At 72.5% G+C, this 50,139-nt stretch carries 41 protein-coding genes, 2 tRNA genes and 1 pseudogene (1 of these 44 only partly in view); 8 read left to right on the forward strand and 36 right to left on the reverse strand.

The window, feature by feature from the left end; genetic code table 11:
* Window positions 1-416: the start of a heat-inducible transcriptional repressor HrcA gene (gene hrcA / locus JHAT_RS15780; RefSeq protein ID WP_077798810.1), read on the reverse strand. 601 nt of this gene lie to the left of the window's left edge; only the first 416 of its 1,017 coding nucleotides appear in the window; its start codon is at window positions 414-416; its stop codon lies beyond the left edge, outside the window.
* A gap of 162 nt (window positions 417-578) precedes the next feature.
* On the opposite strand from hrcA, the gene JHAT_RS15785 reads away from it, so the two are divergent.
* Complete coding sequence (locus JHAT_RS15785) at window positions 579-1,304, forward strand: MBL fold metallo-hydrolase (RefSeq protein ID WP_077798811.1); 726 nt, start codon at window positions 579-581, stop codon at window positions 1,302-1,304.
* A gap of 34 nt (window positions 1,305-1,338) precedes the next feature.
* Window positions 1,339-2,157: a DUF3097 domain-containing protein gene (locus JHAT_RS15790; protein WP_077798812.1), complete on the forward strand. Its 819-nt coding sequence runs from the start codon at window positions 1,339-1,341 to the stop codon at window positions 2,155-2,157.
* Here JHAT_RS15790 and JHAT_RS15795 read toward each other — a convergent pair.
* The 5 genes from JHAT_RS15795 to lepA form a co-directional block, all read right to left on the reverse strand.
* Window positions 2,135-2,725, reverse strand: coding sequence for a Uma2 family endonuclease (locus JHAT_RS15795; protein WP_171990908.1), 591 nt, complete (start codon window positions 2,723-2,725; stop codon window positions 2,135-2,137). The two genes, JHAT_RS15790 and JHAT_RS15795, sit on opposite strands and share 23 nt — an antisense overlap.
* 104 nt (window positions 2,726-2,829) lie before the next feature.
* The gene (gene hemW / locus JHAT_RS15800; RefSeq protein ID WP_077798849.1) at window positions 2,830-4,062 is read right to left on the reverse strand and encodes a radical SAM family heme chaperone HemW; all 1,233 of its coding nucleotides are present in this window, start codon (window positions 4,060-4,062) and stop codon (window positions 2,830-2,832) included.
* 27 nt (window positions 4,063-4,089) lie between these two features.
* The gene (locus JHAT_RS15805) at window positions 4,090-6,126 is read right to left on the reverse strand and encodes a SpoIIE family protein phosphatase (protein ID WP_077798814.1); all 2,037 of its coding nucleotides are present in this window, start codon (window positions 6,124-6,126) and stop codon (window positions 4,090-4,092) included.
* A gap of 192 nt (window positions 6,127-6,318) precedes the next feature.
* Window positions 6,319-8,196, reverse strand: coding sequence for a long-chain fatty acid--CoA ligase (locus tag JHAT_RS15810; protein WP_077798815.1), 1,878 nt, complete (start codon window positions 8,194-8,196; stop codon window positions 6,319-6,321).
* Window positions 8,197-8,480: 284 nt separating this feature from the next.
* Complete coding sequence (gene lepA, locus JHAT_RS15815) at window positions 8,481-10,349, reverse strand: translation elongation factor 4 (RefSeq protein ID WP_077798816.1); 1,869 nt, start codon at window positions 10,347-10,349, stop codon at window positions 8,481-8,483.
* A gap of 251 nt (window positions 10,350-10,600) precedes the next feature.
* Here lepA and rpsT point away from each other — a divergent pair, with 251 nt between their 5' ends.
* Entirely contained in the window at window positions 10,601-10,867 is a 267-nt protein-coding gene (gene rpsT, locus JHAT_RS15820; RefSeq protein WP_077798817.1) for a 30S ribosomal protein S20, read from the forward strand.
* Between the two features lie 181 nt (window positions 10,868-11,048).
* Here rpsT and JHAT_RS15825 read toward each other — a convergent pair whose 3' ends face one another.
* The 8 genes from JHAT_RS15825 to leuS form a co-directional block, all read right to left on the reverse strand.
* Complete coding sequence (locus JHAT_RS15825) at window positions 11,049-11,444, reverse strand: nuclear transport factor 2 family protein (protein ID WP_077798818.1); 396 nt, start codon at window positions 11,442-11,444, stop codon at window positions 11,049-11,051.
* Between the two features lie 104 nt (window positions 11,445-11,548).
* Entirely contained in the window at window positions 11,549-12,526 is a 978-nt protein-coding gene (holA, locus tag JHAT_RS15830) for a DNA polymerase III subunit delta (RefSeq protein WP_216353434.1), read from the reverse strand.
* 79 nt (window positions 12,527-12,605) lie between these two features.
* Window positions 12,606-12,851: a hypothetical protein gene (locus JHAT_RS15835; RefSeq protein ID WP_077798850.1), complete on the reverse strand. Its 246-nt coding sequence runs from the start codon at window positions 12,849-12,851 to the stop codon at window positions 12,606-12,608.
* 111 nt (window positions 12,852-12,962) lie between these two features.
* A complete protein-coding gene (locus tag JHAT_RS15840) occupies window positions 12,963-15,554 on the reverse strand; it encodes a ComEC/Rec2 family competence protein (protein ID WP_077798820.1) in 2,592 nt (863 codons plus the stop codon).
* Window positions 15,551-16,639: a ComEA family DNA-binding protein gene (locus tag JHAT_RS15845; RefSeq protein WP_077798821.1), complete on the reverse strand. Its 1,089-nt coding sequence runs from the start codon at window positions 16,637-16,639 to the stop codon at window positions 15,551-15,553. The genes JHAT_RS15840 and JHAT_RS15845 overlap by 4 nt, the downstream gene beginning before the upstream one ends.
* A 130-nt stretch (window positions 16,640-16,769) precedes the next feature.
* On the reverse strand, window positions 16,770-17,615 hold the full coding sequence (locus JHAT_RS15850) for a DegV family protein (protein WP_077798822.1): 846 nt from the start codon (window positions 17,613-17,615) through the stop codon (window positions 16,770-16,772).
* 113 nt (window positions 17,616-17,728) lie between these two features.
* Entirely contained in the window at window positions 17,729-18,463 is a 735-nt protein-coding gene (locus JHAT_RS15855; protein ID WP_077798823.1) for a hypothetical protein, read from the reverse strand.
* A 171-nt stretch (window positions 18,464-18,634) separates the two neighbouring features.
* Window positions 18,635-21,514 carry a leucine--tRNA ligase gene (gene leuS / locus JHAT_RS15860; protein WP_077798824.1) on the reverse strand — a complete coding sequence of 960 codons (2,880 nt, stop codon included), beginning with the start codon at window positions 21,512-21,514 and terminating at the stop codon, window positions 18,635-18,637.
* A gap of 528 nt (window positions 21,515-22,042) precedes the next feature.
* Between leuS and JHAT_RS15865 the strand changes: the two genes are divergently transcribed.
* Both JHAT_RS15865 and JHAT_RS15870 read left to right on the forward strand, forming a co-directional pair.
* Window positions 22,043-23,323 (forward strand): hypothetical protein, encoded by a 1,281-nt coding sequence (locus JHAT_RS15865; protein ID WP_077798825.1) that lies wholly within the window; start codon window positions 22,043-22,045, stop codon window positions 23,321-23,323.
* Window positions 23,320-24,933 carry an NADH-quinone oxidoreductase subunit NuoF family protein gene (locus tag JHAT_RS15870; RefSeq protein ID WP_171990910.1) on the forward strand — a complete coding sequence of 538 codons (1,614 nt, stop codon included), beginning with the start codon at window positions 23,320-23,322 and terminating at the stop codon, window positions 24,931-24,933. Before JHAT_RS15865 ends, JHAT_RS15870 begins: the two co-directional genes overlap by 4 nt.
* 55 nt (window positions 24,934-24,988) lie before the next feature.
* Here the strand turns inward: JHAT_RS15870 and JHAT_RS15875 are convergent.
* The 10 genes from JHAT_RS15875 to JHAT_RS15915 form a co-directional block, all read right to left on the reverse strand.
* Window positions 24,989-25,061 (reverse strand) — tRNA-Ala (locus JHAT_RS15875).
* A gap of 114 nt (window positions 25,062-25,175) precedes the next feature.
* The gene (locus JHAT_RS15880) at window positions 25,176-25,409 is read right to left on the reverse strand and encodes a hypothetical protein (protein ID WP_003976229.1); all 234 of its coding nucleotides are present in this window, start codon (window positions 25,407-25,409) and stop codon (window positions 25,176-25,178) included.
* Between the two features lie 3 nt (window positions 25,410-25,412).
* Entirely contained in the window at window positions 25,413-25,586 is a 174-nt protein-coding gene (locus tag JHAT_RS33900; RefSeq protein WP_107481938.1) for a hypothetical protein, read from the reverse strand.
* A 202-nt stretch (window positions 25,587-25,788) separates the two neighbouring features.
* Window positions 25,789-25,861, reverse strand: a tRNA-Ala gene (locus JHAT_RS15885).
* Window positions 25,862-25,982: 121 nt separating this feature from the next.
* Window positions 25,983-26,654: a histidine phosphatase family protein gene (locus tag JHAT_RS15890; protein ID WP_077798826.1), complete on the reverse strand. Its 672-nt coding sequence runs from the start codon at window positions 26,652-26,654 to the stop codon at window positions 25,983-25,985.
* Window positions 26,651-27,097, reverse strand: coding sequence for a ribosome silencing factor (rsfS, locus tag JHAT_RS15895; protein ID WP_077798827.1), 447 nt, complete (start codon window positions 27,095-27,097; stop codon window positions 26,651-26,653). Before rsfS ends, JHAT_RS15890 begins: the two co-directional genes overlap by 4 nt.
* A 97-nt stretch (window positions 27,098-27,194) precedes the next feature.
* Window positions 27,195-28,958, reverse strand: coding sequence for an LCP family protein (locus JHAT_RS15900; RefSeq protein ID WP_077798828.1), 1,764 nt, complete (start codon window positions 28,956-28,958; stop codon window positions 27,195-27,197).
* A gap of 16 nt (window positions 28,959-28,974) precedes the next feature.
* Entirely contained in the window at window positions 28,975-29,661 is a 687-nt protein-coding gene (nadD, locus tag JHAT_RS15905; protein WP_077798829.1) for a nicotinate-nucleotide adenylyltransferase, read from the reverse strand.
* A 50-nt stretch (window positions 29,662-29,711) separates the two neighbouring features.
* Window positions 29,712-29,876 (reverse strand): hypothetical protein, encoded by a 165-nt coding sequence (locus tag JHAT_RS34645; protein WP_077798830.1) that lies wholly within the window; start codon window positions 29,874-29,876, stop codon window positions 29,712-29,714.
* Between the two features lie 143 nt (window positions 29,877-30,019).
* A complete protein-coding gene (locus JHAT_RS15915) occupies window positions 30,020-30,181 on the reverse strand; it encodes a hypothetical protein (protein WP_171990911.1) in 162 nt (53 codons plus the stop codon).
* A 142-nt stretch (window positions 30,182-30,323) separates the two neighbouring features.
* Between JHAT_RS15915 and JHAT_RS15920 the strand changes: the two genes are divergently transcribed.
* A complete protein-coding gene (locus tag JHAT_RS15920; RefSeq protein ID WP_077798832.1) occupies window positions 30,324-31,469 on the forward strand; it encodes a M48 family metallopeptidase in 1,146 nt (381 codons plus the stop codon).
* 39 nt (window positions 31,470-31,508) lie between these two features.
* On the opposite strand, the gene JHAT_RS15925 is transcribed toward JHAT_RS15920, so the two are convergent.
* The 5 genes from JHAT_RS15925 to proB all read right to left on the reverse strand — a co-directional run bounded on the left by JHAT_RS15925 (window position 31,509) and on the right by proB (window position 36,526).
* Window positions 31,509-32,576, reverse strand: coding sequence for a hypothetical protein (locus tag JHAT_RS15925; protein WP_077798833.1), 1,068 nt, complete (start codon window positions 32,574-32,576; stop codon window positions 31,509-31,511).
* Between the two features lie 85 nt (window positions 32,577-32,661).
* Entirely contained in the window at window positions 32,662-33,231 is a 570-nt protein-coding gene (locus JHAT_RS15930) for a hypothetical protein (protein ID WP_171990912.1), read from the reverse strand.
* A gap of 101 nt (window positions 33,232-33,332) precedes the next feature.
* Window positions 33,333-34,619, reverse strand: a complete 1,287-nt coding sequence (locus JHAT_RS15935) for a glutamate-5-semialdehyde dehydrogenase (RefSeq protein WP_077798834.1) — start codon at window positions 34,617-34,619, stop codon at window positions 33,333-33,335.
* Window positions 34,620-34,771: 152 nt separating this feature from the next.
* Entirely contained in the window at window positions 34,772-35,287 is a 516-nt protein-coding gene (locus JHAT_RS15940) for a hypothetical protein (protein WP_077798853.1), read from the reverse strand.
* A 135-nt stretch (window positions 35,288-35,422) separates the two neighbouring features.
* A complete protein-coding gene (gene proB / locus JHAT_RS15945) occupies window positions 35,423-36,526 on the reverse strand; it encodes a glutamate 5-kinase (protein WP_171990914.1) in 1,104 nt (367 codons plus the stop codon).
* 345 nt (window positions 36,527-36,871) lie between these two features.
* Between proB and JHAT_RS15950 the strand changes: the two genes are divergently transcribed.
* Both JHAT_RS15950 and JHAT_RS15955 read left to right on the forward strand, forming a co-directional pair.
* Window positions 36,872-39,100 (forward strand): bifunctional glycosyltransferase family 2 protein/CDP-glycerol:glycerophosphate glycerophosphotransferase, encoded by a 2,229-nt coding sequence (locus JHAT_RS15950; protein ID WP_077798836.1) that lies wholly within the window; start codon window positions 36,872-36,874, stop codon window positions 39,098-39,100.
* A 234-nt stretch (window positions 39,101-39,334) separates the two neighbouring features.
* Window positions 39,335-40,990 (forward strand): VCBS repeat-containing protein, encoded by a 1,656-nt coding sequence (locus JHAT_RS15955; protein ID WP_077798837.1) that lies wholly within the window; start codon window positions 39,335-39,337, stop codon window positions 40,988-40,990.
* Window positions 40,991-41,088: 98 nt separating this feature from the next.
* On the opposite strand, the gene JHAT_RS15960 is transcribed toward JHAT_RS15955, so the two are convergent.
* From JHAT_RS15960 to JHAT_RS15990, 7 genes and pseudogenes are all read right to left on the reverse strand, one after another.
* Window positions 41,089-43,917: a stealth conserved region 3 domain-containing protein gene (locus JHAT_RS15960; protein ID WP_077798838.1), complete on the reverse strand. Its 2,829-nt coding sequence runs from the start codon at window positions 43,915-43,917 to the stop codon at window positions 41,089-41,091.
* Window positions 43,918-43,923: 6 nt separating this feature from the next.
* A complete protein-coding gene (locus tag JHAT_RS15965; RefSeq protein ID WP_077798839.1) occupies window positions 43,924-44,913 on the reverse strand; it encodes a hypothetical protein in 990 nt (329 codons plus the stop codon).
* Window positions 44,910-46,709, reverse strand: coding sequence for a stealth family protein (locus JHAT_RS15970; protein WP_077798840.1), 1,800 nt, complete (start codon window positions 46,707-46,709; stop codon window positions 44,910-44,912). Before JHAT_RS15970 ends, JHAT_RS15965 begins: the two co-directional genes overlap by 4 nt.
* Window positions 46,710-46,924: 215 nt before the next feature.
* Window positions 46,925-48,361 carry a GTPase ObgE gene (gene obgE, locus JHAT_RS15975; protein ID WP_077798841.1) on the reverse strand — a complete coding sequence of 479 codons (1,437 nt, stop codon included), beginning with the start codon at window positions 48,359-48,361 and terminating at the stop codon, window positions 46,925-46,927.
* A gap of 103 nt (window positions 48,362-48,464) precedes the next feature.
* Window positions 48,465-48,719: a 50S ribosomal protein L27 gene (rpmA, locus tag JHAT_RS15980; protein WP_077798842.1), complete on the reverse strand. Its 255-nt coding sequence runs from the start codon at window positions 48,717-48,719 to the stop codon at window positions 48,465-48,467.
* Between the two features lie 14 nt (window positions 48,720-48,733).
* Entirely contained in the window at window positions 48,734-49,054 is a 321-nt protein-coding gene (gene rplU, locus JHAT_RS15985; RefSeq protein ID WP_004931419.1) for a 50S ribosomal protein L21, read from the reverse strand.
* A 259-nt stretch (window positions 49,055-49,313) separates the two neighbouring features.
* A pseudogene (locus tag JHAT_RS15990) lies at window positions 49,314-50,139 on the reverse strand (ribonuclease E/G); the annotation flags it as partial.

A 50,139-nucleotide genomic window follows, 5' to 3' on the forward strand; every position in this document is an offset into this window, starting at 1 on the left:
AGCAACTCCACGTGCCGCACGGTCGAGCGGGTCAGCGACGGGTACTGCACGACGGCGACCTGCCGGGTCAGCTGCGCGAGCAGCCGCACCGTGCGGGCCACCACGTCGTCGAGGTCGACGGCGCCCTCCAGGAAGTTCTGGATGGCACGCCGCTCGGGCGCGGTCATCGGCTTGACGCCGGCCAGCTTGTCGACGAAGAGCCGGTAGCCCTTGTCGGTCGGGATCCGCCCGGCGCTGGTGTGCGGCTGGGCGATGAAGCCCTCGTCCTCCAGGGCCGCCATGTCGTTGCGCACGGTGGCCGGGGAGACGCCGAGGTTGTGCCGCTCGGTGAGGGCCTTGGAGCCGACGGGCTCCTCGGTGCCGACGTAGTCCTGGACGATCGCGCGCAGCACCTTCAGCCTGCGTTCACTGAGCATCGCGCACACCTCCAGAAACCGTCCGCCCGGTGTTCTCCCTGGCACTCTGCGTGTGCGAGTGCCAGACTTCCCCGGCCCAGTGTACGGCCGTGGGGTACACCCCCGGCAAGGCCGGGGCGCCGCCGTCGTACCCGGGGCCCGCGCGGCGCTAGCGTCGACGTCGTGACGGTGACATGGGAGGACCTGGGGTGGGAGCGGCTGGCGGCCGGGGTGGGCCGGTGCCGCCTGCCCGTGTGGGACTGCACGGCGGGGCTGGTCGTCGGCGCGGACGCGGCGCTGGTGGTCGACGCCGGGTCGAACCTCGGCGAAGGCGCGCGGTTGCGCAGGGCGGTGCGGGAACTCGCCGGGCACCGTGTGACGCATCTCGCGCTGACCCACCCGCACTTCGACCACGTCCTCGGCGCTCCGGCGTTCGCGGGCGTGGAGGTGTTCGGGGCGGTGGGCACGGCCGCGCTCCTGGCGGACGGCCGGGAGGCGCTGCGGGCGGACGCGGTGGCCGAGGGCCTGGACGCCCGGCTCGCGGACGAGGCCGCGGACGCCCTCGTCACGGTGCGCCACGAGGTGTGCGGCGAGTGGACGCTCGACCTGGGCGGCGGCCGGCAGGTGCTGTTGGCGAACGTGGGCCCCGGACACACCGGCCACGACCTCGCGGTACTGGTGCCGGGCGACCCGGAGACCGTGTTCTGCGGGGACCTGGTCGAGGAGTCCGGCGAGCCGCAGGCGGGCCCCGACGCCGTGCCGTCGCGCTGGCCGGCCGCCCTCGACCGGCTGCTCGACCTGGGCGGCGAGGACGCGCTGTACGTCCCCGGTCACGGAGCGGTGGTGGACGCGGCGTTCGTGCGGGCCCAACGGGACGCGCTGGCCGCGCGGTTCGGCGTGTCGCGCTGATCACCGGGCGGGCGTTCCCCGTATCGTCGGCAGAATGCGCCAGTACTCCGCCGACCTGACCCCTCCGTGGAAGAAGCCGCAGCCGGTACCGGAGGTACCGGCCGACCCCGGTCTGGTGGTCGAGGAGCCCGGCACCGGGTTCTGCGGTGCGGTGATCCGCTGTGAGGCGGGCACGGTGACCCTGGAGGACCGCTTCGGCAAGCACCGCGTCTTCCCGCTGGAACCGCGCGGGTTCCTGCTGGAGGGCCGCGTGGTGACGCTGGTGCGGCCGTCCTCGTCCTCCGGGCCGGTACGGCCCTCCCGTACGGCGTCCGGTTCGGTCGCCGTCCCCGGCGCGCGGGCGCGGGTGGCGCGCGCCGGGCGCATCTACGTCGAGGGGCGGCACGACGCCGAGCTGGTCGAGAAGGTCTGGGGCGACGACCTGCGCATCGAGGGCGTCGTCGTGGAGTACCTGGGCGGTGTGGACGACCTGCCGTCGATCGTCGCCGACTTCGCGCCGGGCCCGGACGCGCGGCTGGGGGTCCTGGTGGACCACCTGGTGCCGGGATCGAAGGAGTGGCGGATCGCGCAGGCGGTGACGAGTGAGCACACGCTGGTGGTGGGCCACCCGTACATCGACATCTGGGAGGCGGTGAAGCCGTCGTCGCTGGGGATCGAGGGCTGGCCGCGGGTGCCGCGCGGTCAGGACTGGAAGACGGGGGTGTGCCGGGCGCTCGGCTGGCCGGCGGAGAACACCGGCGCGGTGTGGCAGGCGATCCTGGCCCGGGTCCACTCGTACAAGGACCTGCAGCCGGAGCTGCTGGGGCGGGTGGAGGAGCTGATCGACTTCGTCACGGGTAGCGGTGGGGCCTGACCTTCTCGTAGACGGCGAACTCGCTGGTGTCCAGTTCGATGCCAACAGGCTCCAGCGGTGTCATGTCACCGAACTTCGTGAGCCGCTGGCACCGGTAGTCAGCGTGCTCGCCACGGCCGGTCGGCTCGGTGAGCAGGACGCACTGCCCCATGATGGGATCGATGATCAAATAAGCGGGCACCTTGGCCGCTGCGTAGATGGAGCGCTTTACTCCGTAATCACGGTCGACGCTCGTCTTGGAGACGACTTCAACGAGCATGGTGATGACCTCGGACGGCATCAGGCGTCCGTGCTCGGGGCCCGTGCCTCGTTCGATCACCACGAGATCCGGCTGCGGCTCACTGGACTCTTCGAGAATCGCGATGTCCTGAGTCTGAAGTCGCCGCCAGCGGCGGCGGGGAATCTGGTCCACCACCGCTTCCACGATGTCGTTGTGAGCCACGTCCGGCCCCGCCATCATCACGATTTCCCCCCGGAGGAGCTCGACCTTGAATTCATCGGGGAACGCGAACTCCTCGAAGAACTTCACGATGTCGGTGGTCATCGGTCGGTCATCCACAGCGGTCATCTCCGCAGCCCTCCGGTTTCCGCCACCGTGCGATTGCGGCAGCAGCCTACGAACCAGGTTAGGGACCGAACTTCCGTCCCGCGCGGATTCACTCGCCCGAGTGATCAGTCCACCAGGTCCCGCACCACCGCGTCCGCCAGCAGCCGCCCCCGCAGGGTCAGCACGGCCCGCCCCTCCTCGTACGGCCCCTCCTGGAGGAGCCCGTCGGACAGCGCCCGGCGCGAGGCGGCGAGCCCCTCCTCACGGAGGAGGGAGAGCGGGACGCCCTCCCGCAGCCGCAGCTCCAGCAGGATCCGCTCCACCCGCCGGTCCTCCTCCGTCAGCACCTCGCGGCCCGCCCCCGGCGACTTCCCCGCCGCCAGCGCCCCCGCGTACGCCCCCGGGTGCTTCACGTTCCACCAGCGCACCCCGCCCACGTGCGAGTGCGCCCCCGGACCGGCCCCCCACCAGTCGGCGCCCCGCCAGTACAGCTCGTTGTGCAGGCACCGCCCCGCCTCGGAGGTCGCCCAGTTCGACACCTCGTACCAGTCGAAGCCCGCCGCGGACAGGGTCTCCTCGGCGATCAGGTACCGGTCGGCGTGCACGTCGTCGTCGGTCATCGGGACCTCGCCGCGCCGGATGCGCCGGGCGAGCTGCGTGCCCTCCTCCACGATCAGCGCGTACGCGGAGACGTGGTCGGGGCCGGCGCCGAGCGCGGCCTCCAGCGAGGCCCGCCAGTCGTCGTCGGACTCGCCGGGGGTGCCGTAGATCAGGTCGAGGTTGACGTGGTCGAAGCCGACCGCGCGGGCCTCGGCGACGCAGGCCTCGGGGCGGCCGGGGGTGTGGGTGCGGTCCAGGACCTTCAGGACGTGCTGCCTGGCGCTCTGCATGCCGAAGGAGATCCGGTTGAAGCCGCCCTCGCGGAGGGTGGCGAGGTAGGCCGGGTCGACCGACTCCGGGTTGGCCTCGGTCGTCACCTCCGCGTCCGCCGCCAGGCCGAACTCGTCGCGGATCGCGTGCAGCATCCGCACCAGGTCGCCGGCGGCCAGCAGGGTGGGGGTGCCGCCGCCGACGAAGACCGTGCGGACCTCGCGCGGGTCGTCGCCGAGCACCTTGCGGGCGAGGCGCACCTCGTCGACGAGCGTCTCGGCGTAGTTGTCCCGGGAGGCGAGGACGCCGCCGGTGCCGCGCAGCTCGGTCGCGGTGTAGGTGTTGAAGTCGCAGTAGCCGCAGCGGGTCGCGCAGTACGGGACGTGCAGGTAGAAACCGAGGGGGCGGTCGGCGGCGCCGTCGAGCGCGGACGCGGGCAGGGCGCCGTCGGCGGGGACGGGCTCGCCGTCGGGGAGTGCGGAGGGCATGCGTTCCATTGTCCCGTACCGCCGCGCTCACTCCGCCTGGAGCACCAGCAGGGCGAGGTCGTCCTCCGGGGGCCGGGCCCCGAACTCGTGCACCAGCCGCCGGATGCGTTCGGCGATCAGCCCGGCGTCCAGCCCCGCGCACCCGGCGAGGGCCGCGGCGAGTCCGTCGCCGTCGTCGAACTGGCGGGAGCCGCTGCGCCGCTCGGTGACGCCGTCCGTGACGCACAGCAGGGTCTCGCCGGACCGCAGCTCGAAGGTCTCGCTGGTGTACGTCGCGTCCTCCAGGACACCGAGAAGGGTCTGCGGCTCGGCGACCGTGCGGACGGTGCCGTCGGGGGCGAGCAGCAGCGGCAGCGGGTGGCCGGCGGAGGCGAGGGTGCAGCGGACGACGCCGTCGCCGACCGGGACGAGTTCGCCGTAGAGCAGGGACAGGAACCGGGTCTGCGGTCCGTCGCCCGGGGCAACCGGACGGCCGCCGACGGCGACCAGGGCGCGGGCGGCGGCGTCCGCGGCCTCGGTGGCGTCGTCGAGGAGCAGCTGGTTGAGGCGGTCGAGGACGTCGGGGACGCCGTATCCCTCGCGGGCCAGCAGCCGCAGCCAGGGCCGGGCGAGCCCGATGACGACGGCGGCCTCGGGGCCCTTGCCCTGGACGTCGCCGACGGTGAAGCACCAGCGGCCGTCGCCGGCCGGGAAGAGGTCGTAGAAGTCGCCGCTGGGGCCGCCCTTGTCGCACGGTTCGTAGACGAGGGCGCTGCGCACTCCCGGGATCTCGGCGACGGCGCCGGGCAGCAGGCCGCGCTGGAGGACGGCGCTGATGGTGGCCTGGCGGGCGTACTGGCGGGCGGCGCCGATGGCGAGCGCCACCCGGCGGCCGAGGTCCTCGACCAGGCCGCTGATCTCCTCGGGGAAGGCCGGGACGCCGGCCCGCCCGATGACCAGGGTGCCCAGCGGCCGGCCGCCGGCGACCAGGCGGTAGGCGAGCGCCGCGCCGTGCGGGCCGAGCGCGGCGCTCGGCCAGGGATGGGCGACGGGGCCTGAACGCCACGGGTCGCGGGCCCGGGGCGGCTCCTTCTCCAGGGCCTGCCACAGGTCGTCGACGCGGCTCTCGCTGCTGTGCCAGACGCGGGCCGGCCGCGCTCCCCCGACCGCTCCGGCCTCGTCGCCCCAGGCTCCCCGGCCCAGGGACTCGTCGTCGAGCCACACCGCGCACCAGTCGGCCAGGCGCGGCACGATCAGCTGGCCGGTGAGGGAGGTGACCAGGTCCTCGTCCAGCTGTCCGGCCAGCAGGTCGGAGGCCTCGGCGAGGAAGGACAGGGCGCCGCGGCCCAGCCACTCCCGGTCGCGGGCGCCGCGCCGCGCGGGTCCGGCCGTGTCGTCTCCCCAGTCCGGCCACTGCGCGTGGTCCGGCCCGTCCGGCCCGTCCGGCCCGTCCGTCCCGACGGCCGTGTCCGTCCCGACGGCCGCGTCCGTCCCGTCGGCCCCGCGCCCGGTGGCGGCCGGGGCTCCGGGGCGCCGCGGGTCCGGCTCCGCGGCGTACGCCTCGGCCCGGTCGGCGGCCTCGTCGTCCGCCGCGGACAGGCGGGCCCACACCGTCTTGGCGCCCGGCAGGTAGGTGATGCCCCAGGCCTGCGAGAGCGCGGCGACGAGCCGCAGGCCGCGCCCGTACTCGGAGGTGGCGTGCGGCGTCTCGTGGTCACCGCCCCTCGGCGCACGGGAGGGGTACTGGTCGACGACCTCGACGACGAGCGCGCCCGTCCCCTCCAGCCGGCAGACCACCTCGACGTCGGTCCCGGCGTGCACGACGGCGTTGGTGACCAGCTCGCTGACGACCACCAGCGCGTCGGCGCAGAGGTGACCGGTCAGCTGGTGCGCCCCGGGCAGGCCGAGCGCGGCCCAGTCGGCGAGCGTGGCCCGCACCATCGCGCGGGCGGCGCCCGGCGCGAGGGAGCTGCCGAGCAGGGCCACGCGCGCCCGCGCGCGCTCCTGGGCGGACATCTCGGCAGCGGGCGCGGACGCCCCGCTGACACAGGAGACGGTCTCCCGTTGCGTCGGAATGGCCCCCATGACGGCTCCCCGGGCAGTTCGTGCGCATGCTGCGCAGTCGTTGCCGACAGAGTGACAGACCGGACCCGCCCGGACGCACGGAGTTACCGAAGTGGGCCGTCATGGGTGAGATCCGTGCTAAGCGCATGCTCGAACACGGCCGGAAGACGGACACGTTCGAGCATCGGCCGTACGCACGGCGCCGTCCGCGCGCTACGCCTCGCGCGCGCCCGCGTACATCTCCTCGATCAGGTGCTTGTACTCGCGCTCCACCACCGGTCGCTTCAGCTTCAGGCTCGGGGTGATCTCGCCGTGTTCCACGTCGAGGTCGCGGGGCAGCAGGCGGAACTTTTTGATGGTCTGCCAGCGCTGGAGGCCCTGGTTGAGCTGCTTGACGTAGCCGTCGACCATCTCGACCGTCGCCGGTGCCGCGACGATGTCCGCGTACGGCTTGCCCTCCAGGCCGTTCTCCTTCGCCCACTCCGTGATCGCGGCCTCGTCGAGGGCGATGAGGGCGGTGCAGAAGTTCCGGTCGGCGCCGTGGACCAGGATGTTGGAGACGTACGGGCACACCGCCTTGAACTGTCCCTCGACCTCGGCGGGGGCGATGTACTTGCCGCCCGAGGTCTTGATGAGGTCCTTCTTGCGGTCGGTGATGCGCAGGTAGCCGTCGGGTGAGAGCTCGCCGATGTCGCCGGTGTGGAACCAGCCGTCGGACTCCAGGACCTCGGCGGTCTTGTCGGGCAGCTTGTGGTAGCCCTCCATGATGCCGGGGCCGCGCAGCAGGATCTCGCCGTCGTCGGCGATGCGCACCTCGGTGCCGGGCAGCGGCTTGCCGACGGTGCCGGTGCGGTAGGCCTCGCCGGGGTTCACGAAGGAGGCCGCGGAAGACTCGGTGAGGCCGTAGCCCTCCAGGATGTGGATGCCGGCGCCGGCGAAGAAGTAGCCGATCTCGGGCGCGAGGGCAGCCGAGCCGGACACGCAGGCCCGCAGCCGGCCGCCGAATGCCTCGCGGATCTTGGCGTAGACGAGCTTGTCGGCGACGGCGTGCTTGGTGCGCAGTCCGGCGGGGGCGCTCGCGGTGCCGGTGCGCTTGAAGTTGTCCTGGCTGACCTTGGCGTACTCGCGGGCGACGTCGGCGGCCCACTGGAAGATCCTGTACTTGGCCCCGCCGCCCGCGCGGGCCTTGGCGGCGACGCCGTTGTAGACCTTCTCGAAGATGCGCGGGACGGCCGCCATGTAGGTCGGCCGGACGACCGGCAGGTTCTCGATGATCTTGTCGACGCGGCCGTCGACGGCGGTGACGTGACCGGCCTCGATCTGGCCGGAGGTGAGCACCTTGCCGAAGACGTGCGCGAGCGGCAGCCACAGGTACTGCACGTCGTCCCCGGTGACCAGGCCGGTCGCGGCGATCGCCTTCGCCATGTACGACCAGTTGTCGTGCGGGAGGCGGACGCCCTTGGGGCGGCCGGTGGTGCCGGAGGTGTAGATGAGGGTGGCGAGCTGGTCCTTGGTGATCGCGCCGACCCGCTCCTTGATGAGCTGCGGTTCCGTCCGCAGGCGGGCCGCGCCCCGGCGCTCCAGCTCGTCGAGGGTGAGGACCCAGTCCTCGGTGGTGTCCGCGCCGGTCGCGTCGATCACGACCACGCGGGTGAGGTCGGGCAGCTCCGCCCGCCTCTCCCTGGCCTTGGCCAGCTGGGCGGCGTCCTCCGCGATCAGCACCCGGCTCTCGGAGTCGGACAGGATGTACGCCGACTCCTCGGCGTTGGTCTGCGGGTAGACGGTGGTCGTCGCGGCGCCGGCGCACATGATGCCGAGGTCGGCGAGGATCCACTCCAGCCGGGTGGAGGAGGCCAGCGCCACGCGCTGCTCGGGCTCCACGCCGAGCTCGATCAGACCGGCCGCGATCGCGTGGACCCGCTCGGCGGCCTGGGCCCAGGTGAGCGACTTCCAGTCGTCCGGTCCCTCGCCGGAGGCGGGCGGCACCGGGTAGCGGTACGCCTCGGCGTCCGGCGTGGCGGCCACCCGTTCCAGGAAGAGTCCCGCCACGGAGGGCGGACGGTTCTCGATCAGTGTCTGTGTGTCGCTCACGACATCCTCCGGGCCCGCGACGGTGCGGCTGGCTCAGGTGCGGCTGGTGTCACTCTCGGGCGTTGTTCGGGCTGGTGTTCTCGCGACCGTCTCCGGCCGTTGTTTAACTCGCGAGTAACTATGGGGCAGGCATCAGGGTAAAGGGCGACCGGCCCGTGCGTAAGACTCCGCGCCCGGTCACTTCACCTCATGGTCCGCCCGTGACGTGCGAAGGGGCCCGCCGCGCTTGCGTGCGGCGGGCCCCTTCGCGCCCGTTTCGCCCGGGGTGTGCGGGAAGGCCGTGGTTACTTCTTGGCCTTGCCCGATCCCGCGCTGTCGTCGCTGGAGAGGACGGCGATGAAGGCCTCCTGGGGAACCTCCACGGAACCCACCATCTTCATCCGCTTCTTGCCCTCCTTCTGCTTCTCCAGCAGCTTCCGCTTGCGGGAGATGTCACCGCCGTAGCACTTGGCGAGGACGTCCTTGCGGATGGCGCGGATGGTCTCGCGGGCGATCACCCGGGATCCGATGGCGGCCTGGACCGGCACCTCGAAGGCCTGCCGCGGGATGAGTTCCTTGAGCTTGGCGACGAGCCGCACGCCGTACGCGTACGCCTGGTCCCGGTGGGTGATCGCCGAGAAGGCGTCGACCTTGTCGCCGTGCAGCAGGATGTCGACCTTGACGAGGCTGGAGGTCTGCTCGCCGGTGGGCTCGTAGTCGAGCGAGGCGTACCCGCGCGTCTTCGACTTCAGCTGGTCGAAGAAGTCGAAGACGATCTCCGCGAGCGGCAGGGTGTAGCGGATCTCGACGCGGTCCTCGGAGAGGTAGTCCATGCCGAGCAGGGTGCCGCGCCGGGTCTGGCACAGCTCCATGATCGCCCCGATGAACTCGGTCGGCGCGAGGATCGTGGCCCGCACGACCGGCTCGTACACCTCGTTGATCTTGCCCTCGGGGAACTCGCTCGGGTTGGTGACGGTGTGCTCGCTGCCGTCCTCCATGACCACGCGGTAGACCACGTTGGGGGCGGTGGCGATGAGGTCGAGGCCGAACTCGCGCTCCAGCCGCTCGCGGATCACGTCGAGGTGCAGCAGGCCCAGGAAGCCGACGCGGAAGCCGAAGCCGAGGGCGGCGGAGGTCTCCGGCTCGTAGACGAGGGCGGCGTCGTTGAGCTGGAGCTTGTCGAGGGCCTCGCGCAGCAGGGGGTAGTCCGAGCCGTCCAGCGGGTAGAGGCCGGAGAAGACCATCGGCCGCGGGTCCTTGTACCCGCCGAGCGCCTCCTCGGCGCCCTTGTGCTGGGTGGTGACGGTGTCGCCGACCTTGGACTGGCGGACGTCCTTCACGCCGGTGATCAGGTACCCCACCTCGCCGACGCCGAGGCCGTCGGCGGAGAGCATCTCGGGCGAGTTGGTGCCGATCTCCAGCAGCTCGTGCGTGGCGCCCGTGGACATCATCCGGATCCGCTCGCGCTTGTTGAGCTGGCCGTCGATGACACGGACGTACGTCACCACACCGCGGTACGAGTCGTAGACCGAGTCGAAGATCATCGCGCGGGCGGGGGCGTCCTTGACGCCGACCGGGGCGGGGATCTCGGCGACGACCTTGTCCAGCAGCGCGTCGACGCCGAGCCCGGTCTTGGCGGAGACCTTGAGCACGTCGTCGGGGTCGCAGCCGACCAGGTTGGCGAGCTCCTCGGCGAACTTCTCGGGCTGCGCGGCCGGCAGGTCGATCTTGTTCAGCACGGGGATGATCGTGAGGTCGTTCTCCATCGCCAGGTAGAGGTTGGCGAGGGTCTGCGCCTCGATGCCCTGGGCGGCGTCGACGAGGAGGATCGTGCCCTCGCACGCGGCGAGCGACCGCGAGACCTCGTAGGTGAAGTCGACGTGCCCGGGGGTGTCGATCATGTTGAGGATGTGCGTGTTGCTCTTGTCGTGGGTGGGGGCCCACGGCAACCGCACCGCCTGGGACTTGATCGTGATGCCGCGCTCGCGCTCGATGTCCATGCGGTCGAGGTACTGGGCGCGCATCTGCCGCTGCTCGACCACACCGGTCAGCTGGAGCATCCGGTCGGCGAGCGTGGACTTGCCGTGGTCGATGTGCGCGATGATGCAGAAATTGCGGATCAGAGCCGGGTCGGTACGGCTCGGCTCGGGCACATGGCTGGGGATCGCGGGCACGCAGGGTCCTGATTCTTGAGGCGTCCGCAGTGTCTGCGGTCTCGGGTCGGATCGTTACGTAGCCTCCATGGTCCCACGGTCGGGGACCACGGAGGGGTTTGGGAGGGGTTGAGGGCGGGTTTGGGCCCGTCATCCGGCCGCTGGTAGTGTGGGGGGCTGTGTCTCATGCCCTCTCAGCGCGAGGCACTCCTCAAGAAATCATCGGCGCGGGACCCGTGCGGCCCCGTGCCTGAACCTGCAAAGGCTCATTCGTGGCGAACATCAAGTCCCAGATCAAGCGGAACAAGACCAACGAGAAGGCCCGGCTGCGCAACAAGGCCGTCAAGTCCTCTCTGAAGACCGCGATCCGCAAGGCCCGTGAGGCCGCTGCCGCGGGTGACGTCGAGAAGGCCGCCGAGTACCAGCGCGTCGCCGCGCGTCAGCTCGACAAGGCCGTCTCCAAGGGCGTCATCCACAAGAACCAGGCCGCCAACAAGAAGTCGGCGCTGGCGCAGAAGGTCGGCGCTCTCAAGGGCTGAACCTCACATCTGGTCTGATCGCCGGACGGACCCAGGGCGGGCCCTCTCTCATCCGCCCCCGGCCGGCACCCCGGACCCGTGCGCGGCCTGCGTTCGCCACGCGGGCACGGGTCCTCGAGCGTGATCCGAAGGCCCCGGTACCCGTCCTCCCCAGGACGGGTACCGGGGCCTTCGGCGTGGTCTAGGACCAGAAGTCGTTCATCGCGTCGATGTCCGCGATGCACTCGTCCAGGTCCGTCATCTTGTCGCCGATGATCCGGAAGACGATGCCTCCGTCCTCGTCCAGGTGCTTGCCCTGCCGGTCGGCGGTCAGGTGGTGCAGGGTCACGGCGTGACCCCGGCCGTCGACCAGGACCTGCCGCAGCTCGACCGTGAACGTCCCGTCGGTCTCCTCGCCGAGGCGCCGGTACATGTCGAGGATCTCGTCCTGGCCCTTGAAGTCACCGGCCAGCACGCCGGTCCCCGGCACATGATGTGTGGCGTCCGCCGCCAGCATCGTGCGCAGGGTCGCCATGTCTCCCTGGGTGAAGGCTTCGTAGCCCTTGCGGACCAGCTGTGCGTTCGGGTGTTCAGCCATCACGCTCGCCACCTCTCCATGCCTGGGCGATCCATGGCTGACTCATCCGATTGTTCTCTTCGGGGACCGCCGGAGCGACTCGATCGCCGTCCGCGCGGCCGGGGCTACGACCGTCCCCTCGACCGCGCGGCCCGCGCGATCGTCACCACGGCCTTCTCCAGCGCGTACTCCGGGTCGTCGCTGCCGCCCTTGACCCCGGCGTCCGCCTCGGCCACCGCGCGCAGGGCCACGGAGACGCCGTCCGCGGTCCAGCCGCGCATCTGCTGCCGGACCTGATTGATCTTCCAGGGGGGCATGCCGAGGTCGGCGGGGCGTCCGCCGGGCGCGGACAGGAGCTTCCCGATCGACCGCACTCCCTGGGCGAGCGCGCTGACGATCCTCACCGGTGGTTCTCCCGTGGCCAGTGACCAGCGCAGCGCCTCCAGCGCGTCCGCCGCCCGCCCCTCGACGGCTCGGTCGGCGATGGTGAAGTTCGACGCCTCGGAGCGTCCGGAGTAGTACCGCGCCACCACGGCCTCGTCGATCGTCCCCTCGATGTCCGCCACGAGCTGGGACACCGCGGAGGCCAGCTCCCGCAGGTCGCTCCCCAGGGCGTCGACGAGTGCCTGGCACGCCTCGGCGGTGGCGGACCGCCCGGCCGCCCGGAACTCCCCCCTCACGAAGGCCAGCCGATCCGTGGCCTTCGTCATCTTCGGGCACGCCACCTCGCGCGCCCCCGCCTTGCGCGCGGCGTCCAGCAGGCCCTTGCCCTTGGCCCCGCCCGCGTGCAGCAGGACGAGGGTGATCTCCTCGGCGGGTGCGCCGAGGTAGCCCTTGACGTCCTTGACGGTGTCGGCCGGCAGGTCCTGCGCGTTGCGGACGACCACGACCTTGCGCTCGGCGAAGAGCGAGGGGCTGGTGAGCTCGGCGAGCGTGCCGGGCTGCAGTTGGTCGGGGGTCAGGTCGCGTACGTCCGTGTCGGCGTCGGCGGCCTTCGCGGCGGCCACCACCTCCTGCACGGCGCGGTCGAGCAGGAGGTCCTCCTGGCCCACGGCGAGGGTCACCGGGGCGAGGGGGTCGTCGTTCGCAGTCTTCCTGGCCATCGCGACAAGCATCGCACGCACCGCTGACAACGGTCCCCGCGGTGCCCCACGGCCCGGACGGCGGGCCACGGGCCGCGGCTCACGGCTCCTCGCGCCAGCCGTCCCACTCCCGCGCGAACTCGTCGAGCGCGCCGGGGTCCAGCCGTTCGTCCTCGTCCCGCAGGACGACGAGCCACTGGGCGTCCTCGGCGTCGTCCTCGCCGGCCAGGGCGTCCCGGACGAGCTGCGGCTCCTCGGCGAGCCCGAACCGTTCCCCGAGCTCCTGGGCCACCTCTTCCGCGGCGTCGCGGTCGGGCAGCACCAGGACATGTCTCACGTCGCTCACGGGCACCATTGTCGGCCACGGCCGGCGAGCGGGGCCCGGGAGGGGGGCGCCGCCCGGCGCTCGGCTCCCGGGCGGTGGAAGTGCGCGTCGGCGTCCGGCTCCTCCGTTCCCTCAGTCTCCCGCCACCCGCAGCGCGGCGCCCGTGCCGGTGACCGCCAGTGCCCCGTCCCGGTCCGTGCGCAGGACCATCGCGCCCCCGGCCCGCAGTGCCGCGACCGTGGCGGGCGCCGGGTGCCCGTACGAGTTGTCCGCGCCGCAGCTGATCAGCGCCAGACGCGGCGCCAGGCGCCGCAGCAGACCGGGATCCTGGTGGGCGGAGCCGTGGTGGGCCACCTTGAGCACGTCGACGCCTTCCAGCTCCGCCGCCGGTGACCTCCCGAGCTCCTGCTGGGCCGGGGGTTCGAGGTCCCCGAGCAGCAGCAGGCGCATCCCCGCCGTCCGCACCAGCAGGGTGATGCTGGCGTTGTTGGGCCCCTCCACGGCCGACGGCGGGGCCGGGGGCGGGGGCGGCCACACCACCTGCCAGGACAGTGCGCCCGTCCGCCGCTGTTCGCCGGCGGCGGCGCGCCGCACGGGGATCCCCCGTGCCGCCGCCTGTCTGCGGACGGATTCGGCCTGGTCCGCGGGTTCCTCGAGCCCGGTCGTCTCGATCGCGCCCACCGGACGTCCCCGCAGCACCCCGGGCAGCCCCGCCACGTGGTCGGCGTGGAAGTGGGTCAGCACGACCAGCGGGACCCTGGTGATGCCGAGCGAGCGCAGGCAGCGGTCGACGAGTGCCGGATCGGGTCCCGCGTCCACGACCACTCCCGTGCCCGGGCCGGCCGCGAGCACCAGGGCGTCCCCCTGTCCCACGTCGCACATCACCATCCGCCAGCCCGGCGGCGGCCACCCCGTGATCACCCGGGGCAGCGGACCCGGTTGCACCACCGCCAGCACCAGCAGCAACGCGCAGACACCGCACCACCAGGGGTGTCCCAGCAGCCGCCGGCCGACGAACAGCACGCCCACCGTGGCGAGGGCGAGCAGCGCCGCCCCCGTCCAGCCGTCCGGCCAGTCCACCCCCGCTCCGGGCAGCGCGGCCCCGGTGCGGGCGATCCCCGCGATCCACCCGGCCGGCCACCCCGCGCACCAGGCCGACGCCTCGGCCACCGGCATCGCCAACGGCGCCGTCGCCAGGGCCGCGAAGCCCAGTACCGTGGCCGGCGCCACCGCGAACTCCACGAGCAGGTTGCACGGCACCGCCACCAGGCTCACCCGGGCCGACAGCACGGCGACCACCGGTGCGCACAGGACCTGCGCGGCCCCGGCGGCGGCCAGCGCCTCGGCGAGCCGGGGAGGGACCCGGCGGCGGCGCAGCGCCGCGCTCCACCGTGGCGCGAGCGTGAGCAGGGCGCCGGTGGCCAGCACGGAGAGCAGGAAGCCGTAGCTGCGGGCCAGCCACGGGTCGTACAGCACCAGCAGCAGCACGGCCGTCGCCAGCGCCGGGAGCAGGGACCGGCGGCGTCCGGTGGCGAGGGCGAGCAGGGCGACGGCCCCGCAGGCGGCGGCCCGCAGCACGCTCGGGTCGGGCCGGCACACGACGACGAAGCCGAGCGCGAGCACCCCGCCGAGCAGCGCGGTCGAGCGCAGGGAGAGGCCGAGGCGGGGCGCCAGTCCCCGGCGCTCGCTGTGCTGGGCGAGCCCCGGCGGCCCGAGCAGCAGGGCGAGCAGGATGGTGAAGTTGGCGCCGGACACCGCCAGCGTGTGCGTGAGGTCGGTCTCCTTGAACGCCTCGTCCAGGTCCGGGGTGATCCGGGAGGTGTCCCCGACGACCAGGCCCGGCAGCAGCGCCCGCGCGTCCCCCGGCAACCCGTCGGTGGCCTCCCGCAGTCCGGCGCGCAGCCGCCCGGCCAGCCGCTGCGGACCGGACGGCCCGGACACCACGTCCGGCGCCTGCCGGCTCCTCACCCGCAGGACGGCGGCGACCCGGTCCCCGCTCGTCCTCGGAGGCGCCGTCCGCGCGACGACGCGCAGCCGCGTGGTCGGCAGCAGGGCGAGCCAGGGCTCGGCGGCGGAGGCGGAAGGAGGCACCCGGCCGGTCGCCGCTCCGGTGCCGGTGCCGGTCGCCGCTCCGGTGCCGGTGCCGGTAGTCGCTCCGGTGCCTGCGTCGACGAGCATGAGCACCGGCGTCCGGGTCACCACCGCCTTCCCGCTCATCTCCTCGATCCGGCGCACCTCCCCCTCGATCACCACGGCCGGCGGTGCCGCGCGGTCCCCGCGGACGCGGGGCCGGGTGAGCCGGGGGTCCGCGGTGATCTCCACCTCGGCGGTCACGGTGGCGTACTGCCGGGCCAGCGCGGGCACGGGGCCGCGGCGCAGGTCCGCTCCGTGCAGCGCGGCCGAGGCGGCGGACGCGGCCACGCAGAGGAGTACGGCGGCGACCGACGCGGGCGCCCGGCCACGCGTGGCGCGCCGTCGCGTCCCCCACAGCAGCACCCCGGCCGTCACCACGCAGCCGAGCACCACACCGAGGGACCACTCCGGCGCCGCGTCCAGCACCAGGGCCGCCGTGGCCCAGGCCGCCACCGCGGGCGGCACGAGCCGCAGGTCCGTAGGGCCCTCCTGCCGGGGGCGGGCGGCTCCGAGCCGGTGCCCGGACGCGGCGTGCACGGCCGCGCGGGCCCCGGTGCCCGCCCCCGTCGCCGTGCTCGTGGTCGCGCTCACGGCCGGACGAGGTCGCGCAGATCGGCGAAGCGGCGCTCGCCGATGCCGTTGACCTCGCGCAGCTCGTCCACCGACCGGAAACCGCCGTGCTGCGTGCGGTAGTCGATGATGCGCCGGGCCAGGGCGGGGCCGACGCCCGGCAGTGTCTCGAGCTGCTCCGCGGTCGCCGTGCCGAGGGAGACCGGGGCCGCCCCCGTCACCGCGCCGGCCGGGCCGCCCGGGGCCGTGCCGCCCGGGCCGGTTCCCGCGCCGGGAGGCACGGACGCGCCGACGATCACCTGTTCGCCGTCCACGAGGAAGCGGGCCCGGTTCAGTCCGTCGGTCTTCGTACCGGGTCGCACTCCTCCGGCCGCTCGTAGGGCGTCCTCGACCCGTGAACCGGCCGGCAGGTGGTGGATCCCGGGTTCGCGGACCTTTCCACCGACGTCCACGACGATCTCGGCACCGGCCGGAGCCGTCGCCGTGGACCGGGGCGCGCCGGTGGCCGGGGCTCCGCCGGCCGCCGCGGCGCCCCGCGCCCGCGTGCCGTGGGCGGCCGTTTCCCGCACCACCTCGGGTGCCGCCACCGTCTCGGTGCGGCCGGTCCAGAAGTGCTGCGCGGCGAAGACCGCGGCGACGACGAGGAGCACCGCGAGCGCGGTCACGCTCCGCGGTTCCATTCCGCACCGGTTCTGCAGCCACACCGGCATCCGTTCCCGCAACGCGGGCCCGCCCCGCTCCCGCCACGTCGGCGCGGCGGGCGCGGTGGGCGCGGCGGCATCGGGACCGCCGGGGTCGGCGCGGTCGTCGTGCCCCGCCGACGGGACGGCCACGAGGGACCCGACGACGGAGTCGTCGTACGCACCCCCACCCGGCGGCCCCGTCCCCGCCTCCCGCCGCTCCTCGGCGTGTCCGGTGCGTTCGGTGGGTTCGGCGAAGAGCGCCTCCGCCCGTCGGCGGAGCTCCTCCTCCGGCGCGTGGCGGTGGCGTGCCCGGCCGCGAGGGTGCGGGCGGTGCCGGGAGGGGCGGGTGCGGCCGTCGGACGCCGGTCCACGGCCGGGTCCGCTGCTCGCGGCTGCTGTGCGGGGACGTGATCGAAGAGCCATGCGCCGAGGATCGGACACCTCGGCCGACCCGCGATGATCATGGTCGATTTCCGTGGACCACCACCGGACTGTGGACATCTCCCTCACCCTCGCGGGTGACGGAGGACAGCGGCGAGCCGCTCCCCGCCGCCTACCGCGGTGAGACCACGACCCCCAGCAACCCGGGTCCCGTGTGCGCCCCGATCACCGCGCCGATCTCGCTCACGTGCAGGTCGACCAGCCCCGGCACCCTCTCCCGCAGGCGATCCGCCAGGGCCGACGCCCGGTCGGGGGCGGCGAGATGGTGGACGGCGATGTCGACCGGACCGCTGCCCGCGCGGTCGGCGACGATCTCCTCCAGGCGGGCGATCGCCTTCGACGCGGTGCGCACCTTCTCCAGCGGTTCGATGCGGCCACCGCCCAGCTGGAGCAGGGGCTTCACCGCGAGCGCGGAGCCGAACAGTGCCTGTGCCGCCCCGATCCGGCCGCCGCGGCGCAGATAGTCGAGGGTGTCGACGTAGAAGTAGGCGGACGTCTCCGCCGCCCGCTTCTCCGCCGCCGTGACCGCTTCGTCGACCGTGCCGCCCGTCTCCGCCGCCTCGGCCGCGGAGAGCGCGCAGAACCCGAGGGCCATCGCGACCATCCCGGTGTCCACGACCCGCACGGGGACCGGCGCCTCGCGCGCGGCGACGACCGCGGCGTCGTAGGTGCCCGAGAGCTCGGCGGACAGGTGGAGCGAGACGATGCCGTCGGCGCCCGACTCGGCGATCTTCCGGTAGGTCTCGGCGAAGAGCTCGGGGCTGGGGCGCGAGGTGGTGACCGGGCGTCGCTTCTGCAGGGCCTGGGCCAGCGAGCGGGTCGAGATCTCGGTGCCCTCCTCCAGGGCCCGGTCCCCCAGGACCACCGTCAGGGGTACCGCGGTGATGCCGTGCCGCTCCATCGTCCGGGCCGGGAGGTAGGCCGTTGAATCCGTGACGATCGCGACATGACGGGACATGAGCTGGAGGTTACCTGGCGTAGTGCCCGTACGGCAGACCGGCCCCGACGACCGGGCGACACCGGGCGCCATCGGGCGGCGCCGGGCACCGTCGGGCGGGCGAAGGCCCCCGGTCAGGCCGTGTTCTCCGGGCGGGCCTGCTTCTGCCAGGGGTGCACGGTCCGCGGACCGGGCGGGGTGATGGCGGGCCGCGCCGGCTCCCGGGCCTCGTCCTGCCGCGGCGGCTCGGGCCGGTCCCGCCCGGCGGCCGGGGCGTCGGCGGCCGGAGCCTCGGGCCAGGACGGCGGCGCGGCGGCGGGCTCGGTCTGCGTCCAGTGCCGCAGGGCACCGGACTCGACGTCGATCTGGACGCTGAGCGAGTCCAGGTCGTCGTCCGCGAAGCGGTGGGCGCGGTCACGGGCCGCCCAGCGCAGGGAGTCGGCCGACCGGACGATGCGCTCGGTGCGCTCGCGCAGCGCGGGGAGGCGCTCGGCGAGCGTGGTCCGGTCCGGCTCGGCCTCCAGCCGCCTGAGCTCACCGTCGAGTTCGAACCCGTGCGCGCTGAGCCGCTCGAAGAGGGCGAGGGACTCCTTGAGGGACTCGTCCCCGGTCACGCCCGCGTGCAGCGCGTCCTGCGTGGCCCGCATCGAGGTGCGCAGCGTGAGCCGCAGCTGGGCGAGCTCCGCCGCCGGGCCCGTCTGGACGAGGGACTTGGCCCGCAGTGTGTGGTCCTCGACCGTGCGGCGGGCCTGGGTGATGCCGCGGTCCACGCTGCGCTTGGCGGCGCCGACCGCCTTCACGGTGGCGTAGACGCCCAGCACGACGGCGATCAGGAAGAGCAGGGCGAAGACTGTGATCACTGCTTCCACGGAGCTCCTCCTCGAACCGTCCGGCCGCCCACCGGGCACGGCCACGGCGCTCACCGCGCCGCTCTCCACGGTAAACGCAACGGGCAGGTTCGGGGTTCCGACGGAACCCCGAACCTGCCCGTAGGGGACCACCCCGAGCCCTGGGCGGACCCTCGGCGGACCCTCGGCCGGTCAGGCCGGGACGATGTTCACCAGCTTCGGCGCCCGCACCACGACCTTGCGGATCCCGGCCCCGCCCAGCGCGGCCACGACCTTCTCGTCGGCCAGCGCCGCCTTCTCCAGCTCCTCGTCGGAGATGGACGGGGCGACCTCCAGCCGCGCCTTGACCTTGCCCTTGATCTGCACGACGCAGGTGACCGTCTCGTCCACGACGTACGCCGGGTCGGCGACCGGGAAGTCCCGGTGGACGACCGAGTCGGTGTGGCCCAGCCTGCGCCACAGCTCCTCGGCGACGTGCGGGGCCAGCGGCGCGATCATCAGCACCAGCGGCTCGGCGACCGAGCGCGGGATCGGGCCGCCCGACTTCGTCAGGTGGTTGTTCAGCTCGGTGACCTTGGCGATGGCGGTGTTGAACCGCATGCCCTCCAGGTCGCCGCGCACCCCGTCGATCGCCTTGTGCAGCGCGCGCAGCGTGTCCTCGTCGGGCTCGGCGTCGACGACCGTCACCTCGCCGCTGTCCTCGTCGACGACGTTGCGCCACAGCCGCTGCAGCAGCCGGAACTGGCCCACCACCGCGCGCGTGTCCCACGGCCGGGAGACGTCCAGCGGGCCCATCGCCATCTCGTACAGGCGCAGCGTGTCGGCGCCGTACTCGGCGCAGATCTCGTCCGGGGTGACCGCGTTCTTCAGGGACTTGCCCATCTTGCCCAGCAGCCGGGAGACCTTCTCGCCCTGGTAGTAGTACGCGCCGTCGCGCTCCTCCACCTCGGCGGCCGGCACGGCGATGCCGCGGCTGTCGCGGTAGACGTAGGCCTGGATCATGCCCTGGTTGAACAGCTTGTGGAACGGCTCCGCCGAGGAGACGTGCCCCAGGTCGAACAGGACCTTGGACCAGAAGCGCGCGTACAGCAGGTGCAGCACGGCGTGCTCGGCGCCGCCGACGTACAGGTCGACGCCGCCGTGCGGCAGACCCTCGCGCGGGCCCATCCAGTACTGCTCGATCTCCGGGTCGACCAGCCGCTCACCGTTGTGCGGGTCCAGGTAGCGCAGCTCGTACCAGCAGGAACCGGCCCAGTTGGGCATGGTGTTGGTCTCGCGCCGGTACTTCTTCGGGCCGTCGCCCAGGTCCAGGGTGACGTTCACCCAGTCCTCGTTGCGCGACAGCGGCGTCTCGGGCCGCGTGTCGGCGTCGTCCGGGTCGAAGGTGCGCGGGGAGTAGTCCTCGACCTCGGGCAGCTCCAGCGGCAGCATCGACTCGGGCAGGGCGTGGGCGACGCCGTCCTCGTCGTAGACGATCGGGAAGGGCTCGCCCCAGTAGCGCTGGCGGCTGAACAGCCAGTCGCGCAGGCGGAAGTTGACGGTGCCCTCGCCGGTGCCGGTGCGCTCCAGCCACTCGGTGATGCGCGCCTTGGCGTCGACGACGCCCAGGCCGTCCAGGGAGACGCCCTCGCCCGAGGAGTTGACGATCTTCGCGTCGTACGACGCGAAGGCCTCCTCCCAGGTGGAGGTGTCCGTGCCCCGTCCGTCGGTCGGCTCGACGACGCAGCGGATCGGCAGCTCGAAGGCGCGCGCGAACGCGAAGTCACGCGTGTCGTGCGCCGGGACGGCCATGATCGCGCCGGTGCCGTAGCCCATCAGGACGTAGTCGGCGACGAAGACCGGGATCCGCTCGCCGTTGACCGGGTTGGTCGCGTACGCGCCGATGAAGACGCCGGTCTTGTCCTTGGCCTCGGCCTGGCGCTCGACGTCCGACTTGGCGGCGGCCTGCGCCCGGTAGGCGGCGACGGCCTCGGCGGGCGTCGCGTGACCGCCGGTCCACGCCTGGTGGGTGCCCTCGGGCCAGGCGTCCGGGGTGAACTTCTCGACCAGCGGGTGCTCGGGCGCCAGCACCATGTACGTCGCGCCGAACAGGGTGTCGGGGCGGGTGGTGAAGACGGTGATGCGCTCGCCGTCGATGGGGAAGTCGACGCGGGCGCCCTCGGAGCGGCCGATCCAGTTGCGCTGCTGCAGCTTGATGGCCTCGGGCCAGTCCAGCGCGTCCAGGTCCTCCAGCAGCCGGTCGGCGTAGGCGGTGATGCGCATGTTCCACTGGCGCAGCTTGGACTTGAAGACGGGGAAGTTGCCGCGCTCGGAGCGGCCGTCGGCGGTGACCTCCTCGTTGGCCAGCACGGTGCCCAGGCCGGGGCACCAGTTGACGGGCGCGTCGGAGGCGTAGGCCAGGCGGTACTCGCCCAGCACGTCGGCGCGCTCGGCCTCGGTCAGCTCGTTCCAGGAACGGCCCTGGGGCAGCGCGCGCTCACCGGAGGCGAACTGCGCGACCAGCTCGGCGATGGGGCGGGCCTTCCTCGCCTCCTCGTCGTACCAGGAGTTGAAGATCTGCAGGAAGATCCACTGGGTCCACTTGTAGTACTCGGGGTCGATCGTGGCGAACGACCGGCGCTTGTCGTGGCCCAGGCCCAGCCGGCGCAGCTGGGACTTCATGTTCTCCATGTTGGCCTCGGTCGACACGCGCGGGTGCGTGCCGGTCTGCACGGCGTACTGCTCGGCGGGCAGGCCGAAGGCGTCGAAGCCCAGGGTGTGCAGGACGTTGTGCCCGGTCATCCGCTGGAAGCGGGCGTAGACGTCGGTGGCGATGTAGCCCAGGGGGTGGCCGACGTGCAGACCCGCGCCGGAGGGGTACGGGAACATGTCCATGATGAACTTCTTGGGCCTGGCGACCAGCTCCGGGTCGCCCGCCAGGTCGCCCTCGGGGTTCGGCGCGGCGTACGTCCCCTCGGCGTCCCAGAAGTCCTGCCAGCGTGCCTCGATCTCGGCGGCCATGGCGGCCGTGTAGCGGTGCGGCGCGGCGTCCGCCGTCACGGGGGCGGTCGCCGCGGGGTTCGTCTCGCTCATGATCCTCAAAGCTCCATCGATCGTCTCTGCCAGCGGCTGCGACATCCAAGACCAGCGGCTGCGATTGCCGGGAAATGAAAAATCCCCTCGCACAGGAGGGGACGCCGCGCCGATTCCGGCCACCGGGCTACGACCGGGGTCGGGACTGATCAGCGCGGCTCGCTAAGCAGAAGGCGTACGGCACGCATGGCGTCAGGGTACCGCAGTCGCCGATCGGGCCGCGACGGGCTTCCCGGCCGCCCGGAATCCCGCCGGGATCCGCGAAACCTGAACCAAGGTCAAAGGTTACTTCGCGTAACGACCCCTAAGGGGCATCACAACGAGCGCATTGTCATTTGATAACAACGCAATAACTCAAACCTGGTACTCGCGAGTACGGCGCGACCTAGAGTGCGGCTGCGGGACCGCCTTCCCGAACCGCTTCGGAGTTGCCCCCATGAACCCTCCCCCGTACGACCCCCGCGGTGACAGTCCGTGCGACGGTCCGTCCCCTTCCGTCGCCTCCGTGACGCGCGGAGGTGTGCCGCGGTGACGAACGACAGCACGGTGGACGACACCTTCGCCCAGTTCCTGAACTTCGGCGCCGGCGTCCTCTCCCTCGTCTTCCTGAGCTGCTCGGTGATCTGGGGACTGGTCGCCCAGGACCGGATCGTCCTCGACACGCGCCGGCGGATCCTGGCCCAGGCGGTGCACCGGAGCACCGCCGTCGCCTCGATCGTGTTCCTCCTGATCCACATCGCGGTCAAGCTGGCGCTGGACCACACCACGTGGGTCGCCGCGGTGATCCCCTTCGGGCTCCTGGCGACGGAGGACGAGGCGTTCGGCGGCCGGGCCGTCCTGATCGGCCTCGGCACCCTGGCCAGCATGCTCATGATCTTCGTGGGCGTCACCGGCGCCCTGCGCAACCGCTTCGCCTCCCCCGCCCCGGTGGCCGCCCGCTGGCGGGCCATGCACATGCTGGCCTACCCGGCCTGGTGCGCCGCGCTGCTGCACGGGCTCTACGCGGGCCGTGCCGCGAAGCCGGTCTTCATGGTCCTGTACGGCCTCTCCCTGCTCGGCGTCATGGCCGCCCTGGCGCTGCGCGCGGCCCCCCGCCCGGTCAAGCGCCGCATCGCCGACAGGATCACCGGGTTCCTCGACGCGGAGGGCCGGACGGCCCGTGAGGAGCCGGCGGAGGTCCGGAGCCGGGCGACGGCCGGCGCCGCACTGCCGGGCCACGAGCGCCGCGAGGCCTCCGCACCGCGCACGCCGTCCCCGTCCGCACCGCTGTACGAGACCGCGGAACGCCTCGCTCCGCCGCCCCAGGAGCCACCGAGCGGCTTCGCGGCCGCCTACCGTGCCGTCTCCGGCTCCCCCCGGGCGCGGCAGCGGTCCCTGGCCGCCGAGCGGAGCGCGCCGGCCGGCCTGTCGCCGGACCCGCGGCCCACCGAGGTGCTGCCCCTCGCCGACACCGGCGCCGGCGTCCCGGGCGGCTGGCCGGTCCCGTCGCCGCCCCCGGTCGGCGAGGCGCCCCCGTCGGCCTACGACCCGCTCCAGGACACCGGGTACACCATCCCGGCCTACGACCCGCTCCAGGACACCGGGTACACCGTCCCGGCCTACGGCGGCCCGGGCGTCCCCGGCCCCGCCGGGAGTGACGTGTACGACACCGGTGAGACGAACGGCCCCCACGGCACGTACTACCCGCACGACACGTACAACAGCGGTCCCGCCACTGAACCAACCCCCGGTGCGTCCCCCAGGTCCCGCGACTTCGACGCACCGGGTTCGGGCGAACCTTGGAACACGCCTTCCGGAGGCTCTTGGTGAACGAGGCCCTGCCCGACGTCCCCGAAGTCCGCGTGGTCGGTCTTCCCCAGCTCACGTCGGGCTTCGACCTTGTCGAAAGACTGGATCTGCCCATGCACCTCAAGGTGCACGGGCCGCTCGAACCGCTGGGCGGCGAACAGCTCGCCCAGCTCGCCGAACGCATCAACCTCAGGGGCCGCGGCGGCGCGGGCTTCCCCTTCCACAAGAAGCTGCGCTCGGTCGCCGAATCGGCGATCAGGCGCGGTGTGCGGCCGGTCGTCGTCGTCAACGGCAGCGAGGACGAACCGGCCTGCCGCAAGGACACGGTGCTGATCAACCGTGCCCCGCACCTGATCCTGGACGGCGCGCTGCTGTGCGCCGAGGCCATGGGCGCCCGCACCCTCGTCATCGGGGTGACCCGGGAGTCCACCCAGCGCTCCATGGAGGCCGCCCTCGCCGAACGCGGCCTGAACAACGGACGCCGCTCCGCCCTGCGCGCCCGCGTGCAGCGCAATCCGGTGCGGATGGTCACCGGCGCCGCGGCCTCGCTGATCCGCTCCATCGACGGCGGCCCGGCGATCCCGCCCGGCCGCAAGGTCAGCGCGTCGAAGAGCGGGGTCGGCGGCGCACCGACCCTGCTGTCCAACGCCGAGACCTTCGCCCAGCTGGCGATCGCCGCCCGCATCGGCCCGGAGCGCTACGGCAACACCGGCCTGTACGACGAGCCGGGCACCGTCATGCTCACGGTCTCCGGCGCGGTGGCCCGCCCGATGGTGATCGAGGTGCCCACCGGGGTGCCGCTGCGCTACGTCCTCCAGCTGGCCGGCGCCCCGCCGGTGCCGCAGGGCGTGCTGACCGGCGGCTACCACGGCAAGTGGATCGACGCGGCGACCGTCGACGAGGCGATCGTCTCCCGCGACTCGCTCCAGCAGGTGGGCGGCTCGCTCGGCGCGGGCGCGATCCTGCCCATCGGCCAGGGCACCTGCCCGCTGGGCGAGTCGTTGCGGGTGGCGCAGTGGCTGGCCCAGGAGAGCGCGGGCCAGTGCGGCCCCTGCTACCTCGGCCTGCCGGCCGCGGCGCGCGGCATGGAGGACATCCTGAACGGCGGCGGTCCGGCCGCCCTGGAGGCGCTCAAGCAGGTCGCCAGGAACGTCAAGCGGCGCGGCGCCTGCTCGCACCCGGACGGTTCGGCGATGTTCCTGGAGTCGACCGTCAAGGCGTTCACGGACGACCTCGCCGCCCACGTCCTCGGCAACGGCTGCGGGCGGCCCGTGGAGGGCGTCCTGCCGCTCTTCGAGGGCGGCGCGTCCCCGACGGGCGTCCCGGGCGGCGGCGGGGAGGAGAACGGCCCCAGCCGCCAGAAGATCTACGTCGACTGGACGCTGTGCCGGGGCCACGGCCTGTGCGCGGACATCCTCCCGGAGGTCTTCGAGCTCGGCGCCGACGGTTTCCCGACGGTGGCGCAGGCGGACGTGCCGCGTTTCGCGGAGGCCAAGGCGGTGCGCGCGGTGCGCCGCTGCCCGGCGCTCGCCCTGCGCATCGAGGAGGACACCCGCGGGCAGGCGCCGTCCTCGCGCACCAACCTGCCGGTCCTCTCCCAGGGCCGGGGCCGCCGGGCGCTGGGGCGCTGATCGGGAGCCGGACACGAAGAAACCCCCCGGATCGGTGATCCGGGGGGTTTTCCTGTGGAGCTAAGGAGAATTGAACTCCTGACCTCCTGCATGCCATGCAGGCGCTCTACCAACTGAGCTATAGCCCCTTGTTCCTGCTGTTCCGCCCGGTTTCCCCGGCGGCGACGCCAACATTACACGGTCCACCGGGCCCAACACCAAATCGTTTCCGCTTTGCCCGTTTCGCCCTTGTGTGACAGCCGTTACGCCGTCACGAACGAGTAGAACCGCTTGAGCGTGCAGTGCTCCTCCAGGAGCCGGCCGTAGATCGGTTCGCCCTCGAGTTCGCGGTACGTCTCGATGGGGTCGCCCTTTATGATCAGCGCCCGCGCGCACTCCTCGCACCAGTACTGGTAGTCCGGGTTGACCGGCTCCATGTCCCGCACGATCGGGGTGCCGCTGCCGCACCAGTCGCACTTCCGCCTGTGTGCACCCATCGGTCAGCTCCGGCTGTGGCCGCAGGCCGTGCACACGGAGGAGACGCCGCCGCCGTCACCGAGGACCTGGGCGACGTGCGCGGAACCGCAGGAGGGGCAGCCGAGGCGGGTGGCCGTGCTCCGTGTCACCGCTCCACCGAGGAGGTGACCGACCTCCTCGAGGATGCTCGCAGGCATCGCCACTCCCTCCCGTCGGGCCGCGGTCCCCTTCCGGCCGTTTGATTCTGCCACGACCGGGCCAATACGGTCAGCGACGCCTCGGTACCGGTCCGGACACGGAGCCTCACCGAGGTATACGCCCGTGGGGGCGGGACTGCTCAAGCGCGGAACGACGAAAAATCCCGCCCCCCCGAGGGGGACGGGATTGATCCGTGGGCTGTGGAGCTAAGGAGAATTGAACTCCTGACCTCCTGCATGCCATGCAGGCGCTCTACCAACTGAGCTATAGCCCCTTGCGGCCACCCGGCGAGGCCGTGTGGTGTTTCGCTCCGCTCGGCGGGGCGAACAAGAAGAACTTTAGCCTGCGACCTGCCGGAAAGTGAAATCCGGGTCCCGGGCCCGGTCGCGGGCGGCTCAGTCGTCGTCGCCGAGCACCGGTTCCGGCAGCGTGCCGGCGTTGTGCTCCAGCAGGCGCCAGCCGCGGACGCCCTCGCCCAGGACGGACCAGCAGCAGTTGGTCAGGCCGCCGAGGCTCTCCCAGGTGTGCGGCTCCAGCCCGATGAGGCGCCCGATGGTGGTGCGGATGGTGCCGCCGTGGCTGACCACGACGAGGGTGCCGTCCTCGGGGAGCTTCTCGACGTGCCGGAGCACCACGGGGGCGGCGCGGTCGGCCACCTCGGTCTCCAGCTCGCCGCCGCCGCGGCGGACCGGCTCGCCGCGCTTCCACGCCGCGTACTCCTCGCCGTACCGGGCGATGATCTCCTCGTGCGTCAGGCCCTGCCAGACGCCCGCGTAGGTCTCCCGCAGGCCCTCCTCCAGCGTCACCTCGAGGCCGGTGAGCGCGGCCAGCTCGGCGGCCGTGCTCGCGGCCCGGCCGAGGTCGGACGCGATGATCGCGTCGGGCCCCAGGCCGACCAGCAGCCGGGCGGCGCGGCGGGCCTGGGCGACGCCGGTCTCGGTGAGCTCGACGTCCGTGGAGCCCTGGAAGCGGCGCTCCACGTTCCACGCGGTCTGGCCGTGCCGCCACAGGATGATGCGCCTGCCGCGGCCCTGCCTCCCGGACGTCACCTCGCCGGTGGCGCTCATCGCCAGTCCCCGTCGGTCTCCGTCGCCTCCTCGGCGGCCTGGAGCCTGGCGTGCTCCTCCGCCTTGCCGCGGGTCTCCTTGGCGTCGGCGGGCAGCTCCAGCTCGGGGCAGTCCTTCCACAGGCGCTCCAGGGCGTAGAAGACGCGCTCCTCGCTGTGCTGGACGTGGACGACGATGTCGACGTAGTCGAGCAGGATCCAGCGCGCGTCGCGGTCGCCCTCGCGGCGGACCGGCTTGGCGCCGAGTTCCTTGTTCAGCCGCTCCTCGATCTCGTCGACGATCGACTTGACCTGGCGGTCGTTGGGGGCGGAGGCCAGCAGGAAGGCGTCCGTGATCGACAGCACGTCGCTGACGTCGTAGGCGATGATGTCGTGCGCGAGCTTGTCGGCTGCCGCCTGCGCTGCGGTGTTGATGAGTTCGATGGAGCGGTCGGTCGCGGTCACTGCCTGGCTTTCGGGTCGGCGGTCGGTTGACCTCAAGGGTCTCACGACCGCCGACGGTGCCCCACGGGATAACGCCGGTGGCCCCGGACGACAGGCCCTAGGTCGCCGGCTCGTAGTCCTGGCCGAGGACCACCGAGACGTCGGCGTTCGCCGCGACCTTGCCCTGGGTGACGGACCCGTCGGGCAGGCCCAGGGTCCTGGCCACCTGGACGGCGTCCTCCTTGTCGGCGGCCTCCGCGTACAGGACCTGCGACGTGGTCTCGGTGCCGGAGGCGGTGCCGCCCTCCAGGAAGGTGAAGCCGCCGTTGAGGAGGGCGACGCGGGCCTTGCCGGTGCGGTCCTCGACGCCGGTGGCGTTGCGGACGGCGACGCTGACGGCCGCGTCCTCGTCGGGGCTCTTGGCGGTGCCGCCCAGGACGTCCTTGACAACCTTGTCGCCGGTCTCGGCGCTGAGCCGGCCGTCGCTCCCGACGGGCAGCAGCGTGGTCCTGAAGTCGCCGCCCTTGGCGAGCTCGGAGAGTCCGGCGAGGAAGGAGCCGAGGTCGCTCTCGGTCAGCGGCGGGTCGAGGACCAGGCCGAGCGTCTGGACCGTGGTCGTCGCGCCCTGCGGGTCGGAGGACGTCTTGCGCAGCACGCCCTGCAGGACCTGTCCGAACCGCTGGAGCTGGGCGTCGGCGGACTCCCCCGCGCCGCGGTGGGTGGCGTAGGCGACGGCCATCTTGCCGCCGAGGGTCTGCTTCGCGCCCTTGTGCACCAGGGGTGCGGCGCCCTTGTCCTTGGCGGCCGGGTCGGGCACGTCGGCGTCGGTGTCGACCTCGATGCCGCCGACCAGGTCCACGAGGATCTGCAGGAACGGGGTGTCCAGCCGCCAGCTGCCCTCGATGTCGGTGCCGAGGGCCGAGTCGAGCGCGGTCCGGGTGGCCTCGGGGCCGTCGTCGTCGACCGACCGGGCGAGCGTGGTGGGGGTGCCGTCGTCGCCGGTCAGCGCCAGCGAGTTGGGCAGCAGTACGGCGGTGCCCCGCTTCGTGGTGGTGTTATTGACGAGCAGCGCGGTGGATGTGCCGCCGCCCGCGGTGTCGTGCAGGTGGACGGCGATCACGTCGCGTTTCTGGGCGCCCGTCGCCGTCGTACCGCCCGTCCCGGAGTCCGACGAGGACAGGCCGGGCAGCTTTCCGGCGTACCAGAGGTAGCCGACGCCGCCGACGGCGACGAGGGCCAGGACGACGGCCAGGGCGACGACGCGCGTGCGGGCGCGGCGCCGGGCCTCCTCGCGGCGCTCGGTGCGGTTCTCGGTGAACTTGAGCCAGTCGATGACGTCCTCGGAGTCGTCGGTGGGCTCCTCGACGAAGGCGAACTGCTCGGTCCTGTACTCCCGCTCCGGTTCGTCGGCCGCCGCCGGCTCCGGTTCGCCGGGCGGGCCGGCCTGCTGCGGGATGTGGGCGGTCTGCTCGGCGACGAGCGGTGGCCGGTCGCTCGTCGCGGTCCGGCCGTACGGGTCGTACGACGCCTGCGGGGCGTGGCCGGCCTCGGGGGCGTACGGCTGCCGCCCGGCGTCCTGGCCGCCCTGGTCGGTATAGGGGTCGTACGGCGTGGCGGTCTGCTCGGCGCCGGTGGCGTACGGGTCGTGGCCGTGACTCTGCCCGTACGGCTCCTGCTGCCCGTACGGCTGTTGGGCGTACGGCTCCTGCCCGTACGGCTGCTGGGCGTACGGCTCCTGCTGCTGGGCGTAGGGGTCGTACGGCTGTTGCCGGTCCGGGGCCTGGGCCTGGCGGTAGACCGGCCGGCCGTACTCGTCGTAGCCGACGAGCTCGTACGGGTCGGACCCGCCGCTGCCGTACCCCGTGTCGTATGGGTCGTTCACCGGTGCCCCTCTCGGCTCAGTCGCCGCGGTACAGCTGGCGCTTGTCGATGTAGCGCACGACTCCGTCGGGCACCAGGTACCAGACGGGATCGCCCTTGGCGACTCTCGCACGGCAGTCGGTGGAGGAGATGGCGAGGGCGGGGACCTCGACGAGCGAGACACCGCCCTTGGGGAGCCCGGCGTCCGTCAGGGTGTGCCCGGGCCGGGTGACGCCGATGAAGTGCGCGAGGGAGAACAGCTCCTCGCTGTCGCGCCAGGTGAGGATCTGGGCGAGGGCGTCGGCGCCGGTGATGAAGAACAGGTCCGTGTCCGGGTTGAGCGCGCGCAGGTCGCGCAGGGTGTCCACGGTGTAGGTGGGACCGCCGCGGTCGATGTCGATGCGGCTGACCGAGAACTGCGGGTTCTCGACGGTGGCGACGACCGTCATCAGGTACCGGTCCTCGGCCGCGGAGACCGTGCGGTGGCTCTTCTGCCAGGGCTGCCCGGTGGGCACGAACACCACCTCGTCGAGGTGGAACTGCGCGGCGACCTCACTGGCCGCGACGAGGTGCCCGTGGTGGATCGGGTCGAAGGTGCCGCCCATGACACCCAGGCGGCGCCTGCCCGATCGCGCCGGACCGTTGCCCGGGGCGGGCAACGAGCGGTTCTGTGTGCCCCTCGCCGCGTCGCGCGCCGGACCGGTGGGCATGTCCTGCTCTCCCATGCGTGCAGACCCTACCGGCCCGGTCCGGGGCCGAAGATCCCCCCTCGCGCTCAGCGGTCGCGGTTGAAGCGCGTGGTGATCCACAGCAGGAACAGCAGGATGAACAGCGCGGCGCCACCGGTGAGGTAGGGGCTGAGGCTCTCGTGGTTGCCGCCGTGCCCCTCGCCCTCGGCAGCGAGAGTGGCCAACTGGGCAGCGGTGCTGTGGAAGCTCATCTTCGGCAGGACCTATCAGGTGTGGGCGGGATAAGGACGTCGCGGCTCATCGTATGCGGGCGTCCCGCGGACGATCACCCCGACTCCGCCGTTGGGGACGGCCGCGGTCCCGGCGGCCGTGCCGCGGGAACCTTCCGGCCGCCTCAGTCGTCCTTCCGCTTGTACCCCCGCAGCAGGAACCACGCGGTCAGCACACAGCCCAGCACCATCACGATCAGGATGACCCGGAGCAGATTGCCCGCCCCTTGCTGCTCGGCCGCGGTCGCCGCCCCGGCGAGCCAGGCGGTGTGGGGGGTGTGCTCCATGACGGTGACTCCTTCGCTGTACTGCCCGTCCACGGTATCTCCGCCTAGGCTGGGCCCGGCTCCGGGGACGCAAAGGGTCGCGCAAGGGTTGGCAAAGGGCCTTTCCCGCACAGGGGCCATACACACGCACATGGGGGAAGACATGTCCGACGGCCACCAGCACAACGGGCGGGAGAAGGCGCCGAGCAGGCAGCGCAGGCGCTTTCCGGGGATCTCCTCGCGCGCGTACGAGCATCCGGCCGACCGCAGTGCCCTGGTGGCGTTGCGGAAGCTGAGCGGTTTCGACACGGTGTTCAAGGCCCTGAGCGGTCTGCTGCCCGAGCGGAGCCTGCGGCTGCTGTTCCTGTCCGACTCCGTGCGCGTCTCGGACCGGCAGTTCGCGCATCTGAACGACATGCTGCGGGACGCCTGCTACATCCTGGACCTGGAGAAGGTCCCGCCGATGTACGTCAACCAGGACCCGAACCCCAACGCGATGTGCATCGGCCTGGACGAGCCGATCATCGTGGTGACCACGGGGCTCGTGGAGCTGCTGGACGAGGAGGAGATGCGGGCGGTCGTCGGGCACGAGGTCGGGCACGCGCTGTCCGGCCACGCGGTGTACCGGACGATCCTGCTCTTCCTGACGTCCCTGGCCGTCCGGGTCGCCTGGATCCCGCTGGGCAACATGGCGATCATGGCGGTCGTGACCGCGCTGCGCGAGTGGTTCCGCAAGTCGGAGCTGTCGGCCGACCGCGCGGGGCTGCTGGTCGGCCAGGACCTGCAGGCGTCCATGCGGGGCCTGATGAAGATCGCGGGCGGGAACCACCTGCACGAGATGAACGTGGACGCGTTCCTGGAGCAGGCCGACGAGTACGAGGCCGGGGGCGACCTGCGCGACTCCGTGCTGAAGATCCTGAACGTGCTGCCCCGCTCGCACCCGTTCGCCGCGGTGCGGGCCGCCGAGCTGAAGAAGTGGGAGGCCTCCCGGGACCACCAGCGGATCATGGACGGCCACTACCCGCGGCGCGAGGAGGACAAGGACGCCTCGGTCCGGGACTCCTTCCGCGAGTCGGCGTCCAGCTACGCCACCCATGTGCGCAGCTCCAAGGATCCGCTGATGAAGCTGGTGAACGACATCGCGGGCGGCGCCGGCGACCTGGGCGACCGGATGCGGCGCGGCTTCGGCGGCTTCACGTCCTCGCCGAGGCCGTCCGGGGGCGCGGGCGGCACGGGCGGCACGGGCGGCTCCGAGGGGTCGGGCGGCGCGCAGGCGCCGGACGACCGTCCGCCGCGCGACGACGCCTGAGTCCGCGCCCGGCTCCTCCGCGGCCGGGCGCCCCGCCGCTCACACCGACGGCTGGGCGCCCCTCGCCAGGGTGCCGCACACGGCCGGGGCGCTGCCGGTGGAGTACGGGTCGGTGCCGGCGGGGCCACCGTCCTTGGCCGTCCGGCCGGCGAGCAGCGGGCGCAGGTGGTTCGCCGAGTCCTCGGCGCAGGACAGCGGTCCGGCCTGCACGGAGGAGGTCACGAGCTGTGTCTGGTGCAGGCGCAGGTCGTCCCGGTCGAAGCGGAAGCGCAGCTCGCGCCGGACGGTGAACAGCGACGCCTCGGCCCGCGCGTCACCGGCGGGCCGCAGCGGGTAGACGAGGACGTGGTCGGCGGTGACCTCGAGGGTGGAGGCGTCGCTCTCCACCACCGTCAGACTGCCCCGCACCTTGATCTCGTCACCGGTGGGCCGGGCCCGCGCGGGGTCGAAGCGCACCAGCCACCCGGTGGGCGCGTGCCGGCCGTCGGCCGCGGGGTGGGCGAAGCTCTCGTCGAACTGGGCGAGCTGGTCGGGGTCGAGCAGCACCCGCACCGAGCGGACGTCGCGGCCGGTGAGCACCTCCGGGTCGAGCGCCGAGCGGACGATGTAGTCCTTGGCGGTGATCAGCGCGTTCATCACCTGGTCGTCCGAGAAGTGCGCGGTGTGCCGGACGCCCGGCAGGGGGATGCCCTCGGCCCCGGCCGCGAAGTGCGCGGCGGGACTGTGCGCGTACAGGTACGCGGGGTCGTCGGCGCCGGGGACCTCGCCCCGGGGGACGAGCGGGACGACGCTCATCCGCGCCTGGTCGGGCTGCGGACGTGCGGCGGGGCTCTGGTACGGGTGCCGTACGCCCATGTAGATCGCGGTGCCGAAGGCGAGGGCGATCAGCACGAAGAGGAGCAGCACCTGTCGGGACAGGCCCCGGCGCGTCGGCGGGCGCCGGCGTACGGCCGGGGCGTGGTCGGCGATGCGTTCCCGGGCGGAGAACTCCTGGAGGCGGGCAGCGCGGACGAACGACTCGTCGAAGACGACGGATCGGTACTCGTCCTCCCCGCCTCCGGGGACGCCCTCGGGTGTCCCTCCGGGCGGGTCGCCAACCCCTGCCATACCTTCAGGGTAGGTCCGGGGAGAGTCGCGTAAACGCGCTGGCGCAGGTCAAGTTGGGACAGGTTCGGACCACCGGACCGGCAGGTCAGGGGCTGCGCGGGATCACCGGGACCGGGGGCCCGGAGTAGTCGGCGGAGGCCGAGGGGGTCACCGTTCCGCCCTGCTCCCGCCCCGTCGAGGCGGGCGGCGGTGCCTGCTGCGGGCCGCTGCCGGAGGAGGTGCCCCGGTAGACCGCCGCGAAGGCCAGCGCGACCATGCCGACGCCCATCACCAGGGCGAGCACCCAGGCGACGGGCCGGTGCCAGCGGACCTGCTTGCCACAGGCCGGCGGGGCGCCGTAGGGGCGGTCGAGGAGGTCGCGGTCGTCGTCCGGGTCGTCGAGGTCGGGATCATGGCCGAAATCGCCGTACCCGTCGTCGTAGCGCTCGGCTCGGGAGCGGCCGCGGCGCGCCGCTTCGGCCTCGGTGGCCTCGGCTCTGGCCTGCGCGGCCGCCAGGAGGCGTTCGACGGCGGTCGGCTCGTGCACCGCGGCCGCCTGTACGAAGGCCTCGTCGAGGACCACGGAGGCGAACTCTTCGTCCGACACCCCGTGGTCGTGTTCGTCGTCGGGCTCCCAGCCGTCAGGGAACGGCCTACCCCCCACGTCCTCCGGCACGGGTCCAGCGTAGACCTGGGGGGTCGATTTGGGCAGACGGCGGGGAAATTCATCCGGTGGGTGAGATGCCCCGTTCGGATCAGTGGTGCCCGGCACGCGCCTCAGCGTCGCACGTGTCCGTCGCCGGTGACGATGTACTTGGTGCTGGTCAGCTCCGGCAGGCCCATCGGGCCGCGGGCGTGCAGCTTCTGGGTGGAGATGCCGATCTCGGCGCCGAAGCCGAACTGGCCGCCGTCGGTGAACCGGGTGGAGGCGTTCACGGCGACGGTGGTGGAGTCGACCAACTGGGTGAAGCGGCGGGCGGCCTGCTGCGAGGTCGTCACGATGGCCTCGGTGTGGCCGGAGGTCCACAGCCGGATGTGCTCGACGGCCTTGTCGAGGGAGTCCACGACCGCCGCGGCGATGTCGTACGACAGGTACTCCGTCTCCCAGTCCTCCGGCGTGGCCGCCACCACGGTCGCCTTGGTGTCCTGGGCGTGCGCCATGACCCGCTCGTCGGCGTGCACGGTGACGCCGGCCTCGGCGAGGGCGTCCAGGGCGCGGGGCAGGAACTCGGCGGCGATGTCCTGGTGGACGAGGAGGGTCTCGGCGGCGTTGCAGACGCTGACGCGGTGCGCCTTGGAGTTGATCAGGATGTCGACGGCCGTGTCGAGGTCGGCCTGCGCGTCGACGTAGACGTGGCAGTTGCCGGTGCCGGTCTCGATGACCGGGACGGTGGACTCCTGGACGACCGTGTTGATCAGCGAGGCGCCGCCGCGCGGGATGAGCACGTCGACCAGGCCGCGGGCGCGCATCAGCTCGCGCACGCTCTCGCGGCTCTCGCCCGGCACGAGCTGCACGGCGTCGGCCGGCAGCCCGGCCCCGCCGACGGCGTCGCGGACGACCCGGACCAGGGCGGTGTTCGACCGGTACGCGGAGGAGGAGCCGCGCAGCAGGACGGCGTTGCCGGACTTCAGGCACAGGGCGGCGGCGTCGACCGTGACGTTGGGCCGGCCCTCGTAGATGATGCCGACCACGCCGAGCGGCACCCGGACCTGGCGCAGGTCGATGCCGTTGGGGAGGGTGGAGCCGCGTACGACCTCGCCGACCGGGTCGGGCAGCGCGACGACGTCGCGGACGTCGGAGGCGATGGCGCGGACCCGCTCCGGGGTCAGCGTGAGCCGGTCGACGATGGCCTCGCTGGTCCCGGCCGCGCGGGCCTTGGCCACGTCCTGGGCGTTGGCCTCCACGATCTCGCTCGTACGGACCTCCAGCGCGTCCGCGACGGCGAGCAGCGCGTCGTCCTTCGCGGCCCGCGGCAGCGGCGCGAGGTCGGCCGCGGCGGCCTTGGCCCGGTAGGCGGCCCGGGTGACCGGGGACATCGAGTCGTACGGCGAGAGCGTGGTCATGAGGGGAAGCGTAGTGGGCCGGACGAGGCCGTTCGCCGCTCGTCCCACACCGCGAGACATGCGCCGGGCGGGGCCGAAAGGGGGCGGACCGGAGAGGTCCGGGAGAAGGGAGGGACGGGAGGAGGGGCCCTGGAAGGGCTGGGAGAGGGGGCCTAGAAGGGGTGGACGCCGACCGGGGTCGCGGGCGCGGGGCCGTATCCCGCGGCGATGCGCTGGTGGTAGGTCGCGCGGTCGATGACCTCCAGGCCGACGATCTCCCAGGGCGGCAGTCCCGCGGTCTGCCGGTGCTCGCCCCACAGGCGCAGGGCCACGGCGGCGGCGTCGTGCAGGTCGCGGGCCTCCTCCCAGTACCGGATCTCCGCGTGGTCGTCGGCGTACCGGCTGGTCAGCAGGAAGGGGTGGTCGTGGGCGAGCTGCTCCAGGGCGCGGCGCACCTCGGGGAGCGGGGCGCGGGCGCCGGAGACGCTGAGGGTGACGTGCCACAGGCGCGGCGTGTGGGCCGGTTCCTCGCCCCGGAAGCGGTCGCCGGCCGCGACGCTCGTCAGGGCGCGTTCCTCGCCGCCCGCGCGGGCGCCGCCGCGGGCCCCGGTGGCGCCGCGCGGTCCGGTACCGCCCCGGGAGCCGGTACCACCGCGGGACGCCGCCGTCCCAGGGCGCACTCCGCTCACGACGGCCTCCTTCACGCACACGGCTGGGCCCGGTGGTCGGCCGGGCCTGTCCCTGAGGAAAGTTGAGCAGGCCGCGGGAGATCCCGTGCCGGTTTTACGGAACGTCCACCACCGATTCGGGGACGTTTCGGCCTATTACGGGTGCAGGATCACCAGATCGTCCCTGTGTACGACCTCGCGTTCGTACTCCGGTCCGAGCTCGCGCGCCAGCTCCCGGGTGGAGCGGCCGATCAGCCGCGGGATCTCCTTGGCGTCGAAGCCGACGAGCCCCCGGGCCACCGCGCGCCCCTCGCCGTCCCGCAGTTCCACGGGGTCGCCCGCGGCGAACTCGCCCTCGACCCCGGCGATGCCGGCCGGGAGCAGCGACTTGCGGCCCTCGACGACCGCGCGCACCGCCCCGGCGTCGAGCACGAGCGCGCCGCGCGGGGCGGAGGCGTGCTGGAGCCACAGCAGACGGTCGGTGGAGCGCTTGCCGGTGGCGTGGAAGTAGGTGCCGGTGTCGCCGCCGGCCAGGGCGTCGGCGGCGTGGACGGCGCTGGTCAGCACGACGGGGATGCCGGCGGCGGCGGCGATCCGGGCCGCCTCGACCTTGGTGACCATGCCGCCGGTGCCGACCCCGGCCCTGCCGGCGCTGCCGATCTCGACGTGCGCGAGGTCGGCCGGGCCGCGCACCTCCGCTATCCGGGAGGTGCCCGGCCTGCTCGGGTCGCCGTCGTAGACGCCGTCGACGTCGGACAGCAGCACCAGCAGGTCGGCGCGGACGAGGTGGGCGACGAGGGCGGCGAGGCGGTCGTTGTCGCCGAAGCGGATCTCGTCGGTGGCGACGGTGTCGTTCTCGTTGACGACCGGGAAGGCGCCCATCGCGAGGAGCTTGTCGAGGGTGCGGGAGGCGTTGCGGTGCTGGGAGCGGCGGCTCATGTCGTCGGACGTCAGGAGCACCTGGCCGACCCGGACGCCGTAGCGGGCGAAGGAGGCGGTGTAGCGGGCCACCAGCAGGCCCTGGCCGACGCTGGCGGCGGCCTGCTGCCGGGCCAGGTCCCTCGGGCGGCGGTGCAGGCCGAGGGGGGCGAGGCCGGCGGCGATGGCGCCGGAGGAGACGAGGACGACCTCCTTGTCGGCGCCCCGCACCTTGGCGAGGACGTCGACGAGCGCGTCGACGCGGTCGGCGTCCAGGCCCCCGGCCGCGGTGGTCAACGACGAGGAACCGACCTTGACGACGATCCTGCGGGCCTCGCCCACGGCTTGCCTTGCCCCTGCCACTGTGCCGTCTGCCCTCTCGCGTCGACGCGCGCCGGTGTCTGCGCTCACCAGGCAATCTACGCGAACGGCGCCGTTCGCCGCGGAGCGCGTCCAGGCTGCGGACAAGGAGCGCGGCCGTCGGGTACCCCGTCGCCGCAGGCACTTGTACAGGTGTTCCGCAACTTGTGCCCCGTATTCAACGGGTGTGGAGGTCCGTGAAAATCAATTCGGACATATGGACTGGGAAGTCGACATCACGAACATTACCCTTGGCGGCAGGGCACAGACTGTCCGGCTACCGTGCCCGCAGACCCGCGGTCAGCTCCCCGGAACAGGTTGTAGAGGATGCCCACTTTTTCCGTCATCGTTCCCGCGTACAAAGTGCAGGGCTACCTGTCCGAGTGTCTCGACTCCGTACTCGGTCAGGGCTACGCGGACTTCGAGATCGTCGCGGTCGACGACTGCTCGCCGGACGCCTCCGGGGCGATTCTCGACGCATACGCGGACCGCGATGCGCGCATACGCGTGATTCACCTCGCGCAGAACGTGGGACTGGGGCTCGCGCGCAACGCCGGGCTGGAAAAGGCGCGGGGCGACTACGTGCTGTTCCTGGACAGTGACGACACCCTGACCGACGGCGCGCTGGCGGCGATGGCCGAGCGGATCGACGCCACCGGCGGCCCCGACATCCTCGTCTACGACTACGCCCGCACCTACTGGGACGGCAGGGTCAGGCGCAACCAGCGGGCGGACCTGCTCGCGTACGACGGCTCGGACGTCTTCTCCCTGGCCGAGCACCCGCACCTGCTCGACCTGCTGCAGATCGTCTGGAACAAGGCCTACCGGCGCGCGTTCGTCGCCGGGACCGGGCTCGCCTTCCCGCCGGGGTACTACGAGGACGCCCCCTGGACGTTCTGCTCCCTGATCACCGCCGAGCGGATCGCCCTGCTGGACCGCGTCTGCGTCCACTACCGGCAGCGCCGGGAGGGCGGCAACATCCTCAAGACGGTCAGCCGCAGGCATTTCGACATCTTCGATCAGTACCGGCGCGTGTTCGCCTATCTCGACGCGCACCAGGAACTCGACCAGTGGCGTGCGCCGTTGTTCCGGAAAATGGTCGACCACTATCTGACCGTGCTGGAGCGCCCGGACCGGCTGCCGCGGAATGCGCGCGCGGAATTCTTCCGGCGGGCGGCGGCCGACTACCGCGCCCGACTGCCGCTGAACTTCCCCCGCCCGCCCGGAAATCACGGCCGCAAGTACGCGATGCTGGGACGCGGGGCGTACACCGCAATGACGGGGGCGACGCATGCGGCGAAAGTGGAGGAGCAGGTCAGGAAACACGCCCGGTCCGCCGTGATCCGGTCCAAGCGAGGGGCGATGGACCTGTTCTACCGCGCCCAGCTGAGAATGCCGCTGGACGAGAACCTGGCCGTTTTCTCGGCCTACTGGAGTCGCAGCGTCTCCTGCAATCCCGCGGCCGTCGACGCCGAACTCGCCCGTCTCGCGCCGCACGTCCGCCGCGTGTGGGTGATCCGCCCCGACGCGGTGTCCGGGGTGCCCGCGGGCGTGGAGCACGTGCGCGCCGGCTCGCGGGAGTACTGGGCCGCCGTGGCACGCGCCACGTACCTGGTGAACAACGTGAACTTCGCGGACGCCGTGGTGAAGCGGGAGGGCCAGATCCACGTGCAGACCCACCACGGGACTCCGCTGAAGACCATGGGCCTGGACCAGCGGAGGTACCCGGCGTCCACGAACATGGACTTCGCCCGGCTCCTCAGGCGCTGCGACCGCTGGGACTACAGCATCAGTTCCAACCGGCACTCGACCCTGGTGTGGGAGCGGGCCTACCCCTCCTTCTACACGGCGCTGGAGACCGGTTACCCGCGCAACGACGTCCTCGTCCGCGCCGGTGCCGAGGACGTGCGCCGGGCGCGCGCGGCCCTGGGCCTGGCCGACGGCACGAAGGCGTTCCTGTACATGCCGACGCACCGCGAGTACCAGCCGGACTTCAGGCCTCCCCTGGACCTGGCCCGGTTCGCCCGGGAACTCGGGCCCGACGTGACCCTGCTGGTGCGCGGCCACTACTTCTACGGCAACTCCCCGCACGTCGACGAGCTCTGCCGCACGGGCCGGATCGTCGACGTGACCGCGCACCCCCGGGTCGAGGAGCTGTACCTCGCCGCGGACGCGCTCGTCACGGACTACTCCTCCGCGATGTTCGACTACGCCGTGCTGGACCGCCCGGTCATCAGCTACGTCCCCGACTGGGACATCTACTCCGCCGTCCGCGGCACCTACTTCGACCTGACCGAGGAACCGCCCGGCGCAGTGGTCACCACGCAGGAGGAGCTGCTGGCGCTGCTCGCCTCGGGCGCCCACGACAGCGCGGAGACGGCCGGGCGCCGGGACGCCTTCCGCCGGCGTTTCTGCGAGTTCGACGACGGGCGCGCGGCCGAGCGCGTCGTACGGCGCGTCTTCCTCGGGGAGCGGACGCCGCTGCCCTTCGTGCCGTTCGACGAGCGCCGCCCGGTGCCGACTCCCGCCCAGGCCGCCGAGGGGCGAAAAGTCTGACCTCGACGGCCCTCCGGCCGACACATGACGGGATCCAACTGGTGTGCGAAACCCGGGTCTCAAGTGTCACAGGTGTCACATACAATCCGGTGATCACCGGCGGTGGTCGCACTTCCTTCACCACGCCGACTCATCGACTTCACCTGTGGGGGGCTTTTGTCCATTTCGCGTACCGCCAAGAGAGCACGGCGTTCCCGCCTGCTCGGCTGCACCGCCCTCGCGGTGGCCGCGGGCATGCTGCTCGGCACTCCGGCCGTCGCCGCCGACAAGCCGTCGCCGGACGTCGACGTGACGGTGCCCAAGTCCGAGCTGCCGCGGCTGGACCGTGTCACGCCGAAGGCGAAGCGGCAGGCGCCGCGGGCGCTCGTCGCCGCGGCCCCCGCGGCCCGCTTCGACGTGGACGGTGACGGCTACACCGACATGCTGATGCGGCTGCAGGACGGCGCCACGTACGTCTGGCGCACCACGACGGGCGAGTTCACCCCGTACGTCATCAACGTCAACGACTACGAGGAGAAGCAGAAGGACATCATCACGCCCGGCGACGTCGACGGCGAAGGAGGCCCGGAGGTCTTCACGCTGTCGCAGACGGGCACCCTCTCCCTGTTCCAGAGCTGGGGCGTGGACAACACGGGCTACTCCACCTGGAACGGCACGGGCTGGCAGATCTACAACAAGGTCATCGCGCCCGGGGACGTGACCGGAGACGGCAGGCCCGACCTGCTCGCGCGGACCTACGCCGGAGACCTGTACCTGTACGCGGGCACGGGCAACGTGTCCTCCCCGCTCCGCGGGCGGGTCCGGATCAGCGGCGGCTGGTCCATGTTCGACCAGTTGGTCGGCATGGGGGACATGAACGGCGACGGCATCGGTGACGTCGTCGGCCGCACCCCTGCCGGCGACCTGTTCCTCTACGCCGGCCGGGGCGGCACCACCTCCCCGCTCACCCCCCGGCAGCACATCGGCCAGGGCTGGACCGTCTACAACCAGATCGTCGCCGGGGACGACTGGGACGGCGACGGACTCGGCGACCTGCTCGGCCGCACCCCTTCCGGCGCCCTGTACTACTACCGGGCGAACGGCAGGGGTGGCTTCGACACCAAGCAGCAGGTCGGCACCGGTTTCGAGCCCGTCGACCTCTTCGCCGGCAGCGGGGCCCACCCGCACCTCGGCAAGTCCTCGCTGCTCGGTCTGGACGCGAAGGGCACGCTGTACTGGTACGGCGTGCGGAACAACGGCCTGCTGACCTCGCGCTCCCAGGTCAGCGACACGGGCGGCTGGGCCGGTGCCCGCATCGGGTACGCGTCCTCGCTCGACAACGACGGGAACGCGGACCTTCTGGAGCTGTACAACGGCGTCCTCTACAACTACGCCAGTACGGCCGACGAGTACCTGGCCACCGGATGGGGCAAGTACAACCTCTTCCTCGGCCCGGGCGACCTGAACGACGACGGCAAGGGCGACCTGCTCGCCCGGGACACGTCCGGCACCCTGTTCCTCTTCCGCGGCAAGGGCCACGGCGCCTCCCTGTCCTCACCGCTCAGGGTGGGCGGGGGCTGGAACGCCTACAACAAGATCGTGGGCGCCGGGGACTTCACCGGGGACGGCCGCGCCGACATCGTCGCGCGGACCCCGGCCGGCCAGCTGTACCTCTACCGCGGGACCGGCGTCAGCACCTCGCCGCTCGCCGGCAAGGTCTACCTGGGCTCCGGCTGGCAGCAGTACAACAAGCTGATCTCGCCCGGCGACATCGACGGGGACGGCCGTGCCGACCTGCTCGCGGCCAACTCCAAGGGCGAGCTGTTCCGCTACAGCTCCTACAGCAACGGGCGGTTCAAGGCCCGCGTGAAGGCGGGCACCGGCTGGAACACCTACCGGGACATCTACTGATGTAGCGGGAGGGCCCACCGATGAGAAAGGGGGGCTGCCGACACTGACCGTGTCGGCAGCCCCCTTTCCGTCACGCGGCCGCCGCGAGCGGCGCCGCGTCAGCGCTCGTAGGGGCTCTTCACCGGGAAGTAGGCCCGCAGGAACGCGTCGACGATGCGGGCCTGCTCCTGCTCCGGCACCTCCGCGTCACGGGACTCGCCGAGGCAGAACACGTCGTGGCCGCGGATCGCCAGCAGCCGCGTCAGCTCCGGGTGGCGGCTGTAGCTGCCCACGTCGATGTACGCGCAGCGGATGCTGCTCGGCACCGCGGCTCCGGTGAGGTAGCCGTAGTGGTGGTGCAGCGAGGACACCATGGAGATGTCCTGCCAGCCGCGCAGCGGGTTGGCGGCCGTGCGCGCCACGCTCTCGGGGAAGTCCGCCTCGATGCTCTCCAGCACGCTCTTGCGCAGCGGGTGCGGCGCGTGCACGAAGCTGTTCGCCACCGTCACGCCGAACTTCTCCTCCAGCAGCGCCCGGTTGTTCTTCGCCGCGGCGAAGTAGCCCTCGTCCTCCTCGGTCGGCTCACCGATCGGCACCGTCGTCGGCGACCAGAAGAACCGGCTCGTCCCGTTCGGCAGGAAGAACCGCTGCGCGCCGATGGGCCGGCCGATGAACACGTCGTCGTTCAGGTACAGGAACTGCTCGGACAGGCCCTCGATGTGGTGGAGCTGGCTCTCGATGGCGTGCGAGTTGAACGTGGGCAGGCAGTCGGCGTCGGAGAAGATCTCCCGGTGCGAGACGACCTGGATGCCCGGGTGCTCGGTGTCGAGCCACTCGGGGGTCTGGTCGTCGGTGACGAGGTAGACCTTGCGCACCCAGGGAGCGAACATCGCGAGCGAGCGCAGGGAGTAGCGCAGCTCGTCGCGGTTGCGGAACCGGGCGGCCTCGTCGCCGGACGCCTCCGGCGCCAGCCCGAGCCCGGCGCGCCGCTTGGCCCGGCGCTCCTGCCAGCGGGGGTCGGAGTCGTCGACCCAGGTGTAGACGGCGTCCACGGGGAAGGTGATGTCGCTGACCAGCTTCTTGGTCAGCGGCTCGAGCGTGGGGTACTCGCGGTCCCGGACGCGTATCCGGGCGTCGGCGGACAGCGACGGCAGCTTGGGGCCGACGGCGCTCGGCCTGAGCGGCGCGACGAACTGGCCGTCCCCGCCCTCCTCTTCCGGCACCCGGCGCCAGAACTCGATGTCACAGCCGTACGCGGGACCGAAGCGCAGGGTGCGGCTGGAGCTCACCACCGGACGGAACACCCGCAGGCCCGCCACCTCGCCCGCCGCTTCGAGCCGCTCGGCGAGCAGCACGCCCGGGGCGTGCGTCCGGGGCTTGAGGAGCTCCGCGTAGACCGCCTTGCCCTCGTAGTGGTCGGCGAGCGCCTTGCGGACCCGCGCCTGGTCCGCCGCGTCGACGGCCAGCCGCTGCCGGGGGTTGTCCTCGCGGTCGCGCAGCAGCACGTACGGGATGCCGTGCGCCTCGAGCGCGGCGACGACGGTCTCGAAGTTCCGCTGGACGATCTCCGAGCCCTGCAGGTCGTCACGGACCTCGGACAGCCGGCCGGCGGCCCGGACCAGGGAGCGGTCGGACGCGCCGATGACCACTTCCCGGGCGCGCTGGTCGCCCGAGGAGGGGGCCGTGCGGTCCGCGGCGACGGCGGCGTGGAAACGGCCCGCCCCGCCGTGGGCCACCCGGTAGGCGATGCGGTCGGCACGCTCGGCCATCCGCCGCGGGTCGTCCCGCCGGGAGACCAGCTCGGTGAACAGCTCCTCCCACTCCTTGACGATCGCCTCGGCGGCGAACCGCGCCGACCCCTCGTAGGCCTTCTCGCCGAAGGAGCGCAGCAGTTCCTCGTCGCCCATGAGGCGCGAGATCGCCTCGGCCAGGGAGTCGATGTCGTTGGGCGGCACGAGCAGCCCGTCCACGCCGTGGCGGATGATCTCCGCGGGGCCGGTGACGATGTCGTACGCCACCGCCGGGACACCGGCCGCGAACGCCTCCAGCAGCACCAGCGGGAAGGCCTCGCCGTCCTGCGACGGGAGGATGGTCAGGCTGGCCCTGGCCCACTCCTCGGTCATGTGCTGGCTCGGGCCGAGCAGCTCCACGGAGTCGTGCAGGCCCAGGCCCTGGATGAGGTTGCGCAGGCGGGACATCTGCGGGCCGTCGCCGAAGATGCGCAGCCGCCACCCGGGGTGGTCGGGCAGTGCCTTGGCGAACGCCTGGATGGCGTGGTCGACCTGCTTGTCGGGCACGAGCCGGCGCGGCATCACGATCGTCTTGCCGGTCAGGCTGGAACGCGGACGGAAGCCCTCGGGGATCGCGTTCGGGATGGCCGCGAGGCGCGGGGCGGCCTTGCCGAGGGACTCCTCCATCCACTGCTTGGTCCGCTCGGTGAGCACGACGACCGCGTCGATGGCGGGGGCCCGCAGCAGCAGCGGTTCGCCCGTGCCGCCACGCAGCTGCGACGGCCGGTGCTCCTGCTGGATGGTGATCACCCGGGAGGGCACCAGGTCGGCGGCGGCCGACATCAGCGCGGGCGAGGTGGTGATGAGCACGTCGGTGTCGAGGGTGCGCAGCGCGCGCTGCATCTCGGCGTCGGAGAGCGCGTCGAAGGTCGCCTCCCACACCGGGCTGATCAGCTCGCTCGGCAGTCCGGCGAGGTGCCGGCAGTCCTCGGCGGTGAGGCTGCTCTCGCGCACCGGACGTTCGGTCTTGCCGGTGCGGTCCACCAGGTAACGCACCGGCACCCGCTCGTCGACGGTGAAGAACGGCTCGGCCCGCGTCTTGAAGACGCTCAGCACCTCGACGTCGTGCCGGGGAGCCAGATGGGTCGCCTGGGTGTAGACGGCCTGCTCCGTGCCGCCCATCTCGTCACCCCAGGTGAGGAGAAAGGTGATCTTCATCTGTTATCAACTTCCAGAAGGGATAAGCGCAGCACGGAACGCCAGGCTGCCGATGGGCGTGTAGTAGGGGTTGATCCGCAGGGCCGTGCCGTCGTCCGAGGTCAGCAGCCGGTGCGGCATCCGGAAGACGTCTCCGGGGCTGCGCACGTCGGTCCGCCGCCGGGACAGCTTCAGCGACCTGCCGCGCGGCCGCCGCAGGCGCACGTCCCAGATCTGCTCCTTGGTGCTCAGCGTGCCGAAGTCGGCGATCTGCACCCGGCAGGTGAAGGCGTCGCCCTCCCACACGGCCGGCAGGGTCCGGCTGACCTTGCCGTTCCTGCGGATCAGCTCCAGGTCTCCGTTGCACGCCTCCGCCGGCGCGTTGACGAGCCGGCCGCGCAACGTGATCTCCGACCAGCCGATGTGGACGGACACGACCTCGGCGTCGGCACCGTCCCTCCCCAGGGAGACGTACGCACGGCCGGTGCTCGACGCGATGATGCGGCAGTAGGTGCCGTCGTCCCGCAGGGACTCGGGGAGCGTGGGACCGTCGGACATCATCTTCGGGGCCGCGGCCAGCGCGTAACGGCTCTCCCCGCCCCGGACGTCGGTGAAGACCACGGACATCCGCCACTGACCGGCCTCCAGCAGGTACCTGCGGATCCCTCCGGGCATCAGCGGGCCGGTGGAGCTGTCACCCTCCAGCAGGTCGACGACGGTGGTGCCCTGTGCCTCGACACGCCCGTCGCTGCGCTGCGCCAGGGTCAGCGGGACGACGACCGGGGAGGAGCCCTGGCCCAGGACCAGCGACGCGGACGCGGCGGTGACGTCGTCGGGCACGGCGACACAGATGTTGAGTGTTCTGCCGTCCAGGACGGACAGGTGCTCCGCGGTGACGCGCGGCCAGTCGTCGGGACTCGGCGGGACGAGGACCAGGCTGTCCAGTCGCGACCGCGCCGAACGCACCACGGCGTAGCCCTTGCGCATGACCTGGTGGGGTGTGGGGAGTTGTCTCATCGGTTGTCTGCACCGCGCTCGTAGGGGCTCGGAAAGGGAAAGTACTCGTCCAGGAAGCGGGTCATCACGGTCTGCTGCTGGGCGAGTTCGGCCGCCGTGGACGTCGTGTCGTTCAAACAGAACACATGGGCCTCGCGCTCGGCGAGCAGCCTGCCGAGCACCCGCTCCGCGCCCGGCCTGCCGACGTCGAGGTAGCGGTAGACCAGCCCCTCGCCGGGGAAGGAACGGCCGGTGTGGAACGCGTAGTAGTGGTGCAGTGACGAGGTGACCGAGATGTCGCCGACGCTGCGGAAACGGCTCGCCGCGGTACGCCGGTGCTCGTCGGCGAACTCGGTCTCGATCGCCTCCAGCACACTGCGGTGCAGGGCGTGCGGCACGTGCTTCATCTTCCGGAAGATGGTGCCGCCGAAACGCTCGGCGATCAGCCGGCGGTTGTTCTTCCCGGCGGCCGCGACCGGCGGGTCGTCGTCGCTCGGGTCGCCGAACGGGATGAGCGCGGGCGAGAGGTAGAACTGGCCGAGGCCGTTGGGGAGGAAGAACTGCTGCGGCAGCACCTCCCGGCCGAGCATCACGTCGTCGTTGAAGTACAGGAAGTGCTCGGAGAGGCCGTCGATGTGGTGCAGCTGGCTCTCGATCGCGTGCGAGTTGAACGTCGGCAGGGACGCGGGGTTGCTGAATATCTCCTTGTGGCTGACGACCTTCAGCCGCGGGTGGTCCGTGTTCAGCCACTCGGGGGTCTGGTCGGCGGTCACCAGGTAGATGTTGCGGACCCACGGCGCGTACAGGTTCAGGGAGCGCAGGGAGTAGCGCAGTTCGTCCCTGCTCAGGTACCGCGCCGCGTTGGCCGCTTCCTCGTGGTACGGCCGGTCGGAGAACTCCGCCCGGGAACGCACCCACTCGGGGTCGGAGCCGTCGACCCAGGTGTATACCACGTCGATCGGGAAGGTACGGCGCTCGACCCTCCCGGCGGCGAAGGCGGGGCGGGTCCGCACGCGCACCGGGCCGGCGCCGTCACCGGTGCCGTCCTGGGCGTCCGGGTCCCCGGCGCCCTCCGACGCGGGCAACGGGGCCAGGTCGGTGAAGAGGGACTCGTCCGCCTCCGTCGGTTCCTCGTCGACCGGGACGGCCTCGGCGACCGGATTGCGCCGGGGGGAGAGCAGCTCGGCGCCCTCCTGCTTCCAGAACTCCACGTCGCAGCCGTACCGCAGGCCGAACACCAGACGGCCCGTCTCGTCGGTGCGGTACCAGGTGCAGCGGATGACCGCGGAGCCGGACACCCGCTTCCACGGACCGGCCCCGTAGGCGGGCAGGGCGGCCTCGTCGAGGGGCTCACCCTTGCGTATGGGCACCACGTACCCGGGTCTGGCCCGGCACGCCTGGCGCAGTGCGCCGATCACGCGCTCCCGGTCCTCCTCGCGGACCGCCACCGCCGCGGAGGTGTCCGAGCCGGAGTACACGCAGAAGTAGTCGATGCCGGCGTCCCGCAGCGCCGCGGTCACGTCGTCGAGGTTGGCGCGCCGCGCCTCCAGCGGGGTGACCCCCGGCACCACGTGGGCGATGCGCGGGGACCTGCCCACGCTGACGACCCGCCGGTCGTGGCGGGCCAGCAGCTCCCGGTGGCTGCGGGCGACCCGCGCCCGCTTGATCTGGGCCCGCGCCGCCGCGGCGGCGGCGATGCCTTCCTTGACCTGCTGCCGGAAGCCGCTGTCCACGTGCTCGGCGATCACTCGTCGCGCACCCACCGGCACTACACGACGGTAGACACCGACCAACCGGGGTGCTTCAGGATTTCGCACTGCGGGAGCTCCTCCGACGGGAACGGCCTCGAGGACGGCACGCTCCGCTTGATGACGACTCGGGCGGAATACAGACAGGGCAAGTATGCAATGCGTTCACCTGGCATCCGCCTTCGCGCTCCACCCTAGCAACCGTCAAACCTGTGATATAGGAGACAGATACCCAGAGTGTCGGCGCCGCCACCGTCAGGGACCGCGGCCTGTGCCGCGTCGGCTCAGAACGGCTCGAAACCGTTGAACTCCTGCTCCGCCTCGTCCCGTTCGGCGTCCCGGTCCCGGCGTCGCTGGGCGGCGGGGCGCGGTGCCTCGAAGCGGTGGTCCTCGCCGCGGCGGCCGAGCATCTCGGCACCGGCCGTCACCGACGGCTCCCAGTCGAAGACGACCGCGTTGTCCTCGGGGCCGATGGCCACGCCGTCGCCGCCGCGGGCGCCGGCCTTCAGCAGCTGCTCCTCGACGCCGAGGCGGTTGAGGCGGTCGGCGAGGTAGCCGACGGCCTCGTCGTTGTTGAAGTCGGTCTGGCGCACCCAGCGTTCGGGCTTCTCGCCGCGCACGCGGAACAGGCCGTCCTCCTCGCGGGTGACGGTGAAGCCCGCGTCGTCCACGGCCTTGGGCCGGATGACGATCCGCGTGGCCTCCTCCTTCGGCCGGGCGGCCCGCGCCTTCGCCACCAGCTCGGCCAGCGCGAAGGACAGCTCCTTCAGTCCGATGTGGGCCACGGCCGACACCTCGAAGACCCGGTAGCCGCGCGCCTCCAGGTCCGGGCGCACCATCTCGGCGAGGTCCTTGCCGTCGGGCACGTCGATCTTGTTGAGGACGACGATCCGGGGCCGGTTGTCCAGGCCGCCGTACTCGCGCAGCTCGGCCTCGATGACGTCCAGGTCGGAGAGCGGGTCGCGGTCGGACTCCAGCGTCGCCGTGTCCAGGACGTGCACCAGCACGCTGCACCGCTCCACGTGCCGCAGGAACTCCAGGCCGAGGCCCTTGCCCTGGCTGGCACCGGGGATGAGGCCGGGGACGTCCGCGATGGTGTAGACGGTCGAACCGGCCGTCACCACACCGAGGTTCGGCACGAGCGTCGTGAAGGGGTAGTCCGCGATCTTCGGCTTCGCCGCGCTCAGCACGGAGATCAGCGAGGACTTGCCGGCGCTCGGGTAGCCGACCAGCGCCACGTCGGCGACGGTCTTCAGCTCCAGGTGGATGTCCCGGAGGTCACCGGGCTCGCCGAGCAGCGCGAAGCCGGGGGCCTTGCGGCGCGCGGACGCGAGGGCCGCGTTGCCGAGGCCGCCCCGGCCGCCCTGCGCGGCGACGTAGGACGTGCCGTGGCCGACCAGGTCGGCGAGGACGTTGCCCGCCTTGTCGAGGACCACGGTGCCGTCGGGCACGGGCAGGATCAGGTCCTGGCCGTCCTTGCCGGAGCGGTTGCCGCCCTCGCCGGGCTTGCCGTTGGTGGCCTTGCGGTGCGGGGAGTGGTGGTAGTCGAGGAGCGTGGTCACCGACTGGTCGACGGTGAGGATCACGTCGCCGCCACGGCCGCCGTTGCCGCCGTCCGGGCCGCCGAGCGGCTTGAACTTCTCACGGTGGACGGAGGCACAGCCGTGGCCTCCGTTACCCGCGGCGACATGCAGCTCGACGCGGTCCACGAAGGTGGTCATGGGATGTGCCTCCAGTTACTACGGGGTTGTCTCTTGGGTAACACGCGAAAGGCGGACCCGCTTCCCGTCCGGGAAGTGAGGTCCGCCTCGCGAAAGATTCCGATCAGGCGACCGGAACGATGTTCACGACCTTGCGGCCACGGTGGGTGCCGAACTGCACCGCACCGGCCTGCAGCGCGAACAGCGTGTCGTCGCCGCCACGGCCGACGCCCGCACCCGGGTGGAAGTGGGTGCCGCGCTGGCGGACCAGGATCTCGCCCGCGCTGACGGCCTGACCACCGAAGCGCTTCACGCCGAGGCGCTGAGCGTTGGAGTCACGACCGTTACGGGTGGACGATGCGCCCTTCTTGTGTGCCATCTCTCCTCAGTCCCTTACTTCGCAGCCGCGGGGATCTCAGTGACCTTGATCGCCGTGTACTGCTGGCGGTGGCCCTGACGACGGCGGTAGCCGGTCTTGTTCTTGTAGCGCAGAATGTCGATCTTCTGGCCCTTGTGGTGGTCCACGACCTCGGCCTGGACCTTGATGCCGGCCAGCACCCACGGGTCGCTGGTCACAGCGTCGCCGTCGACCACGAGCAGGGTCGAGAGCTCGACCGTGTCGCCGACCTTGGCGGTGGAAATCTTGTCAACCTCAACGATGTCGCCGACAGCAACCTTGTGCTGGCGACCACCGCTGCGCACGATGGCGTACACGCGGATCTCACTCTCTACGCTCGGGAACGGCACCCCCGCAGTCCAGCCGCCCGGCAGCACGCCGGATGCGGCCTCTCCCGGTCGCGGCCGGTGACGGCCCCACCCGGAAGGAAGAGGTTTACGGGGATGTGACGCGTCAGTCGACACGCCGACGGTCAAGATTACGGTCCCCCGCGACAGGGGTCAAACCGGGCCCCGGGGACAGGCGTGTGGCCCCGCCCGAGCGGGCGGGGCCACACGCCGTGCGACAGGGATCTGGTCAGCCCTCGTCGGTGGCGGCCGAGACCGAGGACGGCGCCTGCTGCTCGGCCGCCGCGGTCTTCTTCGACGCCGTCTTCTTGGCCGTGGCCTTCTTGGCGGTCGTCGTCTTCGTCGCCGCCTTCTTGGCCGTGGCCTTCTTCGCGGTCGTCGTCTTCTTGGCCGCGGTCTTCTTGGTGGCGGCCTTCTTCGCCGTCGCCTTCTTGGCCGTCTTGCGGGCCGCCGCCTTCTTGGCCGGGGCGGCCTCGTCACCGGACGCGTCCGAGGCCGGGGCCCCGTCCGCCTCGGGCGCCGTCGCCGTCGCGGTCGCTTCCGCCTCCGCCGAGGCCGACGGGACGACCACGACGGCCGCCTCCTCGGGCGCGGTGGAGGTGGTGGGCTTGCGCACGGCCCGACGGCGCGGACGGGCCGGGGCGGCGCTCTCGGCGGGCGCCGCGGCCTCCGGGGCCTCCTCGGCCGCCGGTGCCTCGGCCTCCGCCGGTGCCGGCTGCGCCGGTTCGGCCTGCGCGGTCTCGGGGACCGTCAGCACGGCCGCCTCGGCACCCGCGGGGGAACCGGCCGGTGCGGACACCTTCCGGGTGGCCCGACGACGCGTACGGCCCTTGGGCGCGGCCTCCTCCACGGCCGGGGCCGGGGTCTCGGCCGCCGGGGCCTCGACGGCCGGGGCCGGGGCGCCGGACACCGCGTCCTCGGCGGCCGCGGGCTCGGCCAGCACCTCGGCGGCCGGCTGCCGCACGACCGGACGCTCGGCCTCTTCCGCGGCCGTGACGTCCTGCGCGGTCGGCACCTCGGCCGGGGCCGGGGCCCCGCCGCGCGCGGCCTCGTCC

Source organism: Streptomyces sp. JHA26 (assembly GCF_002005565.1).
In the GTDB taxonomy this organism is placed as follows: Bacteria; Actinomycetota; Actinomycetes; order Streptomycetales; family Streptomycetaceae; genus Streptomyces.

Coding starts and splice junctions, on each gene's coding strand:
- JHAT_RS15880 (WP_003976229.1), bottom strand. CDS start 25,409: ATGGGTGCACACAGGCGGAAGTGCGACTGGTGCGGCAGCGGCACCCCG.
- JHAT_RS15950 (WP_077798836.1), top strand. CDS start 36,872: ATGCCCACTTTTTCCGTCATCGTTCCCGCGTACAAAGTGCAGGGCTAC.
- JHAT_RS15825 (WP_077798818.1), bottom strand. CDS start 11,444: ATGGCTGAACACCCGAACGCACAGCTGGTCCGCAAGGGCTACGAAGCC.
- JHAT_RS15845 (WP_077798821.1), bottom strand. CDS start 16,639: ATGGCTCTTCGATCACGTCCCCGCACAGCAGCCGCGAGCAGCGGACCC.
- holA (WP_216353434.1), bottom strand. CDS start 12,526: ATGGCCAGGAAGACTGCGAACGACGACCCCCTCGCCCCGGTGACCCTC.
- JHAT_RS15850 (WP_077798822.1), bottom strand. CDS start 17,615: ATGTCCCGTCATGTCGCGATCGTCACGGATTCAACGGCCTACCTCCCG.
- JHAT_RS15805 (WP_077798814.1), bottom strand. CDS start 6,126: ATGGGGGCCATTCCGACGCAACGGGAGACCGTCTCCTGTGTCAGCGGG.
- JHAT_RS15920 (WP_077798832.1), top strand. CDS start 30,324: ATGTCCGACGGCCACCAGCACAACGGGCGGGAGAAGGCGCCGAGCAGG.
- JHAT_RS15795 (WP_171990908.1), bottom strand. CDS start 2,725: ATGACCGCTGTGGATGACCGACCGATGACCACCGACATCGTGAAGTTC.
- JHAT_RS15955 (WP_077798837.1), top strand. CDS start 39,335: ATGCTGCTCGGCACTCCGGCCGTCGCCGCCGACAAGCCGTCGCCGGAC.
- JHAT_RS15960 (WP_077798838.1), bottom strand. CDS start 43,917: ATGAAGATCACCTTTCTCCTCACCTGGGGTGACGAGATGGGCGGCACG.
- rpmA (WP_077798842.1), bottom strand. CDS start 48,719: ATGGCACACAAGAAGGGCGCATCGTCCACCCGTAACGGTCGTGACTCC.
- obgE (WP_077798841.1), bottom strand. CDS start 48,361: ATGACCACCTTCGTGGACCGCGTCGAGCTGCATGTCGCCGCGGGTAAC.
- JHAT_RS33900 (WP_107481938.1), bottom strand. CDS start 25,586: ATGCCTGCGAGCATCCTCGAGGAGGTCGGTCACCTCCTCGGTGGAGCG.
- hemW (WP_077798849.1), bottom strand. CDS start 4,062: ATGCCCTCCGCACTCCCCGACGGCGAGCCCGTCCCCGCCGACGGCGCC.
- nadD (WP_077798829.1), bottom strand. CDS start 29,661: ATGGGAGAGCAGGACATGCCCACCGGTCCGGCGCGCGACGCGGCGAGG.
- JHAT_RS15935 (WP_077798834.1), bottom strand. CDS start 34,619: ATGACCACGCTCTCGCCGTACGACTCGATGTCCCCGGTCACCCGGGCC.
- JHAT_RS15965 (WP_077798839.1), bottom strand. CDS start 44,913: ATGAGACAACTCCCCACACCCCACCAGGTCATGCGCAAGGGCTACGCC.
- JHAT_RS15890 (WP_077798826.1), bottom strand. CDS start 26,654: ATGAGCGCCACCGGCGAGGTGACGTCCGGGAGGCAGGGCCGCGGCAGG.
- JHAT_RS34645 (WP_077798830.1), bottom strand. CDS start 29,876: ATGAGCTTCCACAGCACCGCTGCCCAGTTGGCCACTCTCGCTGCCGAG.
- leuS (WP_077798824.1), bottom strand. CDS start 21,514: ATGAGCGAGACGAACCCCGCGGCGACCGCCCCCGTGACGGCGGACGCC.
- JHAT_RS15790 (WP_077798812.1), top strand. CDS start 1,339: ATGCGCCAGTACTCCGCCGACCTGACCCCTCCGTGGAAGAAGCCGCAG.
- JHAT_RS15925 (WP_077798833.1), bottom strand. CDS start 32,576: ATGGCAGGGGTTGGCGACCCGCCCGGAGGGACACCCGAGGGCGTCCCC.
- JHAT_RS15915 (WP_171990911.1), bottom strand. CDS start 30,181: ATGGAGCACACCCCCCACACCGCCTGGCTCGCCGGGGCGGCGACCGCG.